Origin of the sequence: Jiangella gansuensis DSM 44835 (genome assembly GCF_000515395.1) — a bacterium.
GTDB classification, from domain to species: Bacteria; Actinomycetota; Actinomycetes; order Jiangellales; family Jiangellaceae; genus Jiangella; species Jiangella gansuensis.
The window spans coordinates 333,057-388,421 of record NZ_KI911782.1; the positions used below are offsets into that span (position 1 = coordinate 333,057).

The window sequence follows — 55,365 nt, forward strand, 5'->3', positions numbered from 1 at the left end:
GCACCGTCCCGGCCTCGACGTCGTGGTCGCCCCTGTCCAACGGGAGCTCACCGGTCACCGACGCGCCGTCCACGACGCCGTCGGCCCGCACCACGACCCCCATCGGGAGGTCCACCGTCACGTCGGTGGTGACCTCGACCGTCGTCGTCTCGGGGAAGACGGGTTCGCCGCCGGGTGCCACCTCCGGACGTCCGTCGGCCTGCCACGCCAGCAGCAGGAACACCACCGGCAGGGCCAGCGCGGTGAGCTTGAGCCAGTACTGGAACGCCTGTACGAACGTGATGCTGCGCATCCCGCCGCCGAGCACACTGACCAGTACCACGGCGGCGACGGCAGCCGGGCCGGCCCACTGCGGCGCACCGGTCACCGTCCGCAGCGTCAGCCCAGCGGCCTGGAACTGCGGCAGCAGATAGAGCCAGCCGATGGTGACGACGAGGACACTGGCGGCCCGCCTGGCGGCCGCGGACTCCAACCGGGCCTCGGCGAAGTCGGGCAAGGTGTAGGCGCCGGAGCGCCGCAGCGGCGCCGCCACCAGCACCAGCAGCATGAGGTAGCCCGCGGTGTAGCCGACCGGGAACCACAGCATGTCGGTCCCGTACGCGAGCACCAGTCCCGCGACGCCCAGGAACGACGCCGCCGACAGGTACTCGCCGCCGATGGCCGAGGCGTTCCACCATGGCGTGACGGTGCGGGACGCGACGTAGAAGTCGCTGGTGGTGCGGCTGGCTCGCAGGCCGTACGCGCCGATGAGCACCGTCACCACCGCGGTGATGACGACGGCGGCGATGCCGGCGGACGTGCTCACCGGCGATCGACCATCTCGCCGAAGTCGCGCTCGACGCGTTCCGCCGCCCGGACGTAGAACCAGGCGGCCGCCACGAGGACCGGGTAGACGAGACCGCCCAGCACCAGCCACGGCAGCGGCACCCCGGCGACGTCGACCTCGCTGACCCGCGGAGCCACCGCGAACACCAGCGGCAGCGTGGCCAGGAGACCGAGTACGACGCCGGCGACGGTCAGGCTCAGCCGCAGCTGCGCCCGCAGGAGCGCGCGCATGTAGACCTCGCCCAGCTGGGTCTGGGCGTCGATCTCGGCGGTCACGGCGCGGCGCCGAGCGGCCGGCCGTCCCCGTCGTGGTCCGGTGACGGTGACCCGCTCGGTCATGGCTGCCGGGTCCCGCCGGCCCGATGCACCAGGACGTCGCGCAGTTCGCGCGTGTGCCGGCGGCTCACCGGCAGAGTGGTGTCGCCGATGACGACGGAGTACCGTCCGGCGTCGACCCGCAGCTCGTCGATGGCGCCCAGCGCGACGAGATAGCTGCGGTGGATGCGGACGAAGCCGGCGCCGGCCCACCGTTCCTCGAGCGTTGCGAGCGGCACCCGCAGCAGATGGCTGCCGTCGCGGGTGTGCAGCCGCGCGTAGTCGCCCTGCGCGGTGACGTAGTGGACGTCGCTGCGCCGGATGAACCGGGTGACGCCGCCGAGCTCGACCGAGATCGTCTCGTCGTCGGAGTCGTCACCGGCGGCGCGCGAATCATGAACGTGGTCGGCGGCGCGCCGGACCGCCTCGTACAGACGCTCGCGGCGGAACGGCTTCATCACATAGTCGACGGCGTTGAGGTCGAACGCGGTGACGGCGTGGTCGTCGTAGGCGGTGACGAACACCACCGCGGGTGGACGGCGGAACTTCGCCAGCACCCGGGCGAGGTCGAGCCCGGACAGCCCCGGCATCCGGATGTCGAGGAAGACGGTGTCGACGTGCTGCAGCTCCAGCAGCCGCAACGCCTCGGTGCCGTCGCCGGCGGTGAGGACCCGTTCGACGTGGTCGTTCTGCTCCAGCAGGTAGGCGAGCTCGGCCAGCGCCGGTGGCTCGTCGTCGACCGCCAGAACGCTGAGCATGGCGGTGAGGCTACAGGCCCAGGTACACCCGGACCAGGCTCTCGATGCGGGCCAGCTCGTCCTGGGAACAGAGCCCCCGCCGTTCGATGAACCGTTCCTTGTTGACCGAGTGCAGATCGGTGGCGTTGGCGTACGACTCGGCGTAGCGGGTCAGTCCGGCATCGGTGCCCAGCGGGACGTGCGTGACGACAGGCCCCGCAGTGCCGGTCACGACCGTGATCATGATGTGGCCGAGGCGCGCGTTGGGTGGGTTGGTCGACAGTACGACCGAAGGGTGTTCGCCGACGGCGGGGATGTCGACCTCCCAGACCTCACCTCGAAGTGGTGGCCACCCCACGGTCACCGGGCGACGCCGTCCGGCAAGGGGGCTTCCTTGCCGCCGTAGTACTCGGCGATCTCGTCCGCCATTCGCTGCTCGGCAGCCTGCCTGTGCAATCGGGTGAGGGCCTCGCGGACGATCTCGCTACGACCCACCAGGCCCAGTATCTCAGCGTCCTTCTCCAGATCCCGGGCTAGCTGGGCCGGGATGCGGGCCTGCCAGATCTCGCTCTTGGCGGGGCGCTCCTCGACGGACATGCGTATACGTTACGTCATACGCACGGCACCAATCAACCGTACGCGCTCACGTCGCGTGGACGCCGGGCCGGTACTTCGGGACCCGCAGGCTGACCTTGGTCCCGGCACCGGTGGCGGTCTCGATGACCAGGCCGTAGTCGTCACCGAAGACCGCGCGCAGCCGTTCGTCGACGTTCGCGATGCCGACGCTGTCGGTGGGGCTGTCGCCGCCCAGCAGGGTGCGGGCCAGCTCCGGCTCCATGCCGACGCCGTCGTCGTCGATGCTGATGAGCGCCTCGTTGCCGGCGTCCTCGGCGAGGATGGTGACGTGGCCGGGGCTGGTGCGGCCCTCCAACCCGTGCCGCACGGCGTTCTCGACCAGCGGCTGCAGGCACAGGAACGGCACGGCCACCGGTAGCACCTCGGGCGCTACCCGCAGCGTGACCGAGAGGCGGTCGCCGAAGCGTGCCTTCTCCAGCATCAGGTAACGCTCGATCGAGCGCAGCTCCTCGGCGAGCGTCGTGAAGTCACCGTGCCGGCGGAAGGAGTACCGCGTGAAGTCGGCGAACTCCAGGAGCAGGTCACGGGCATGCTCGGGATCGGTGCGCACGTAGGAGGCGATGGCGCCGAGCGCGTTGTAGATGAAGTGCGGCGAGATCTGCGCCCGCAGCGCGCGGATCTCGGCCTCGGCCAGCTTCGCGCGCTCACGGTCGAACTCGGCCAGCTCCAGCTGCCCGGACACGAACCGGGCGACCTCCTCGACCGCCCGGACGAGCCCGGCGGACGGCCGCGCCGACGTGTAGGCGATCAGCGCGCCGACCACGCGCTCCTCGGTGGTGAGTGCCGCGGCGACCGCGTTCCGGACCGGGCAGTCGAGCCGGTCGCACTCCACGACGTCGGGACCGAGGACGTCGGTGTAGCCGCCGTCCAGGGCGCGGGCGGCGTGCCGGCGCACGTCGTGGACATGCACGCCCCCGCCGGCGCCGTCCCACGTGACGACGTCGTCGCCGTCGGTGAGCGCCAGGGCCGGAGTGGCCAGCAGTTCGCGCAGGTGCCGTACGGCCTTGTCTGCGCCGGCGGTGAGGCCGGCCCGCAGTTCCGGAGAGGCCAGGCTGGTGGTGTGCAGGATGCGGTAGGTGGTCTGATCCTCAGTGCTGCCCAGCACCAGGCGGGAGCGGACCAGCCGGGTCAGCAGGACCGCGGCGAGCGCGACCACGATCACCGCGGCGACGAACACCACGACCGGCGAGCTCATGCTCGGACCCTAGGCCATCGGCGTCAACGAGGGACGGCGACAGCCTGCCGGGCGGCCGGGATGACCAGCGGGGTGCCGGTCTCGGGGTCGTCGATGATGCGGCACGACAGTCCGAACACGTCGTGGACCAGGCGCTCGTCGACGATGTCGCCGGGGCGTCCCTCGGCGACGATCTCCCCGTCGCGCATCGCGATCAGGTGGGTGGCGTAGCGGCACGCGTGGTTGAGGTCGTGCAGCACCGCCACCAGGGTGCGCCCGTGCGTGACGTGCAGGTCGTGGCAGAGATCCAGTACCTCGATCTGGTGGGCGATGTCGAGGAACGTTGTCGGCTCGTCCAGCAGCAGGATCGGCGTCTCCTGCGCGAGCACCATGGCCAGCCAGACCCGCTGCCGCTGCCCGCCGGAGAGCTCGTCGACCCGGCGGTGCCGAAGGTCGACGACGCCGGTGCTGGCCATCGCCTCGGCGACCGCCGCGGTGTCGGCCTGGGACCATTGCCGGAACATCCGCTGGTGCGGGTAGCGCCCGCGGGACACGAGGTCGCCGACGGTGATGCCGTCGGGCGCGATGGACGACTGCGGCAGCAGCCCCAGCCGCCGGGCGGCCTCCTTCGTCGAGTAGCGCGTGATGAGCTGACCGTCGAGGTGCACGGCGCCGGCGGACGGCTTCAGCATCCGGGCCAGCGCCCGCAGCAGCGTCGACTTGCCGCACGCGTTGGGGCCGACGATCACCGTGAAGGATCCGTCCGGGATCGACACCGACAGGTCGCGGGAGATCGTCCGCTCGTCGTAGGCGAGCGTCAGCTCGGTGCCGTGCAGCCGGGACTCAGACATGGTTGCGCCGCCCTTCACGCGCGAGGAGCCAGACGAGGTAGAGACCGCCGACGCAGACCGTGACCACGCCGACCGGCAGCGGCGTCGGGAGGACCCATTGGGCGACGAGGTCACTGACGCCCAGCAGCGCCGCGCCCATGAGCGCAGCCGCGCCGACAGCGGCACCGGGTGCCCGGGTCAGCCGCCGGGCCAGGTGCGGTGCCGACAGCGCGATGAACGAGATCGGCCCGGCCGCGGCGACGGAGATCGCGGCCAGGATCGTCGCTGCGATGAGCATGCCCAGGCGGGTCCGCTCGGCACTGACGCCGAGGCCGGTGGCCGCGTCGTCGCCCATCTCGATCATGCGCATCGGCCGCGACAGCGCGAGCAGGGCTGGGACGACCAGGACGACACCGATGGCGACCGCCACGACGTGGTCCCAGGCTCGGGTGTTCAGCGACCCGGTCAGCCACACCTGCGCGCCGGCGGCCTGGATCAGCTCGGCCCGCATGAGCATGTAGGAGACGGCGGAGGTGAGCATGGCGCCGGCCGCGATGCCGACCAGGATCAGCCGGAAGCCCTGCACGCCGCGCTTGTACGCCAGCAGATAGACCGCGATGGCGGTGGCCAGGCCTCCGAGGACGGCACCGGCCGCCACCTGCGCCATGGTGCCGCCGGCGACGAGGATGACGAAGACCGCGCCGGCCGAGGCGCCGGAGGTGAACCCGATGACGTCCGGGCTGCCCAGCGGGTTGCGGGACAGGCTCTGGAACACCGCACCGGACGCGCCGAGCGCGCCGCCGACGAGGAAGGCGACCAGGACCCGGGGTAGCCGCCGGCCGTTGACGATGAAGTCGGCGAGCGGATCCGGTGGGCTGCCGAAGAGGGTTCGGACGACGTCGGCCGGCCCGATCTGGTAGTCACCGACCGCGAGCGAGGCCAGGAAGACCGCGATGAGGACCAGCCCGAGCAGCATCGACACGATGACCACGCGGCGGTCGAACCGGACCGACCAGCGGTCGTCGCCGTCACGCAGCGCATAGCTGGTCGGGGAGAGCCCGGTGGGCTCGACGGTGATGCGGCTCATGTGGCGACCATCCGGCGCCGGCGCACGAGGGCGATGAGGACGGGACCGCCGATGACGGTGGTGACGACCCCGACCTGCAACTCACCGGTGCTCAACACCACCCGGCCGACGACGTCGGATGCCAGCATCAGGATCGGGGCGACGACCAGCGAGAACGGCAGGATCCAGCGTTGGTCCGGCCCGGTGAAGGCCCGGACGATGTGCGGGACCATGAGCCCGACGAAGGCGACCGGCCCGATGGCCGCCGTCGCGGCGCCGCACAGTAGCGTCACGGAGACCACGCCGACCAGCCGGGTCAGCAGGACGTTGGCGCCGAGCGCGGACGCGGTGTCGTCGCCCAGCGCCATGGCGTCCAGAGCCCGCGCGAGCCCGAGCGCGAGGACCACCCCGACCACCACGAACGGCAGTACCGAGCCGATGGTCTCGCCGTTGCGGCCGGCCAGCGATCCGACCTGCCAGAACCGGTAGACGTCGAGGACCTCGCTGTCCATGATGATCAACGCCTGGGTGAAGCCGGTCAGGACGGCGGCGAAGGCGATGCCGGACAGGGCCAGCCGCACCGGCGACGCCTGACCGCGGCCCACGGTGGCCAGGGCGTAGACGACGACGCTGGCCACCGCCGCGCCGGCGAACGCGAACCAGATGTAGCCGTACAGGCTCATGGCGCCGAACAGGGAGACGCCGAGGACGATGCCGAACGACGCGCCGGCGTTGACCCCCAGGATGCCGGGGTCGGCCAGCGGGTTGCGGGTGAGTGCCTGCATGACGGCGCCGGCGAGGCCGAGCGAGACGCCGCAGATCACGCCGAGGATGGTCCGGTTGACGCGCATGTCGCCGACGATGACCTGGTTGTTCGGGTCGCCGGAGTCGAAGAGCGCCGCGATGACGTCACCGAGCGGGATGTACTTGGCCCCGATGGCGATGCTGGCCAGGCACGTCAGTGCCAGCACGGCGACGGCGACGCCGAGCCACAGCAGCCGGGCCGTGGTCGAACGGGCCAGCCCGGCGGCGGCCCGGCCGGCGTCGCCGGCCGAGCCGGGGGCTCCGTCCAGGCCGGAGCCGCCCGACGGGGGCGCGCCGTCCGGGGACGGCCGCTCGGCGGACAGCCGGTCGGTGGGTACGGACAACGTGGGTGGCCTCTCCTGCTGCGGATCGTCCCGCTATGAGCAGAGGCTAACCTTACCGGGTGGCCGACGCGAAGCCCGCCTCCGCGTCGTGGTCACCTCAGCTCCGGTTCGACCGGAAGCAGTGGGTGACGTACGGCATGGTCAGGCCGTCGGTGCCGGCGACGCGGTCGTACAGGGCGCCCACCCGGACCAGCAGTCGGTCCCGCTCGGCCGGCGCCAGGACGGCGACGTACGAGCGTGAGGACACCAGCCCGAGCAGGCCGTCGCGGTCCAGCCGCTGCGAATGCGTGAACGTCCGCGACTCCATCGGTTCGAACGGCTCGGGCAGCTCGGGGCGCTCGACCGTGCGGGGCTCGTTGGCGTTGATGGCGCGCCACAGCTCGTCGGTCCAGGGCGTCGACGTGTCGGGCATGTTCCACACCAGGCCCAGCCGGCCACCCGGCCGCAGTACCCGGGCGATCTCCGGCGGCGCCGCGGCCGGGTCGAACCAGTGAAAGGCCTGGGCGACGGTGACGACATCGATCGAGGCGTCGGCGAGCGGGACCGCTTCGGCCGACCCCACCCGCGCGTCCACGCCGGGTAGGGCGGCGCGCAGCTGGACCAGCATCGGCTCGGACGGGTCGACCGCGACGACGTCGTGGCCGGCCGCCACCAGGGAACGGGTGAGTTTTCCGGTGCCGGCGGCGAGGTCGAGCACCCGCCGGGGATGCTCACCGGTCAGCCAGGCCACCGCGGCGGCCGGATAGTCCGGACGGGTGCGCTCGTAGATGCCGGCGACGCCGCCGAACGACGCCGCCAGGAGCCGGTTGTCGTCGGTCACCACATTCCGAATGTATCTACCCTTGCCGCCCGAGCACTCGCGATATATCGTGTTCGTATCGCGAGCGTTCGATGATCGCTCAGGAGGTCGGGGAGGCGACGGCAGATGATGACCGGCAAGCGAGGAGCTCACGGTTTCGGCCCGTGGGCCATGTTCGGCAGTGGGCATGGGTCGTGGGGCGGCCCACCGTGGGGCGGGGGCCCCTGGGGCGGCCCGCCGTGGGCCGCGCGGCGGGGGCCGAAGGCTCGGCGCGGCGATGTGCGGGCCGCCATCCTGGGCGTGCTCGCCGACCAGCCGATGAACGGCTACCAGATCATCCAGGAGATCGCCGAGCGCAGCGGCGGCGCGTGGAAGCCCAGCCCCGGCTCCATCTACCCGACCCTGCAGCAACTCGAGGACGAGGGCCTCGTGCGTGCCGAGGACGACGGCGGCCGGCGCGTGTTCCGGCTGACGCCGCAGGGCGAGGAGTACGTCGCCGAGCACGTCGCGGAGGTGTCCGCGCCCTGGGAGAGCATGTCGGCGTCGGCGGAAGGCGACGACGTCAACGGCCTGCGGCCGCTGATCGGCCAGGCCGCTTCCGCGCTGTGGCAGATCCTGGCCACCGGCAGCCCGGAGCAGCAGGCCCGGGCCCGGGACGTCCTCTCCGACACGAGGCGCAAGCTCTACGGCATCCTCGCCGACGGCGACGAGGACGAGTTCGACGCCCAGGAGGAACGGCCATGACCGAGTCGCGATCGTTGCGTGTCGGCGACGCCGAACGGGACGCCGCCGTATCCGCGCTGGGCGAGCACTTCGCCGCGGGGCGGATCACCAAGGAGGAGTTCGACGACCGCTCGGCACAGGCCTGGTCGGCCCGGTTCGGTGCGGACCTCGATCAGCTCTTCACCGACCTGCCGCATCCGGTGGCCGTCCGGTCGTCGTCGCAGCCGCAGCCCACGCAGCGATGGGGCCCGCCGCGCGGGATGCCGCGGCCCCGCGCCTGGATGCTGCTGATGGTGCCGTTCGCGCTCATGGCGGTGGGAGGGCTGCTGTTCCTCATCGTCTCGGTGGCGCCGTGGTTGCTGTTCGTCCTGTTCATGATGTTCCTGTTCGGCGGTCCCCGGCGGCACCACCACTGGCATCAGCGGCGGTACGACGGGCCACGGCCTGGATGGGGCCCGCCGCGCTCCGGCTGGGGGCACACTCAGGCCGAGTGGCGGCACCCCCGCCGTACCGGTCGCGCGGTATGAACGGGTGGACAGCGGCGGACATCCCTGACCAACGGGGCCGCACCGTGATCGTCACCGGTGCCAACAGCGGACTCGGCGCCGCGGCCACCCGCGTGCTGGCCGGAGCCGGCGCGACCGTGATCATGGCGTGCCGGGATCCGGCCGCGGCGCAGGCGGTGGCGGACACGATCGACGGGGACACCGAGGTCCACCGGCTCGACCTCGCCGACCTGGCGTCGGTACGAGCATTCGCAGCGGGCCTCGACCGTGACGTCGACGTATTGATCAACAACGCGGGGGTCATGGCGGTGCCCCAGGGCACCACGGCCGACGGGTTCGAGCGGCACATCGGCACCAACCACCTCGGGCCGTTCGTGCTGTCCGGCTTGCTGATCGATCACGTGCGCGACCGGGTCGTCACCGTGTCCAGCGGCCTGCACGTACTCGGCCGCATCCACGATGACCTGAACTGGGAGCAGCGCCGCTACCAGCGGTGGCTGGCCTACGCACAGTCCAAACTGGCCAACCTGCTGTTCGCGTACGAGTTCCAGCGCCGGCTGGCCGCGGACGGCCGGCCCGCCATCTCGGTGGCGGCTCACCCCGGTGTCTCCGCGACCGAGGGCCAGCGCCGGGACACCTCGCTGCAGGGCAAGATCCTGGCCGGCGGCGCGGCCCAGAGCCCTGCGATGGGCATCCTGCCGATCGTCTACGCGGCCACGGCACCACATGTGCGCGGCGGCACCTGCATCGGTCCGGACGGTTTCCTCCAGCGCCGAGGCCATCCGATGGCGGTCCGCACGAGCCGCAGGTCGCGTGACCGCGTGGTCGCCAGTCAACTGTGGGCATGCTCCGAGCTGCTGACCGGCATCCGCGGCGCCGGCCTCGGCTCAGCCGCCCCGAGCACGAGCACGTGAGCACGGTTCAGGTCGCGGCGGTCAGCAGGCGCTGGCCGACGAACTCGCCATCGTGAGCGGCGCCCGGAATCGCGAAGACCGCGCTGCCAGTGTGTTGCAGGAACGAATGCAGCCTGTCGGCACGCGACAGGGCGACTTGCAGCGGCACGTACTGGGTGGACGGATCGCGCACATAGGTCATGAACAGCATGCCGCTGTCCCAGTGGCCCATGCCGGGCCGGGCGGGGCCGTGCTCGTGCGGCGCGGTGCCCGGCGGGTGGGTGTGGCCCTCGTCCGGAACGCCGGCGCTGGCCGGGAGCGCCAGCCCGTTGTCGTAATTGTAGCTGCGGCGGAGCATCGGTACGGCGCCATGCGCCAGCCGGACGTGTGCGTCCATGGCGATTAGCGGCCGGCCGTCGTCGCCGGTACGGGTCAGATCCAGCGGAGTGTGTTCGGTGCCGCCGGACAGTGGAGCCCCGGTGTGCCGGTCGCGGCCCAGTGCGGCGTTCTGCTCGGCGGCCGTGCTCGTATCCCACATCGGCATCAGCATGCGGATCTTGCGGAGCACCAGGTAGCTCCCGCCCCGCATCCCGTCCGGTTCGTCGGCGCCTGCCCACACGATCTCGTCGAAGTCCGAGGAGCCCGGTCGTGGATTGGCCGTTCCGTCGAGCTGCCCGAACAGGTTGCGCGGCGTCCGGCCGTCCCCAGGATCGGTGAGAAAGCCGTAGTGGGTCCATCGGGCATTGGCGATCCCGGGCACGCGCGCGCGAGCCTCCCGGATGGCATGTGCGACCACGGTCGGATCGTCCGCACAGATCTGTACCAGGACGTCGCCGCCGACCCACCGCGGGTCCAGCTGGTCTCCCTCGAACGCGGGCAACTCGGCGAGCCGCGTCGGGGCGGTCACTCCCAGCCCGAACTCCTCGCCGAAAACGCGCGGGCCGAAACCGAACGTCATCGTCAGGTTGGCCGGCCCGAGGTCGTCGGCCACGCCGCTGTCCGCGACATCGCGATTGGGGCGTTCGGGGCCGGGCTCGCCCCTCATCAGGGCGGTCGCGAGTGGCGTCCACCGTCGCATGAGCTCGATCAGGTTGTCCCGCAGCGGTGCCATGACGTCGAAGGCAGCGATGCAGGCGTACTGCTGCTGCGCGGTGCTGATGCCGGGCTGGTGGAATCCGTCGGGGGTGACTCGTCCGACTGTGGGGGAGGGCTCAGCCGGTGGCGCGTCGTCCGCGGTGGCGTTGCCAACCGCGTAGCCGCCAACGCCGGCCGCACCGGCCACGGCGGCCACGCCGGCGGCGGTGCCGAACAACGCGCGCCGGGTCACTCGCCGCGGCCGCCTGATGTCCGGAACTTCCGGGTCCTGCTCCGCCTGAGGCTGCTCGCCCGGCCCGTCCATCACGTTGTACTCCGCCTTCGGTCAGGTGTGGTTGACGATCACATCGTCGGGTGCGGCAGCCCGGAACTCCAGTGGCTGATCGGACACCTATCGATAGATTCCCGCCGCCCGCAGACGGCGCCCTGATGCCCGTCAGGTGCCGGACGAGAACATGCGCCGATAGTCTCTCGGAGCCGTGCCGACCAGGCGCCGGAAATGGTTGCGCAGATTGGCGGGTGTGCCCAAGCCGCACCGATCGGCGATCTGCTCGATGCTCAGATCATCGCGTTCCAGCAGCTCACGAGCCAGGTCGATGCGAGCCGCGAGCAGCCACCGCAGTGGTGACACACCGGTCTCGGCCACGAATCGGCGCCCGAGCGTGCGCTCGGACAGCCCCGCGTGCCTGGCCAGGTCGGCGACCGCGAGCGGGCGGTGCAGTTGGGTCGAGGCCCAGGCGCGAGTGGCGGCCAGTGATGTGCCCCGCGCGGGAGGCAACCAGCGCTCGACGAACTGCGACTGCCCGCCCTCTCGGTGCGGAGCGGCGACGGTGTCCCGTGCGATGGAGTTGGCGATGCCGGACCCGAGGTCCCGGCGGACCACGTGCAAGCACAGGTCGATGCCCGCAGCGACACCCGCTGAGGTCAACACATCGCCCTCGTCGACATACAGCGCATTGCGGTTGACGGCAACGCTCGGGCGAAACTCCGCGAGCTGGTCGGCGTACCGCCAGTGCGTGGTGGCGGTGCGGCCGTCGAGGACGCCGGCCGCGGCCAGCGCGAACGCTCCGGTGCAGATCGAGATGAGGCGGGCCCCGCGACGGTGCGCCGCCGCCAGCGCCTCGAGGACGGCATCGCCCGGCGATGTCGTATGCGGCCAGAACCCGGGCACGACGACGGTGTCGGCGAGCTGCAGCGTCGACAGGTCACCGGCCACCCGAAGTGAGAAGCCGGCGGTGGTGACGACGTCGCCCGGTGTCGCCGCGCAGACCGTCACCCGATACGGCGTCGGGTGGCGGTCGGCGAAGACCTGCGCTGGGATGCTGAGATCGAGCGGGACCACAGCCTCCAGCGCGAGCACGACCACCTCGTGCCGGGACATGGCGGAATACTAACCGGCGTTGCCCTTCCCGCCATCGCAGTGGGCACCCGCGTGCCCGGGCCTGGGTCTGCACGCACGGCCTGCCCGCAGGTCACCGGCGTTCTCGACGACACCGGCTCGCCGAGTGCCGCTGAGTGACGGTCTCTAGGCTGGCGGCATGGACGATCCGCTCGCCGGCGTGCTGGCGCTCACCGGAGTCGGTGCGGCGGCAGCCCACTCCCGCAGCTCCATCGATGCCCTGCTGCGCCATCCGGCGATGCGCCGCGACGCCGCACGAGTGGCGGCGCAGGCCGCGATCCAGGGGGCCCGGGCTTCGGCGGCGCTCGCGGCGGGTGAGCCGGACGCCGTCGCCGACTCCGGACCGGCCGCCGGGGAGGGCGACGCTGACGCCGTCGCCGACGATCCGGTCCTGCAGGGTGCGCTGCGTGTGGCCGCGGAGGTGCCGGCTCTGGCCGACGTCTGGCGGCGTTCGCCGCGGCAAGCGCTGGCCCGCCTCCATGTGCTCGCCGCACGGGACCTCGTCGCCGACGACGACGCCCTCGGCCGGCCCCGTCCGGAGGCCGACGCCGCGCGGCTCGACCAGTTGCTCCGGGTGAGCACGGCCACCACCGCTCCGGGGGTGGTGGTGGCCGCGATCGTGCACGGTGAGCTGCTGGCGCTCGGGACCTTCGGCAGCGCCGACGACGTCGTCGCCCGGGCCGCCGAGAGGGTCGTGCTGGTGGCTCGCGGCGTCGACACGAAGGCCGTCAGCGTGCCGGAGGCGGGACACCTGGCGCTCGCGCGCGCCTACCTGCCGCTTGCCGCGGCCTTCGCGACCGGTCGGCCGGACGGGGTGGCGGCATGGATCCGGCACTGCGCCGACGCGTATGCGCGGGGCGCCGAGGCGGGGCTCACGATCGCCGAGTACATGCGAACGGCGCCCCGCGTGAGGTAGGGCGCCGCCGCTGACACGGCTAGACGGGTTACCAGAGCGTGCATCGCGTCTGTCGCCTCGGCAAACCCGGGACGACTGCCCGTACATGGGTGGATCGCCGCGTGGGTTCCCTTCCGCCGTGCTGGGGACCTTTCGGTCCGTACCTCGTTTCTAGGCCATCGGCGGGGTCGAGTGATAGTGCATCGGGCAGATCTTTACGATTCGCAGACGCGCACGGCCAGCCGGACCAGCTCGATCAGGGTCGTATTGCCCAGGGGTTGGGTGATCCGCGACTCCATGTCCCCCCGGCCGACGTTCACCGCCACCGTCGCGTCGGTGAACCGGGCGGCGGCCTCGCAGTCGCTCACCGTCCACGTCGTGGCGACGTCGACGAGCTGCCCGGCGGGTACCTCGATCGGCATCGTCGCGGTGGCCAGGGCGAACCCGGGCGTCGTCCCCTCCAGCCGGAGGATCTCGATGGGCTCGTCGGTGCCGTTGCTGATCGGCAGCACGATGTGAGCGCCGCGCGCGTCGGCGGACACCGTCCGGGTGTCGCCGATGAACACGCCCGACTCCGGCGGCGTGTCGCAGCCGTACTGCCAGGCCCAGATCAGCTGATCGTCGCCCGGCTGGCCCTCGATGAGGACGGTCCGCTCGCCGGATCCGGTACGGACGCGCACGTCGATGGTGCCGGGCGGCCGGGTGTCACAGTCGGCGCGCACCGTGGCGCGGGCCGCAACCCAGACCCCGGGCTCGGCGGTGACCGTCTCCTCGGTGACGTCGTCGACGGACTCGAAACCGATGATCGCGATATCGAGGATCTCGATCTCTCGTGGGCCGGTGTTGATCAGGTTGACGGTCATCCTCTGCGGGCCGCTGGCCAGCGGCGGCTCAGTCTCGACGAAGACCGTGCCGCGGACGAGGTCGGCCTCGTCGTACTCGGCGGCGTCGTTGCGCGCGTTGTTGGCGACGATCCCGATGACGGCGCCTGCGAGCAGCGCAGCGCCGAGCGTTGCCCAGCGCCGCCGCTGGGCAGGCTGCGTGCCGTCACCGTCCCCCGCGGGGCCGGCGGGCTGGACCGGTCCGAGCTCCATCGGCGCCGGGCGGTCGTGATCGGCCTCCATATTCTGAGATTGTGGCTGACCACGGACGTTGCGCACAGCACGCATGGGTCACGGTTCGTTCCGTTTGCGAGGTCCGACCATCGGGGCCATGATCGGAAGCCATGGTGAACCGGGGGAACCGGCTCAGATACGTGATGTGGTTCGTACTGGCCGGTGTCGTAGTGCTGCTGGCTGCGTTGATTGTGGCCATAGCCATGGACGTCGAGATCTCGACCAGGGCGTCAGCGGGCATCCTGGCCGCGTGCGGAGTCGTCTCCGTCGCCCTCATTCTGAGCAGCTCGAAGCTCGCCGCTCCGCGGCGGAATGGTACGCACCGGTACGCGCCCACCGGTGACGCCGACGGTCCCGCGGCAGGCACCATCTCCAACTGGATGTTCCTGGCCGACGCCTACGTCGAGCGCGGAGAGTTCGCCGCGGCCGAGAAGCTCTACCGGCGCGCCGCCGAGGCCGGCCACTCGCCCGCACTCGCCCGCCTCGGCGAGGTGCTCTACGAACTGGGCCGGGACGAGGAAGCCACCTACTACCGCAACCTGGCCCGCGACATCGGCGACTGACCGCTCTCCCATGATCATGTTCCCTGACGGACGCTCAGCGACCGCGAACGAACATGATCACGGGGTCAGCCGCGACCGCGCCGCCGGACTGCGTACCAGGCCAACCCCGCCGCGGCCGCGCCAGCACTGATGGCGGCCGCCGCGATGGCCGGCTTGGGTGCGTCGCGGATCGACGAGGCCCGCTGCCGCAGCGCGACCGGCTTCGAGAACACCAGGACCGGCCACCCGTGCTCAGCCGCGGTGCGTCGCAGCGTCCGGTCAGGATTGACCGCGTAGGCGTGGCCGACCGCCTCCAGCATCGGCAGGTCGGTCATGGAGTCGGAGTAGGCGTAGGAACGGGCGAGGTCGTAGCCCTCCTCCTTCGCGAGGTCGCGGATGGCCTCGGCCTTGTTGGCGGCGTAGGCGTAGAAGTCGAGCTCGCCGGTGAACTTACCGTCGTCGCCGACCACCATCCGGGTCGCGATGATCTTGTCGGCGCCGAGCATCTCGCCGATCGGCTCGACCACCTCCGCACCGCTGGACGAGACGACGACGACGTCGCGGCCGGCGAGGTGGTGCTCCTCGATGAGGGTCACGGCCTCGTCGTAGACGATGGGGTCGACGATGGTGTGCAGGGTCTCGGCGACGATGTCCTTGACCACCTGCACATCCCACCCGGTGACCAGCCCGGACAGATACTCGCGCATCCGCTCCATCTGGTCGTGGTCCGCGCCACCGACCAAATACACGAACTGTGCGTACGCGCTGCGCAGCACGGCTCGGCGGTTGATCAGGCCGCCTTGGTAGAAGCTCCTGGAGAAGGCCAGCGTGCTCGACTTCGCAATGATCGTCTTGTCGAGGTCGAAGAACGCCGCGGTGCGGGGGCGGTCGTCGTTGTCCACGATCACCGAGGATATCGGCCGCCGCTGGGTCGCCGGACCGAACGCACGATGCCGCGATGTGCTCGCGTCCGGGCTCGAGCGTCGGCGGGTCCTCCGCCGATGACCCGCGAGGCGGCGCGTCGTCCTTCACCGAGCCATATGGTGGTCCGCACCAACCGGCCGTTCCGGCGTACTTTCTTCGGCGGGTTTCTCCGGCCGCTGGTGTGCTGCTGAGCTGGCCGAATGTGTCGTCGATCATGACCCGGAGCGATGACGCGAACGAAATTCGCGGCAACCGTGTTTGGCTGTTCGACCCGGTGGGCACGATGCCTCGCGGCGGCACCCCCCCGCCGCCTTTTGACCCGGCCCGCCCCCCTGGCCGGGTCCCGCACGGCTCCTGCCTCCCACCCGGCAGGGGCCGTGCTTCTTTCTCGGGCCCTTCGCCGATGCTCACCGCGGCCTTGCCGGCGGTTCCCGCATGGTTGTCCACAGGTCGTCGGGGATAGGGGCGTCATCCACAAATCGTCCTGCGGTCCTTCGCCGGACAGGCCGATCCGGCAAGGGTGGAGGGAGTCCGATCCAGCTCCCCGGGAGGTGCTCGTGCCCCGCCTCGTGCCCCGTTCCCGTCGCCGGCCCGACGCCGTCGACGCGCCGCCACCCGAGCGTCCGCTCGTCGTCACCCGCGACGACGACCTGCTCGACGACCTGCTCCGGCTGGCGGCGGCCGCGGGTGTGGAGGTCGAGGTGGCCGACCGGCCCGACGCCGTGCGCTCGCGCTGGGCGGCGGTTCCACTCGTCGTCGCCGGATACGACCAGGCCGGCGCCCTGGCGTCGCTCGGGTTGCCGAGGCGGCCGGCGGTGTTGCTCGTCGGACGCCGTGACGACGACACCGACGTGTGGCGCCGCGGGGTCGCCCTGGGTGCGGAGCAGGTGCTCTTCTTCCCCGACGACGAACCCTGGCTGGCGGGACGGTTCGCCGACGCAGCCGAGGGCGAGAACAACGAGGCCCTCATGGTGGGTGTGGTCGGCGGCCGTGGCGGCGCTGGAGCATCGGTACTGGCCACGGCGCTGGCGGTGACCGCAAGCCGCCGGGGCCTGTCGGTCATCCTGGCCGATCTGGACCCACTCGGCGGTGGCCTCGACCTCGTCCTCGGGGCCGAGGGCGCCACCGGGCTGCGCTGGCCCGACCTCGCCGGCAGCAAGGGCCGCCTGGGCGCGCGGGCACTGCAGGCAGAGCTCCCAGGGCGGCACGGCCTGGCCGTGCTCTCATGGGACCGCGGCGACCTGTTGAGCATGGCGCCCGAGGCCGCGAGCGCGGTGCTGGCAGCCGCCCGGCGCGCGTGTGACCTGGTGGTGCTGGATCTACCGCGATGGCCCGATCCCGCAGCGGAGCGTGCCGTCGCATCGTGCGCGTCGGTGCTGCTCGTGGTGCCGGCCGAAGTGCGTGCCGTCGCCGCCGCGGGCCGGGTGGCCGTCGGCCTCACCACGCTGGTCGCCGACGTCCGGGTGGTCACCCGCGGCGTTTCCCGGTCCGGATTGAGCGGCCCCGATGTGGCCGCAGCGCTCGGACTGCCGCTCGGGACGCATTTGGCGGCGGAGCCGCGCCTGGCCGAGCAACTCGACCGGGGCGAGCCGCCGGGCCTCGACGACACGGGACCACTGGTCGTCGGCTGCGGGCAGCTCCTCGACACCCTGCTGCGTGAGCACCGTACGAGGGCGGCATGAGGCTCGACGACGCGATGATCGACCGGGTCCGGTCGGCGCTCGCGCTGACGGCCGAGCCGCCGAGCCCGGCCCGGGTGGCGGCGGCGCTGCGAGCCGAAGGCACCGTGCTCGGCGACTCCGCCGTCCTCGAGGTCACCGAGGCGCTGCGTGCCGAGATCAGCGGCGCCGGGCCGCTCGATCCGCTGCTACGGGAGCCGGGCGTCACGGACGTGCTCGTCAACGGCCCGTCCGAGGTGTGGGTCGACCGCGGCGACGGGCTGCAGCGCGCTCCGGTGCGTTTCCGCGACGAGGCCGCGGTGCGACGGCTCGCCGGGCGCCTGGCCGCCAGCGCGGGCCGCCGGCTCGACGACGCTCAGCCCTATGTCGATGCGCGGCTGGCCGGTGGGGCGCGGCTGCACGCGGTGCTCCCGCCCGTGTCGCCGGCGGGCACGGTCATATCGCTGCGAGTGCCGTCGGCGCGCACCTTCGGTCTGCCCGACCTGGTGGACGCCGGAACGGTGCCGGCCGGCGTGGAGCCGTGGCTGACCGGCGTGGTCCGGGCGCGGCTGGCGTTCCTGGTCACCGGCGGTACCGGAACCGGCAAGACCACCGTGCTCGGTGCTCTGCTCGCCCGGTGCGATCCGGGCGAACGGTTGGTCCTGGTCGAGGACGCCGGCGAACTCCGGCCGGACCATCCGCATGTCGTGCGCCTCGAGGCCCGCGCGGCCAACGTCGAGGGCGCTGGTCGTGTCGGCCTCGACGTGCTGGTCCGGCAGGCGCTGCGGATGCGACCGGACCGCATTGTCGTCGGCGAGGTCCGTGGTGCGGAGGTGGTGGACCTGCTGGCCGCGCTCAACACCGGGCACGAGGGCGGTTGCGGCACCTTGCACGCGAACTCCGCCGAGGACGTCCCGGCTCGGCTGGAGGCGTTGGGCATCGCCGCCGGCCTGCGTCGCGAAGCCGTGCACGCGCAGGCCGGAGCGGCCCTCGATGCGGTCGTCCACCTGCGACGAGACTCCGCCCGCCGCCGGCGGCTGGCGCAGATCGACGTCGCCCGGTCGCGTTCCGGCTGGCTGGAGATGGTGCCGGCGCTTCGCGTCGGCGACGACGGCGAAGTCACGCGGGGCGCCGGGTTCGAGCGCCTGGCCGGCCGACTGGCGCGTGGCGGGTGGGCGCCGTGACGGTCGTGGCCGCCGTTCTGGCCGCGGCAGCGGCGCTGCTGCTGGCCGGTGGCCGGACGTCCGCGGCACGCGCTCGCCTGGGCCGGTTGCGGGTCCCGCCGCCGAAGCGGGCCGAGTACCGGCTGCCACCCACTGTGGTCGCGGTCCTCGTGGTGGTGGGCGCCGTCCTCATCGGTGGGGTGCTGGCCGGGCCGGTGGTGGCTGTGGGTACTGCGCTCGCGGTCCCGGGCACCCTGTGGTGGCTGCGCCGGCGCCGGGCCCGGCGCGAACGGTCGCGTCGCGAGAACCAGGTCGGTGAGGGGTGCCTGGCACTCGCCGGTGAGCTGGCGGCCGGTGTGCCGCCGAGTCAGGCGCTGGCGGTCGTGGCGGCCGAGTGGCCCGAGCTGTTCGGTCCTGTGGCCGGGCGCGCCGCGCTGGGCGGTGACCCGGTCCCGGCGCTACGCGACGCCGCCACCCGGCCGGGTGCTGCGGCGCTGACAGCGGTCGCGGCGGCTTGGGAGGTGTCCGGCCGCACCGGCGCCGGCCTGTCCGCCGCGCTGATCTGTGTCGCCGATGCCGTGCGTGCCGAGGCGGCGATCCGCCGTGAGGCAGGCGCCCAGCTGGCGGCGGTCAGGGCGACGTCCCGGTTGATGGCATGCCTCCCGGTGGCCACCCTCCTGCTCTTCTCCGCCGGCGACGACGGCGCCATCACCTTCCTCACGGCAACCCCGTACGGACTGATCTGCCTCCTCGCGGCAGCGGCCTTCATCGCGGCCGGAGTGTTCTGGGTAGACCGGGCGGCCCGCTCCGTGCGATCGGTGTGGGAGCCGTGACAGCCGCCGCCATGCTCTGCGCCGCCGCTGCGGCGATCGTCGCGTTGAGCCCGGCGCCGGCAACGCTCCGCCTCGCGTCGCTGGCTGGCATGGGCGGCCGGCGCGCCGCCCGGTCCCGGCGGCCCGGGGGCGGCCCAGTCGCGGGTTCGATGCGGACTCGCGCGATCGCGAGCCTGTCCGTGGCGGCTGCCGCCTTCGCGCTGGTCGGTAGCGTGGCGGGTGCCGTGGTGGCCGTCGGGGCCGGCCTGGCCGCCTGGTACGGCACCGGACGCCTCGAGCCGGCGGCTCGGCGGCGCGACCGGGAGCGGGTCGTGGCTGCGTTGCCGCTCGCCGCGGACCTCATCGCGTCGGCGCTGGCCGCAGGGTGCCCACCCGCCGCGGCAGCCACCGTGGTCGGCACGGCCATCGGTGGGCCACTCGGACGCGCACTGGTCGAGGGCGTAGCGGCCGCGAGCGTCGGTGTCGAGCCGTCCAGAGCCTGGTCCCAGCTGGCCGCCGAACCCGCGGCGCGTCCGCTGGCCCGAGCGCTCGCCGCGGCCATGAGCCGCGGAACGGCACCGGCGCCGGCCCTGGTGCGGATCTCGGCCGACGCCAGGGACGCCGCACGGTGGGCGGGTGAGGCCAGGGCGCGGTCGCTGGGAGCGCGGGCCGCGGCGCCGCTGGGCCTGTGCTTCCTGCCGGCGTTCGTGTTGATCGGCGTGGTCCCGATCGTCGCCACCTCGGGTGTGCTGATGCCTTGAGTACGCTCGTCCCGGGCAGGTGATGGGCATGCGGCTGGATCCGGAGCGATGCCAGGAACGCATGGCCGCGGCCCGGGTGGCACATCTGGCCACCACGGGGCGCGACGCGTCGCCGCACCTCGTTCCCATCACCTTCGCCCTGGACTCCGCCGCGGGCCGGGCACTGCTGGTGACGGCCGTCGACCGGAAACCGAAGTCGACGTTCGCCCTGCGCCGGCTGCGCAACATCGTGGAGAACCCGAAGGTGGCGGTCCTCTGCGACCTCTACGACGAGGACTGGACCCGGTTGTGGTGGGTGCGCGCCGACGGCCGGGCCGCCGTCGCCACCGGGGGACCGGACCGCGACGCCGCGCTGGCCGTTCTGTGCGCGAAGTACCCCCAGTACCGCTCCGATCCGCCGGGCGGCCCGGTCATCATGGTCACCGTCACCGCCTGGTCCGGCTGGGCGTTCACCGGCTGAGCTGTCCACAGGCCGTGCAGATCACTGGAGTTGTCCCCAAATCCGGATTCGGGTCTGGGATCGGCGAGCCCGGGCGGCGAGCCTGGTCGCAGCCCGCACCCAGCAGGCTCCGAACCGGCCGGTCGCCGGGGTTTCCCAGGAGGTCCCTCCCATGTCGAAGATCACCAACGGCGCCGGGCGGCTGCTCGGACGGGCACGCAGCGAGCGAGGCATGACCACGGCCGAGTACGCCGTGGGCACCGTCGCCGCGTGCGGCTTCGGCGGCATCCTGTACAAGCTGCTCACCAGCGAGCCCATCCAAAACCTGCTCAGCAACGTCGTCGAGCGGGCCTTCGGGGTGATCGGCGGATGAGCTGGAAGGCGCACCCGGCGCGGGGGGATCCCCAACGGGGCATGGTCACCGCCGAGCTCGCCGCGGCGTTCCCGGCGCTGGTGGTAGTGCTTCTCGGTGCGGTCTGGGCGGTCACCCTGGCGGCAGCACAACTGCGGTGCGACGATGCCGCGCGCGAGGCCGCGAGGGCGGCCGCGCGGGGCGAGGACGCGACGATCATCCGTCAGGTCGCGGCCGAGGTGGCACCGGACGGCGCCGACGTGGACGTGCAGCGCTCCGGTGGGACGGTCACGGTGCGGGTCAGCGCCCGGATGTCCATGCCCGGCCCGCTCGGGGACACCGTTCCCGCCCCGACGGTGAGGGGCAGCGCGGTGGCTCTGGACGAGTCGGGGTGAGCACTGCGTCCCCTCGTCCGGCCGAGGCGGCAGCCGGCTCGTGCTGGTCCTCCGCCGGCGGTCTCGGGTCACGCGGGCGGCGGGGGGATTCGCAGCGCGGCGCCGGGACGGTCCTGGTCCTGCTCGTCGTGATGGTCCTCATGACGGCACTGACCGGCGTGGGCGTCCTGGCGGCGGGCCACACCGCTCGGCACCGGGCCGCCGCGGCCGCTGACCTGGCCGCCCTCGCCGCGGCTCGCCGTCTGGCCTCCGGGACGACGGACCCGTGCGCGGAGGCGGCACACATCGCGCGGGCGAACGAGGCCGTGCTGCGTGAGTGTGTCGTCGACGGCCTGGAGGTCGAGGTCCAGGTCCGGGTCGCGACAGCGTCGGCGCTGCCGTGGCTGCCGGCTCAGGACCGCCGGGCTCGCGCCGGACCAGGACCACCGCCGGGCAGGAGCTAGGCCTCCGTCTCGGTGCGGCCCGCCGGCTGGCGGGTCGCACCGAGGCAGGCGGACACCACGAGGCAGATCGCCACCCATTCGCGCGCGTGCAGCACCTCGTTCAGCACCACGAGCCCGACCAGCGCCGCCACGGCCGGCTCAAGACTCATCAGGATGCCGAACACGGTGGCGGGCATCCGCCGCAGCGCCTCCAGTTCGAGGGAGTACGGAATCACCGATGACAACACCGCGATCCCCGCCGCCAGCAGCAGAACGTCCGCCTGCCAGAGACTGTCGCCGCCGGTGCTCAGTCCGATGGGCAGCACCGCCATCGCGCCCACGACACTCGCTACGGTCAGCCCGGACGAGCCGGGGAACCGCTGGCCGAGCTTCGCGCCGAGCAGGATGTACGTCGCCCAGCCGACGGCAGCCAGCAGGGCGAACCCGACCCCGACCGGGTCGATGCCCTCGCGTCCGCCGCGGGCCAGCAGCACGACACCGACCGCGGCCAACCCCACCCAGATCAGGTCGAGGCGGCGGCGTGACAACGCGACCGCGACCCCCAACGGGCCCAGGAACTCGATGGTGACCGCAATCCCGAGCGGAATGCGGGAGAAGGACTCGTAGATCGAGATGTTCATCATCGCCAGGGACAGCCCAAAAGTCACAGCCAGTAGGACGTCCCGGCGCGAGGCCGTGCGCAGCGACCGCCGCACGGCCCGGTGCGTCACGGCGATCAGCGCCACGGCGGAAAAGGCGAGCCGAAGGAACACCACGGCGGTCGGCGGGAGCGTGTCGAACAGGCCCTTCGCCAGACCGGCGCCGATCTGCAGCGAGAAGATGCCGCCGAGCACCAGCCCTGGCGCGGGAATCGACCCCAGCGGCGATGTCACCACGTCAGGCTACGGCGCAGGTCGCGTCGCTGGTTCCGCGGCGGGTGCGACCGAGGCGCCGGCACCCGCCGGCGGGGCCGAGGTGGAGCAGCTGGCCCGCGCGGCCGATGTGCCGGTGTCGGCGATGATCCGCGGCCTGGTGCTGTCCGGCCTGGCGGCTCGGAAGAACGCGACGCTGAAGGACGCGATCAACCGTCTCGCCGCCGACGTCGACGACCTGCGTCGCTTCGTCGGCAGCGACGGCGCCGCATGACGCGCGGGGTCCAGGTCGTGGCCACTCCTCCCCGGTCCCCTCGTCGCCGTCGCCGATAGGTGGCGCGGAGGGTCTGGTCAGGACTTGTCGGTCGGTGACGCGCCGGGAGCGGGTGCGTGGGTGGTCTCCGGCGGCGAGGCGTCGCCGGTCTCGGGCGCGCGGGCGGGGCCGGGGGTGTGGTCGGCCCGCCGCTCCAGGTCCTTGATGCGCTTGTGCTGCCGCCAACCCTTCCGCAGCCCGATCCGCAGCAGCCAGAGAGCTGCCAGGGTGAGGATGCCAGTGACGAGACCCGCGAAGTACAGGCCGCTGCCCGATGTGGTGACTTCGGAACCGAGGAGCTCGACCGTCAACGACTCACCGCCGCCGGCGATGACGCCGATGGTGAGCAACAGTGCGAGCAGCAGGACGATCAGTGCGCCAGCGACCACGACGACCACCTCTTCATCGGGACTTCGGTCCCACCGTAGCGATCGGGCGGCCGGCGAGTCGGCAGATCGGCTGGGTTTGCGGACGCCGCGCCGGGCCTGCCGACCGAGCGTGCTCAGCGCGCCTGGGCCAGTACGGCGTCGAGCAGGCGGACGGCGCCGGCCTTGTGGAGTGGCTCGTTGCCGTTCCCGCATTTCGGCGACTGCACGCAGGACGGGCAGCCGTCGCGGCACGGGCAGGTCGCCACCGCCTCGCGGGTCGCGGCCAGCCACTCGCGGGCCGCGTGGAAGCCGCGTTCGGCGAATCCGGCACCGCCCGGGTGGCCGTCGTGGACGAAGACGGTGAGCAGGCCGGTGTCCGGGTGCAGCACGGTGGACAGCCCGCCGATGTCCCACCGGTCGCAGCTGGCCACCAGCGGCAGGATGCCGATGGACGCGTGCTCCGCGGCGTGGGCGGCCCCGGGCGCGTCCGCCGCGGAGACGCCTGCCCCGGCGATGGCGTCGTCGGGCAGGGTCCACCAGACCGAGCGGGTGCGCAGCCGGCGCTCGGGCAGGTCCAGAGGCACCTCGCCGAGTACTTCGCCGCTGCGCAGCGCCCGCTTCAGGTAGCCCACCACCTGGCTGCTGACCTCGACGGAGCCGAGGGTGAGCTGCGCCTCGCCCCAGTCGACCGAGGACGACTCCTCGAGCACTCGCAGCGTGCTGACCGTGCGGGCGGTCGTCGTGTAGTCGGGGGCGCCCCCGATCGCCATAGCGACACCTTCGTCGAGGTCGAGGCTCTCGATCAGGTACGTCTCACCCTGGTGCAGGTACACGGCGCCGGGATGGGCGGTGGAGTGGGCGCGCACCTGGTCGACGGTGCCCAGAACGCGGCCGGTGTCCAGCTCGATCAGGCTGACCAGGCCGCCTGAGCCGCGCAGGTCGGCCAGCTCCGTGGGCCGCTCGCGCCTGGTCCAGTGCCAGGTGGTCTCGGCCTTGATCCGCCGGCGCAGCAGCCGCCTGTGCTCCAGGGTGGCGAGGACGTCGTCGGTGGACGGGCCGAAAACCGACGCGTCCGCGATGGTCAGTGGGCGTTCAGCGGCCGCCGCGCACAGGTGCGGCGCGAGCACGTACGGGTTGTCCGGATCGAGGACGGTCGCTTCCACCGGCTGCCCGAAGATCGCCTCCGGGTGCTGGACGAGGTAGGAGTCGAGCGGGTCGTCGCTGGCCAGCAGGATCGCGAGGCAGTCCTGTCCGGCCCGCCCGGCCCGGCCCGACTGCTGCCACAGCGATGCGCGGGTCCCCGGCCAGCCGGCGATCAACACCGCGTCCAGTCCGCTCACGTCGACACCCAGCTCCAGGGCCGTCGTCGCGGCGAGACCGACCAGCGAGCCGTCGTTCAGCGCCGCTTCGAGGCCGCGTCGCTCGTACGCGAGATAGCCGGCCCGGTACGACGCCACCCGTCCGGGCAGCGACTCGTCCACCGGCGCGAGGGCGTCGCGGGCCAGTCCCGCCACCGTCTCGGCTGCCCGCCGGGACCGGACGAACGCCACCGTGCGGGCGTCGGCGACCACGAGGTCGGCCAGCAGGTCGGCGGTCTCGGCCAGCACGCTGCGCCGCCGGGTGCCGTCGTCGGCCGACAACGGCGGCTCCCACAGCAGGAACGTCTTCGAACCGCTCGGGGAGCCGTCCACGGTCACCGCCTCGACCGGGAGGCCCGTCAGCAGCTCCGCGGTGTGTGCCGGGTCCGCCGTCGTCGCCGAGGCGAGCACGAACGTGGGCGATGCGCCATAGAGGGCGCACACCCGCCGCAACCGGCGCAGCACCTGGGCCACGTGCGAGCCGAACACGCCGCGGTAGCCGTGACACTCGTCCACGACGACGAACCGCAGGGCCCGCAGGAATCCGGCCCAGCGGTGGTGGGCCGGCAGCATCGCGTGGTGCAGCATGTCGGGGTTGGTCAGCAGGTACGTCGCGTGCGCGCGCGCCACATCGCGCAGCTCGACCGGCGTGTCGCCGTCGTAGGTGGTCGCGACGACGTCCGGCACGCCGAGCTCGTCGAGCGAACGCAGCTGGTCGGCGGCCAGCGCCTTGGTCGGCGAGATGTACAACGTGGTCCCACCGGCCCGCCGGCCCGAGCGGGCCGCCGTCAGCGCCGGCAGCTGGTACGCCAGTGACTTCCCCGACGCCGTCCCGGTCGCCACCACGACCGACCGTCCGGACCACGCCAGCGACGCAGCCTGTGCCTGGTGCGTCCAGGGCGCTACTATGCCAGCGGTCACGAAGCGTCCGCGTACCACCGGGTCCACCCATTCCGGCCAGGTAGCGGGACTCGCGGCCCGGGCAGGGATCGATTCGATGTGCGTGACACGTCCGGACCGGTGCGGGCCGGACAGCAGCACATCGAGCAGGTCGTTCGGGCGGGGCACCTGGTGAGTCTCGCATCATGGTTGAATGCGGATGAGCCCGGCATGCGGTGAGAGCTGAGTGTCTGACCGATGAGGCATGGAGGATCTGCGTGGACCTGTCGTTGTCGACCCGTACCGAGAGCGGCCGCAGTGTGGTCGTCGTCGGGGGTGAGATCGACGTCTACACGGCGCCGAGACTGCGCGACCAACTCGTCGAACTCGTCGACTCCGGCCACTACCACATCGTGGTCGACATGCGGGCGGTCGAGTTCCTCGACTCCACCGGTCTGGGGGTGCTCGTCGGTGGGCTGAAGCGCGTGGGCCAGCACGACGGGTCTCTGCGGCTGGTGTGCAACTCCGAGCGCATCCTCAAGATCTTCCGGATCACCGGACTGACGAAGGTCTTCCCCATCCACGAGAGCCTCGAGGAGGCTGTCGCCGCCAGCGACGGTGCCTGAGGGGTCGTTGTGAACCCGCGTCGTGTGGGTACTGTCACACGGCGCTGCAGGCAGTGCTGGGGTACACCGGCGTGACCTTTGGGCTGTCGGCCCTTTAGACTCCGCGAGTCAGCCGGATGTCGAGGGCCGACTTTCTGGCATCCGGTCCCGAACGAGTCAACTGTCAGCGCTCGGCCACCACGGCCGCAGCGCGGATGAGTGTTTCACAAGCCCTGCCCGAGGGCTACGTCAAGGAGGACGAATGACCGGGCTCAACCTCTCCTATGTGGTCGTCGTCGCGTTGATCGCGGTGGCGGCCCTGGCGATGGCGGCGCTGTTTCGCCGGGAGGTTCTCGCTGCCAGTGAGGGCACCGAGAACATGAAGACGATCGCGCGCGCCGTGCAGGAGGGCGCCGCGGCCTACCTCAACCGCCAGTTCCGAACGCTCGCCATCTTCGTGGTGCTGGTGTTCGGCCTGCTCTTCTTGCTGCCCGGGGACACTGGTGTCCGATTCGGGCGGTCCCTGTTCTTCCTCGTCGGCGCTGCCTTCTCTGCCGCCATTGGCTATCTCGGCATGTGGCTGTCGACGCGCGCGAACGTCCGGGTGGCGGCCGCCGCCCGCGACGAGGGGCGCGACCCCGCCATGCGGGTGGCGTTCCGGACCGGCGGCGTGGTCGGTATGGCCACTGTCGGGCTGGGCCTACTCGGTGCCGCTGTCGTCGTCCTGGCGTATCAGGAGGACGCACCGACGGTGCTCGAGGGCTTCGGCTTCGGTGCGGCGCTGCTGGCCATGTTCATGCGAGTCGGTGGCGGCATCTTCACCAAGGCCGCCGACGTGGGTGCCGACCTCGTCGGCAAGGTCGAGCAGGGCATCCCCGAGGACGACCCCCGCAACGCGGCGACCATCGCCGACAACGTGGGCGACAACGTCGGTGACTGCGCCGGCATGGCCGCGGACCTGTTCGAGTCCTACGCCGTGATGCTCGTGGCCGCGCTGATCCTCGGCCAGGCCGCGTTCGGCCAGGAGGGCCTGGTCTTCCCGCTGATCGTGCCGGCCATCGGTGCGCTGACGGCGGTCCTCGGCATCTACCTGACCCGGCCGCGTCCCGGTGAGAACGGCCTCACCACCATCAACCGGTCGTTCTACATCTCCGCTGTGGTCTCGGCGGTACTGTGTGCGGTAGCCGCGTTCGCGTATCTGCCCGACACGTTCGCGCAGCTCGACGGTGGCCTCGGCGACCACGACGGCGACCCGCGGGTGCTCGCGTCGGTGGCGGTTTTCCTCGGCATCGTGCTGGCCGGCATCATCCTGTGGCTGACCGGCTACTTCACCGGCACCGACAAGAAGCCGACGCGGGACGTCGGACGCACGTCGCTGACCGGTCCGGCCACGGTCATCCTGTCCGGCTTCGCGCTGGGCCTGGAGTCGGCCGTGTACACCGCTCTGGTGATCGGCGCCGCCGTCTACGGTGCGTTCCTGCTGGGTGCCGGCTCGGTCGTGCTGTCGCTGTTCCTCATCGCGGTGGCCGGTACCGGCTTGCTGACCACGGTCGGCGTCATCGTGGCGATGGATACCTTCGGCCCGGTTTCGGACAACGCCCAGGGCATCGCCGAGATGTCCGGCGACGTCGACGGCGAGGGCGCGCAGATCCTCACCGAGCTGGACGCCGTCGGCAACACCACGAAGGCCATCACCAAGGGCATCGCGATCGCGACGGCCGTGCTGGCGGCGACCGCGCTGTTCGGTTCCTACATGGACGCCATCGAGCGGGAGCTGCGCAACGTCGCCGGCGACATCTCCGGAGACGACTCCTTCCTGCTGAGCATCGTGTCGCCGAACGTCCTGGTCGGTGTGATCATCGGTGCGGCGGTCGTGTTCCTGTTCTCCGGCCTGGCCATCAACGCCGTCGGCCGGGCGGCGGGAGCGGTCGTGTTCGAGGTCCGTCGTCAGTTCCGCGAGGACCCGGGCATCATGGCCGGCACCACCACGCCGGCGTACGGTCGCGTCGTCGACATCGTCACCAAGGACTCGCTGCGTGAGCTGGCGACGCCGGGTCTGCTCGCCGCGTTGGCCCCGATCGCCGTCGGCTTCGGCCTCGGCACCGGTCCGCTGGCCGGCTACCTGGCCGGTGCCATCGCGACCGGCGTCCTGATGGCGGTGTTCCTGGCCAACTCCGGTGGCGCGTGGGACAACTCGAAGAAGCTGGTCGAGGACGGTCTGCACGGCGGTAAGGGCTCGGCCGCGCACGACGCCACCGTCATCGGTGACACCGTCGGTGACCCGTTCAAGGACACCGCCGGCCCCGCGATCAACCCCCTGATCAAGGTGATGAACCTGGTCTCCGTGCTGATCGCCCCGGCCATCGTGACGATGAGCGTCGGCTCCGGCGAGAACGATGCGCTGCGGTACAGCATCGCGATCGCCGCTCTCGTGATCATCGTCGCGGCGGTCTGGTTCTCGAAGCGGCGCTCCACCGTCATCGGCGAGGAGGAGCCGGCCCGGGAGCAGGCGGCCGTCTGACCGGCGGCCCGCCCGCGGGACCCGTCGCCTGACGGGTTCACCTAGCGGGCGGCCGCCACCGAGATCACCACGCCGGAGTGCCGGTCGTCGTCAACCGCGACGGCCGGCACTCCGGCGTTCGCCATCTCCCGCATCAGAGCAGAGCCGGGCCGGTGATCGGGGCCATCGGTGCGGGCGAACGCGTGCACACCGACGGGCGCGCCGGCCACGTGGTACCCGAGTTGCGCGACGCGCCCGGTCAGGAGCTCACGCCGCCGGTCGTACTCGCGCCGGGCCCGCCGCAGGTGCCGGTCCAGCCCGCCGGACGAGATCAACTCGGCCACCGTCAGTTGCAACACCGTCGACACCCCCAGGTCGGACTCCTGCCGCTGCTGCCGCAGCTGTGCCGCCACCGCCGGCGGTGCCACGATCCAGCCCATGCGCAGCCCCGGCGCCAGGAGCTTCGACAGCGAGCCGGTCAGTATGACGAGTTCGGGAGCCAGCGCCTGCACGGCTGCCGGGACGACACCGGGCGCGGCCAGGTGCGAGTCGTAGTCGTCCTCGACGATCCACCGGCCGGCGACGCGGCAGGCGTCGACGAGCGCTCGCCGCCGCGGCGCGGACAACTGGACACCGGTGGGGTACTGGTGGCTCGGTGTCAGCAGGACGACGCCGGAGCTGGCCGGGATCAACGCCGGATCGATGCCGTCGTCGTCGATGGGCACCGGGTCGACGCCGACCGGCCGGTGGTTGAGGTGGTGCGTGGTGCCCGGCGAGCACGGCTGCTCGACCGCCCACGATTCGGCAGCCAGCGTCGCCGTCAGCAGCCACAGCGCATGCGAGACGCCGGCGGTGACATGTACCTGATCAGGTGTGGCCGCGACGCCGCGGGTGCGGCTCAGCCACTCCGCCAGCCGGGTGCGCAGCCGGGGGTGCCCGGCCGGATCGGGGTAGCCGAGGTCCGCCGCCGACAGGCCCGCCTGAGCGGCCCGGGACGCCGCGGCCCAGGCACGGTGCGGGAACAGCGCGCTGTCGGGCACGCCGGGTGTCGGGGGCGGTGCGGAGGAGACGGCCGGGGTGAGGGCGGGCGCACCGGCGCCGACGCCACCGGCGACGACCGGCCTGCGGCGTGGCCGCGAGCGGATGAATCCCTCGTCCAGCAGCTGGGCGTAGACGGTGTCCGCGGTGCCGCGGGCGACGCCGAGGGCGGCGGCGAGGTCGCGGGCGCCGGGCAGAGCCTCGCCGGGCAGCAGCCGCCCGGTCTGGATCGCGTCGATGACCCGGGAGCGCAGCCAGACCGCCTTGCCGGTGGACGGCGGGGGTCCCCACGAGGCGGCCAGTTCGGCCGCGGCATCCGAAGCCACTGGCCTAGTGAACCAGCGCTCGACTGGACCTGTCCATAGGCCAGTTCACTGGGCGACGATCGTCGCCATGAACCGCTTCGCCGCCCTGTCGCCCACAGCTACCGGCGCTCTGGCCTGCACAGCCGGGATGACCGTCGTCGGCACGTCGATCGCGTTGGCGCCCTTCCTGGCCGGCTACCCGGTACTCGCCGGCCAGGCCTGGCGCTATCTGCTGGCCGGGCTCGTGCTGGTCGGCGTGATGGTCGCGCGTGGCGTGCCGATGCCGCGGCCACGGCTGCGCCAGCTCGGGCGGCTGGTGCTGCTGGCCGGCACCGGTCTGGCTGCTTTCAACTGGTTGCTGATCGAGGGCACCCAGCGCTCCGACCCGGCGTTCTTCGCGGCCGTCATCGGTGCGACACCGCTGGTGCTCGCGCTGGCCGGACCGCTGCTCGACGGCGGCCGGGTACATGCCCGGACGGTGGCGGGCAGTGTGGCCGTCGTGGCCGGGATCCTCGTGGTCCAGGGCGCGACGACCGCCCCGCTCGGCGCCGTCCCGTATGCCGTCGGGTTCCTGCTGTGTGAGGCCGCGTTCACCCTGCTGGCGGTTCCCCTGCTGCGCGCGTGGGGCCCGCTGCGGGTCTCGGCCGCGGCCTGCCTCGTCGCCGTGCCGCTGCTGGCCGGGGTGGCCGTGATGGAACCAGGCGCCGACCTCGTCGTCCCGACGGTGGCCGAGGTGGCCACGCTGGGCTTCCTCGCCGTGGGCACGACGGCCATCGCGTTCCTGCTCTGGTATGGCGGGGTGCTGCGGCTGGGCGCGGACCGCGCCGGCCTGTTCGCCGGCGTCATGCCGATCGCTGGTGTGCTGGCGGGTGTGGTCGCCGGGACCTCGGTTTGGTCGCCGGCGGCGCTGGTCGGTGCGCTGTTGTGCGGCACCGGTATCGCGGTCGGGCTGCGGCGCGGCTCCGGTCCCGCGCAGTTCGCGGACGGCGGACGTCCAAGCCCTGCCGCCACGCAGCCGGTTCCCGCAGAATCGGGGTCATGAGCGCCGGCTGGCTGGATGACGACGGACTCGTGACGATGCCGTCGGGGGTGACGCTGCGCGGCCGGCGGATCGGTGCCACCGTCAGCCCCGCCGACTTCGCGCTGGTGCTGACGGGCGGCCCGCTGCCGGCTTGGCCACACCGCCGGGTCGACTGGCCGGACTTCTGGATCCCCAGGAACCGCGCCGACGCGCTGGCCGCCCTGCACGAGGCGTACCGCCGGGCTCGCGACGGCGAACGGGTCGAGGTCATGTGCCTCGGCGGGCGCGGCCGCACCGGAACGGCCCTGGCGGCCATCGCCATCCTCGATGGGGTACCGGTGGGGGACGCCGTCGGCTGGATCCGCGAGCACTACAACCGGCACGCCGTGGAGACTCCCCTGCAGCGGCTCTGGCTGCGCACCGTCCGCTAGGGCCCGCATTCGATCCTCCCTGATCCTGTCGGCGAATGAATGCGTGCGATCCGGGTACGGAGTTCGTGACATAGGCGCATGGTAGAGAGCCGTTTCGAGGCTTCGGCGCCGTACATACGAAGGAAGGTCGGCCGGGGCCGCCGAAACGGGTCATGATCATGCAATCGCCCCCAATTCGTCGGTGTGATCACGCCCGATGTCGGCGTCTACCGCATCCAATCTCCCGACCACGCGATCCGAGGGCGGTCCCCTGAGGGCTGGCGGCCAGACACGACGACGAGGAGTTCCGCATGACCACCGACCGCATGCTCGACCGACGAGCTGATCCGGGGGCCCGTGACGATTCCGGGTCAGCGCACCCGACGACGTCCGCCGTGTCGCGGCGCGTACGTCACGTCAGCACGTACACCGAGCTCTCCCATCGGGTCCGGACGGCCGGGCTGCTGCGGAGGCGCTATGGCTACTACTGGTCCAGGATCACCGCGGCGGTGCTGGCATTCGTGGGGATCTGGGTCGCCTTCGCGTTCCTGGGCGACTCGTGGTTTCAGCTGATCCTGGCCGCGATGCTGGCGGTCGTATTGGCACAGTTCGGCTTCCTCGGACACGACAGCGCGCATCGGCAGATCTTCAGGTCGAACCGCTGGAACGAGTGGGGCGCTCGCGTCATGTCCGGGGTGTTCGTCGGGCTCAGTTACGGCTGGTGGCAGTCCAAGCACAACCGCCACCACGCGAACCCGAACAAGGAGGACGCCGACCCCGACGTCGGCCCTGGTGTCCTGGCCTTCACGCCGGCCGTCGCCGATGCTCGCCGCGGGCTCGCCGCCCGGCTGACACCTCGCCAGGGCTACTTCTTCTTCCCGCTCCTTCTGCTCGAAGGGCTCGCTCTGCACGTCGCGAGCATCCAGACGATTCTGCGGCAGCCTCTGAAGCACCGGTGGGTCGAGGCGCTGTTCGTCGGCGGGCGTCTCGGCGGATACGTCACCGTGCTGCTGGTGGTGCTCCCGCCGGGTAAGGCCGCGGCCTTCTTCGGCGTCCAGATGGGCCTCTTCGGGCTGCTCCTCGGTGGGTCGTTCGCGCCCAACCACATCGGCATGCCTATCGTCGCGCCGGACCAGAAGATCGACTTCCTGCGCCGCCAGGTGCTGATGTCGCGCAACATCAGGGGCGGTCTGGCCATGGACTTCGCGCTCGGCGGGCTGAACTATCAGATCGAACACCACCTCTTCCCGAACATGCCCCGGCCGAACCTGCGCAAGGCGCGGCCGATCGTGCGTGCTCACTGCGCCGAACACAAAGTGACCTACACCGAAACCAGTCTGTTGGGTGCGTACCGAAGCGTCGTCCGCTACCTCAACCAGGTCGGCCTGCGCGGGAGAAGGGACACGTTCCGCTGTCCGCTGGCCATGGAGTTTCGCGGGTGAGTGCTGGAGCAGCTTCGCCTCAGCGTCGAGGGAGGATCACCGGCGCGCTGGAGCGCGGGTGCGCGACGACTTCGATGTCGTGTTCGTAGACGTCGCTGAGCAGGCCGCTCACCAGCACCTCCGCGGGCGGCCCGCACGAGACCAGGCGTCCGCGCGAGAGCACCGCGACCCGGTCCGCGTGCGCCGCGGCCAGGTTGAGGTCGTGCAGGACGACGACGACGGCGGCACCGGCCGCGGCGCGCTGCCGGGCCACCGCGAGCACCAGTTCCTGGTGACGCAGGTCCAGCGCGGCGGTCGGTTCGTCCAGCAGCATCAGCCCGGTGCGCTGGGCCAGTACGCGGGCCAGAGCGACCCGCGCCTGCTCGCCGCCGGACAACGACGTGAACCGCCGGCCGGCGAAGTCGACGACGTCGGCCTGCGCCATGGCCTCCGCGACGGCCGCTTCGTCCTCGTCCGACAGGTCCGACCCAGTCCACGGCGCCCGCCCCATCTCGACCACGTCGGCGACGGTGAACGGGAACGACAGCGTCACCTTCTGCAGCAGCACGGACCGGCGCATCGCCGCCTCGGTCTGGGTCCACGAGCCCAGCGGCTGCCCGTGAAGTGCCACCGTCCCGCCGGCCACTCGGACGTCGCCGGTGAGGACGGAGAGCAGGGTCGACTTGCCGGCGCCGTTCGGGCCGACCAGCGCGAGCACCTCGCCGGCGCGGACGTCCACGCTGACGTCGTCGAGCACGCGCGCCCCGCCGAGCGTCACGCTCACGCCGGACGCCGAGGTCACCGCCGCACCAGCCGGGACGGGAGCCGGCAGCCGTGCCCCCCGGCGCACTGCGAGCCTCATGCCCAGCCTCCCTGCCGAGTCCGGGTACGCCGTAGCAGCCAGAAGAACAGCGGGCCACCGACCAGTGCGGTCAGCATCCCGAGCGGCAGGTCGGCGTAGTCGATCGCGGTACGTGCCACCAGATCCGCGCTGACCAGCAGCAGTGCCCCGCCCAGGGCGCTGGCCGGCAGCAGCACCCGGTGCCCCGGCCCGGCGATCATGCGGATCAGATGCGGCACGACAAGGCCGACGAACCCGATGACCCCGGCGAACGCCACACCGGACCCGACCAGCATCGCGACCGCCACGATGGCGACGATGCGCAGCCGCTCCACCCGCACGCCGAGGTGCCGGGCCGACCGCTCGCCGAGCGCCAGCAGGTCCAGCGACCGGCCCATCGTCACCGCGAGTACAAGGCCCACCCCGACGAACGGCAGCACCGCGACGACGGCCGGCCAGCGGGCGCCGTTGAGACTGCCTAGCTGCCAGAAGACGATCTGCTCCCGGGCCTCCGGAGTGGCGACGAACGTCGCGAAGGCCACGATGGCGAACGCGACGGCGGTGACGGCGACGCCGGTCAGCACGAGCGTCACCACCTCCGTCCGGCCCGCCGAGCGGGACAGCACGTACACCAGCAGCGTGGTGATGAGTCCGGACAGGAAGGCCGCGACGGCGACCGTCCACTCGCCCAGCGCCGTCGTCCCCGTGACGAAGACCAGGCTGGCACCGACGGCCGCGCCGGGGGACACCCCGACGATGGCCGGCTCGGCCAGGGGGTTGCCGAACACTCCCTGCATCAGGGCGCCGGCGGTCGCGAGCGCGGCGCCGACCAGCAGCGCCAGCACCACACGCGGGAAGCGGACCAGCCAGAGCGTGTTCTCACCCTGCACGTGCTGCGGAAGAGGGCCCACGTCGAACGGCAGGTCGACGTCGAGCCCGGCACGGGCCAACAGCCACTCCGCGTTCACGTCCAGGCGGTGCATCATCGAGCCGACGACCTCGGCCGGCGGGATCTGCAACTGCCCGCGACCGGCGGACACCACCGTCATGACGACCAGTGCGAAGGTCAGGCCGCCGATCAGCAGGGGACCGCGGCCGCGCCGCCACCACGGCCGGCGACCCGGCGCCGGGTCAGGTGTCGTGCCGGGCGGCGAGTGAGTCGACGCCGACGGTTCCACCACCGCCGTCATGGCCGGTAGACCGCTCGGGCCAGCGCCTCGATGGTTCGGCCGCTGCGTGGGCCGAAGCTGAGCAGGACCGAGTCCGCCATGTCGACGACGCGCAGCTTCTCGCCGGCCGGGGTCTGTGCCACGCCGGGCAGCCGCAGCATGCCGTCGACGCCGCCGATGGAGTCCAGGCCCTTGGTCATCATGATGATCACGTCGGGTGCGGCCTCGATCAGCGCCTCCGACGTGATCTGCGTGAACGGCCGGTCGAGCCCGATGTCGGTGCCGACGTCGACCGCGCCGATGGCGCGGATCATCGCATCGGCGCCGGAGCCGGGGCCCGCCAGCAGCTGGACCATGCCGCCGCGTGTGTAGAGGAACGCGATGCGCAGCGGGTCATCGCCGGACGGGGCCAGGGCCACCGCCGCGGCGACCTCGCCCTCGGTCCGGTCGAGTAGGTCCTCCCCGGCGTCGGGCACACCCAAGGTGCCGGCGACTGCCCGGATCTGGCCGGGGATCCGGTCGAGATCCCGCGCATCGTCGAAGAAGATGACCGGGATGCCGGCGTCGCGCAACTGCTGCTGCACCTCCGGCGGGCCGACGCTCGCGTCGGTCAGCACGACGGAGGGGTTCAGGCCGAGGACCGCTTCGGCATTGAGGTCGTGCCCGCCCGGTGTCACCAGCGGCAGCTCCGCGGCCTGCGGGAACCCGGTGGACGCGTCCCGGCCGACCACACGGTCGCCGAGGCCGAGGCTGAAGACGATCTCGGCGAGAGTGCCGTAGAGGTCGACGGCGAGGATGCGGCTGGCGTCGTCGACGACCACGGTCTCGCCGTCGCAGGACTCGACCGTCACGGGCAGGGTGGGCTCCACGGTGCTCTCGATCGGCACGACCTCCTGGTCCACGATCGCGGTGGACGGGCCGACGATTTCCCGCGGGTCCACGCCGTCACCGCCGGGCGCCGGGGCCGGCTCCTCCAGGTGCAACGCCTGACCGTCGGCGTCGACGGTGACCGCGAAGCCCTCGACCGGGTCGGGGCACGCGTCGACGACCGCGGGCGGCTCAGCCGTCGCGGTCTCGCCGGCGCCGTTCCCGCCGGCCGAGCGGGTGTCGTCGGCGGGGGCGACGCAGCCGGCGATCGCAAGCAGACCGGCGAGGAGCGCCGCCGCGCCGGTGACCAGGCGCCGGCGCACGTCAGCCGGCCACGGGGTGGTGCGCGCCGAGCTCGTCGAAGACCTCGGTGTTCAGCTGGTAGGCGACGAGGACTTCGTCGATGACGCGGTCCCGCTCGTCCGGGCTCCACGGCGCGGTGTCGAGCCGGGCGCGGTACTCGTCCTTGAACAACTTCGGCTTCGTGATGCCCTGGAAGCGGTAGAACCGCACGCCGTCGCCGCCGGATTCGAAGCCGTACGTGCGTGCGATGGTGGCACCGATCGCCAGGCCACCGGAGAGATCGCCCAGGTAGCGGGTGTAGTGGTGGGCGACGAACCCGCCCGGCCACTGCGCGGTGACCCGGATGCGCTCGGCGTACCGGCGGGTGGCCGGAAGGGGCTGGAGGTCGTCGACGGCGTCCGGCCCCAGCAGGTGGGCGAGGTCGGCCCGGATGCTGGGCACCCGGGTCAGCTGGTCGGACACGAAAGGTCCGGCGACCGGGTCGTCGCGCATGCTCTCGGCGACCGCTTCGAGCGCCTCGTAGATGAACAGGTGCTGGGTGACCATGGCCGCGTAGCCGCTGCGGTCGATCCGGCCGTCCATCAGTGCCGACATGAAGCCCGCGCCCTCGGCTCGGCGGTGCAGATCCCAGCTGCGTTCGCGTAGCGCCTGCGAGAACGTCCGGTGTTCGGCGTGGGCCTGGCTGCGGATGGCTGGCACGGATTCTCCTCCGGTCGGCGCTGGTCACCACGCTGGTCCGCCGGGCCGTCGTGGCGCCGGGCGAGGCGATGGTGGACCTGGTGGACATCAGTATGCACTCTTAGGCTTGCCTATCCCAATATAGGCAAGCCTTACCTATACCGATAGTGTCTCCTTCATCCGCAGTCATCCGACATCGCACTGAAGGGTGGGACATGTCGATCGGAACGGGACGGCGCGCAGGTCGCCGTCGATGGGGCACGGCTCTGGGGGTGCTTCTCGCGGTCGGGGGGTCACTGGGTGTCGCCGAGACGGCGACGGCCGCGACGGCATCCGGCCCGGAAGGGCAGACGATCACCGTGTCGAAGGTGGAGGGCCTCGATCCCGCGGGCGAGACCGTCACCGTCCACGGCGAAGGCTTCGACCTCGCCACCGGCATCTACGTGGTCGTCTGCGTCAACACCGGCGCCGGGCAGCAGCCGACGCCCTGCCTCGGCGGCGTTGACATGGAAGGATCTGCAGGCGCGTCAGCTTGGATCTCGTCCAACCCGCCGTCCTATGGCGAAGGGCTGGCCCAGCCGTTCGAGGAGGTCGACGGCAAAGGCTCGTTCGACGTCCAGCTGACGGTCGCGGGCAGCGACGAGTTCACCGACTGCCTCGACCCGGCGCAGGCGCCGAACGGCTGCGTCGTCGGGACCCGGGCCGACCACACCCGCACCGCGGACCGCAGCGCCGACGTCGTCATCCCGATCACGTTCGCCGCCGGTGCCGGCGGGGACGCGGGCGGCGACGGCGCCGGATCCGGTGCCGCTGCTGGCACCGACACGGGGGCCGGCGACCGCGAAACCGCCGGCACCGGCGGCCCGTCCCCGAGCAGCACCACCGCCGGCGGCGCCGGATCCGACCTGGCCGAGACCGGGTCGCCGGTCGGGCCGGTCGCGCTGGCCGCACTCGCTCTGCTGGGCGCCGGAGGCGCCCTCGTCATCGCACGCCGCCGTCCGACCGAGGAGACGAACCGACCGTGAGAACCGACCTGACCCGACACGCGAGACGTGCCCTGTCGTCGTTGCTGGCCGTAACGGTGGGCGTCGGGGGCCTGGTGGTCGTCGCGTCGGCCGCACCGGTAGCGGCAGAGCCAGTTTCCACCGCTGCCGCCGGCGTCGTCGGCGGCAGCCTCGACTGGGGCGTGAAGGCCTCGTTCCGCACTTACATCACCGGCCCGATCGCGCACGGCTCGGTCGAGGTCCACCCGCCCGCCACGACCAACGACGACGGCACGTTCCGGTTCGCCGACGCCGCCGGGGAAGCCGACGGTGAGGCCGGTACGGCCGATCTGGCGTTCGCAGGCGAGGTGTACTTCTCCGGTCACGACTCGGGCTCCGGCCCGCTGCTGGAACTGACGGTCACCGATCCGGCCGTCCGTATCGACGGCGCCACGGGCGTGCTCGTCGCCGACGTGGTCAGCAAGAGCCTGGACAGTGGCGAGCTGGTCGAGTACGTCGACGTGGAGCTCGCCGAGCTGGACCTGTCCGCCACCCCGCTGACCGTCGACGGCGACACCGTCACCGCGACCGGTGTGCCCGCCACGCTGACCGAGGCCGGCGTGCCTGCGTTCGCGAACTTCTACGCCGCCGGCACCGCGCTGGATCCGGTGACCTTCACCGTCACGGTGGAGGAAACCGAGCCGGAGACGGTGTGGGAGCCGGCGCTCGAGGTCTTCGCCGCCGACGGTGAGACACCGCTCGGCGACACCGAGTTGAACTACGGCGACACCGTCGTGGTGAGGGGGTCCGGGTACGACCCGGCCGGCAACGTCGCCCCGGAGAACAGCCGGCCGCCGATCCCGGCCGGCGTGCCGGCCGGCACGTACGTGGTGTTCGGCAAGTTCGCCGACGAGTGGCGGCCCTCGCAGGGTGCCGCGTCGTCGGCCCGCGTCGTCGGCTCGCAGCTGTGGGCGCTGGCCGAGGGCGCGCTGAACCAGGTGCCCAGCCAGTACCAGGGCGCGATCCGGGCGCAGTGGGTGCCGATCGGCGACGACGGCACCTTCGCCGCCGAGCTGACCATCGCCCAGCCGACCGATCGGACGACCGGTGAGCCGGTCCCGTGGCCGGAGACCGGCACGTTCGGCGTCTACACCTACGCCGCCGGTGGCACCGTCAACGCCGAGCAGGAACGGGCCGTGCCGGTCACCGTCGCCGAGCCCGAGCCGGAGCCCGAGCCGGAGCCCGAGCCGGGCACCGGCACGCTGGACTGGGGTGTGAAGGCGTCATTCCGGAACTACATCACGGGGCCGATCGCGCACGGTTCGATCGAGGTGCGGGAGCCGGCGACGCAGAACTCGGACGGGACGTTCCGGTTCGGTTCGGGTTCCGGTGACGAGTCGGAGTTGACGTTCGCGGGCGAGGTGTACTTCGCCGGGCACGACATGGGTTCGGGTCCGTTGCTGGAGTTGACGGTGACCGATCCGCGGGTGTCGGTGTCAGGTTCGTCCGGTGTGCTGGTGGCCGATGTGGCCAGCAAGTCGTTGTCGTCGGGCGAGCTGGTGACGTACGACGATGTCGCGCTGGCTGACCTGGACTTCAACGAGCACCCGGTGACGGTGGTCGATGGTGTGGTGTCGGCTGCTGAGGTTCCGGCGACGCTGACGGTGGACGGAGTCGCGGCGTTCGCGGATTTCTATGCCGCGGGAACCGAGCTGGACCCGGTGACGTTCAACGTCGAACTCGGCGAGGAGCCGACGGCGCCGACGCCGATCGTCACCGTCTCGAAGACGGAGAACCTCGACCCGTACGCCGACCAGGTCACGGTCACCGGCACCGGGTTCGCGGCCGACGACCTGACCGACGGCCTGCGAGTCGGTGTCGGAGAGCTGACCGAGGACGCCGTTCCGGCACTCGACCCCGTCGAGGTCGTCGCCGTCGCGCCGGCGGAGGCCGGTTCGTTCGAGGTGGCGCTGGCGACCGGCCAGGTCGAGCCGGGCACGACGCTCGCGGTCTACACCTCGCCGGTGGACGCGGAGGCGGACGCGGCCTACACGACGCAGACACCGATCTCGTTCGCCGAGGCACGCACGCCGGAGCTCACGGTCACCCCGACCGACGGCCTGGAACCGGGCAGCGTCGTCGAGGTGTCCGGAACGGGGTTCGCGCCCAACCGGAAGATCTCCATCGCCTTCACACCGAACACCGAACAGCACCCCGAGTACGGCTGGCCGACCGGCTGGCTGCACCACGGCGTCGTCCAGGCGGACGAGGCCGGGAACCTGGCCCGCACCCTCACCGTCGCCGGGACCGTCACCGGAACCGGGGTGGACTGCCGCGAGAACGCGTGCTTCCTCGCCGCGTTCAGCTCGGCGCAGGCGTCCGACGCGACCCCGGTCGACTACCGCGCCGACCGCAGCCAGGACGTCGTCATCCCGGTGACGTTCGCCGCGGACGGTCCGGACCCGGAGCCGGAAGCCGCAGTGACCGTCGACCCGGAGACGGTCGCGCCGGGCGAAACGGTGGCGTTCGACGGCACCGGCTACGGCGCCGACGAGGAGGTCGAGGCGACGATCCAGGTCGACGCCGCCGCCACGTCCTACACCTTCGACAACGACAACGGTCAGTCCCTGACCGTCAGCTCCGGCGACGCCAACCCGCTCGTGCAGCGCGACGGCAAGCTGCTGGTCGTCGACGGCGGTGAACTGTCGGTGACGCTGGACGGCCTGGAACCGAACACGCCGGACGCGCCGGCCGGGTTCTACCTGCTGACCGCGGTGGACAACGGCGCGGGCAACCTGGCCACCCCGGCCATCGGCGGCGCCGACACGAACGGCGGGTCCGGCACCTCCCGGTGGATCACGAACGTCCCGTACCCGGGCAGCGAGGACCTCGTGGTGCCGATCACCGACGGCTCCGCCTCGACGTCCGTCTCGCTGGTCGCCGCGGACGAGTTCGCCGACTGCACCACGGCGACGGACGGTTGCGTGCTGTACCTGCGCACCGACCACCGCTCGGCGGCGAACCGGACGTTCGACGTACGAGTACCGCTGGAGTTCGTCACCCCCGACGAGCTGGCCGAGGCCGCCGAGGTGGAGCCGGTGACCCTCACCGCGATCACCGACGCCGACGGCGCCGTCACGCTGGACTGGACGGTCCCGGCCGACACCCCGGCAGGTGCCGCGACGGTGACGCTGACCGGTACGTCGTCCGGCCGGTCCGCGACGGCGCGGTTCACCGTCACCGAGGCGCCCCCCGGCAACGACGACGGCGGCTCCGACGACGGCGGGTCGGACGACGGCGGGTCGGACGACGGCGGGTCGGACGACGGGACCGATGACGGCACCGGCGGTGGCTCGGACAGCGGCACTGACGGCGGCACTGACGGCGGCACTGACGGCGGCACTGACGCGGACGGCGGCCCGGGCAGCGGTGCTGGTGCTGGCGGTTCCGGTGCCGGTGACCTGCCGGACACCGGCTCCGGCGCGGGTCTCGTGCTGGCGGTCGGGGTGGCGCTGATCGCCGGCGGTCTCGCGGTGGCCCTGCTCGACCGCCGCCGCCGGACGGCGTAGCCCTCAGCATCCCCCTCCTCGCGTTGATCTTGGAGTAACGGCGGAATCAATCGGGCGAATCGGGCCGGGTTTCTGCTATTGCTCCAAGATCAACGCGAAGGCGGGGAATGCGTTCTGCCAGCATCGGGTTGCAGCGCCCATGGTGACCACGAGCGCGCTCCTCGGTATCGCTGCCGTCGCCCTGGGCCTCGTGCTCACGCCTGGGCCGAACATGATCTATCTGGTGTCGCGTTCGGTGACCCAGGGCCGGCGGGCAGGCCTCATCTCGCTCACCGGGGTGGCCGCCGGGTTCTTCGTCTACCTGCTGGCCGCCGCGGCCGGTATCGCGGCGGTGTTCACGCTGGTGCCTGCGTTGTATACGGCACTGAAGGTGGCCGGCGCCGCCTACCTGCTGTGGCTGGCGTGGAAGGCGCTGCGGCCGGGCGGCGAGTCGGTGTTCTCGCCCAAGCCGCTGCCGCCGGACCCGCCGCGACGGCTGTTCACCATGGGCATGGTGACCAACCTGCTGAACCCGAAGATCGCCATCCTGTATGTGTCGCTGCTGCCGCAGTTCGTCGACCCGGCGCGGGGCAGTGTCGCCACCCAGAGCGTCGTGCTGGGGCTGGCGCAGATCGTGGTGGCGCTGACGGTGAACGCGCTGATCGTGCTGACCGCCGGGTCGCTGGCGTCGTTCCTGGGCCGGCGGCCGGGTTGGCTGCGCACGCAACGGTTCGTGATGGGCTCGGTGCTGGCCGGCCTCGCGGTCCGGTTGCTGGCCGACCGGTCCCGCCCCGCTGCCGCGACAACGTAGCCAACTCCCGACAGCATTGGTCGATAGGGTGGTGCTGCAGCTCAGGGGCAATGTTCCTGCGGCTTTGCAATGGGCACACATACGCACCGGCAGCCTGATCGGTGACCGCCGGGGATGCGGTGGGCCCCATCGACCGGCGCTTGCCCCACCGGCCGGAGCGTGCCCCACCGGCGGCCGCGTGGATCAGTGCTGGACGGCGTAGCGCACGAGGACGACGCCGTTGCCGAAGCGGCGCTGCTCCAGCAGCCGCAGGTCGAGGCGGACGCCGTCGGGGAAGAACGGCGTGCCACCGCCGACCACCACGGGTGCCAGGTACTGCCCGATCTCGTCGACCAGCCCGGCCCGGAGTGCCGCGGCGGCGAGGGTCGGGCCCTCGATGGTGAGCTCGCCCTCGGTGGCCGCCTTGAGGTCGCGAAGGGCGTCGGGGTCGAACTCACGCTCGAGCCGGGTCCGCTCGCTCGACACCTGCTCGAGGGTCGACGAGTAGACGACCTTGTCCGCCGCCCGCCAGACCCGGGCCCATTCCAGCACGAATTCCGGCTGGTCCGGGATGGTATGGGCAGTCTCCCAGTAGACCATCGTCTCGTACATGCGGCGGCCGTAGAGATAGGTGCTGACGGACTTCGTCACCTCAGTGAAGTGCGTGTGCAGCTCCTCGTCCGGTTCGGCCCAGTCGAACTTCCCGTCCGCATCGACGGCGTAGCCGTCCAGCGACGTGGCCATCGAGTAGGTCAGCTTGCCCATGACTCCTCCACTGCTTGCGAATCGCAATCGGTCTGCCTAATCTAGGTAGACTGGTATCGGATTGCAACCAGTTTGGAGCGCGTGTGACCGACGGCCACCGGTCGGGCTGCCCGATCAACCTGTCGCTGGAGGTGTTCGGGGACAGGTGGAGCCTGCTCATCCTCCGCGACATGATCTTCGGCGGGCGGCGGCACTTCCGTGAGCTGCTGACCGGGTCGCTCGAAGGCATCGCGTCGAACATCCTCGCCAGCCGGCTGAAAGCCCTGGTCCAGCTCGGCATGCTGACCAAGCAAGCCGACCCCACGCACAAGCAGAAGGTCGTCTACAGCCTCACCGAACCGGCCATCGAGCTGGTGCCCGTCATGGCGGCGCTGGGCGACTGGGGGAGCCGCTGGTTGCCGGTCAGCGACGAACTGTCCATTCGGGCGCGAGTACTGGCTGACGGCGGTCCGCAGCTGTGGGAGCGCTTCATGGCCGAGCTGCGTGAGGAGCAGCTCGGAATCCCGGCCGGACCGCCACCCGGTGGAATGACCGTCCGGGAACGGCTGCAGGACGCCTACGCCGCCGTCGCGACCCGCGCCGGGTGATCGACAGGGGTCGACTACCGCCAGGGCAGTAGTGGACCCCTCTCGATCACGCGGGCGAAGCCACCCCGAGCCGGCGGGCCGCCCCCGCGAACAGCCGCGTCGCGGCCCGCCAGGCCTGGGAGCCGCCCAGCAGCGTGAGCAGGTCGGTCACCGTGCGCTCGTCGGCCGCCTGCATCAGCTCGTCGAACTCGGGCCGGTCGGCCCAGGTGAGCGCCAGTACGAAGAGGTCGCTCCACCGCGGGCCGAGGCATGCCATGCCCCAGTCGACAATCACCACACTGCCGTCCGGACGGACCAGCAGGTTGTCGTCGCGGACATCCCAGTGGCACAGCGGACTCGACGGCCAGCCGGCCTGGCAGCGTCGTCTCGACCCACTCGCGCACCCGGCCAGGGATGTCGGTGTACTGCTGACGCACGCCGACCGCGCGCGGCGCGACCGGCACGGGTCAGTGCTGCTCGGCCTGCCGCGGCGTGACGCCGAGCTTCGCCGCGGCCTCGTGGTACATGCGGACGAACTCCTGGCGGATCTGCGGACGTTCGGTGAGCGGCTGGCTCCACGGGACCCGCACGGTGCGCTGCCCCCCACCGACGGTGACGGTGAAGTCGACACCGGTGCCGTCCAGGTGGCTGACCTCCGCCGCGGTGGCTGCGGGACTGTCGCCGAGCGCCCGGACGATGAGCACGGAGTCGTCGCTGTGGTCGTCGTTCATGTGGTGGGCGACCGCGGCGATGACATCCGGGCCGAACGGGTTCTCGGTCACCAGGCAAGAATACCGGCGTGACGACACGACATCCCGGCCTGTCCGACGACGACGTCAACCGGCTGCGCGACGCCCTGGCGGCCGCCGGCTACACCGTCGACGGGGTCCGTGACCTGCTCGGTGCCCGCGCGGCCGCCGCACTGGACCGTAACGAGACGACTCCGGGCCTGCTGGCCACCGCCGCCGACGGTTCGGCGCTGGCGGCACTGACCCGGCTGTGGTCGCTACAGGCGCCGGTGCGACGATCCGCGCTGGAGGCGGTGCTGCCCGTCGACGCGCTGCTCGCCGGCGGGATCCTGGCCACGTCCGGCGACGGCGACAGCTTGCGGGCGGTCGTGGACGTGCGACCGTACGCCGACGACGTCGGTGACTGGTGGGTGGTCGCCGACCTCACTCCGGGCATGGACGGGCACCGCGCCCCGATCCCGGAGGACCACGTGCTGGGCCTCAACGCGGCGTCCAGCACGCTCGCGCAGCTCACCGTGCGCCGGCCGGCCGGGCGGGCACTCGATCTCGGTACCGGCTGCGGTGTCCAGGCGCTGCACCTGGCCCGGCACTGCGAGCAGATCGTGTCGACGGACGTGAACCCGCGGGCCCTCGCGCTCGCGGCGCTGACGGCCCGGCTCAACGGCATCGACCTCGACCTGCGCCGCGGCAGCCTGTTCGAGCCGGTCGACGGTGAGCGGTTCGACCTGATCGCCACCAACCCGCCGTTCGTCGTCTCGCCCGGTGGCAGCCACGTGTACCGCGACGGCGGGCTGTCCGGCGACGAGATCTCCCGCCGGGTCATGGTCGACGGCGCCGCCCGGCTCGCCGACGGCGGCATCCTGCAGTCGCTGGCCAACTGGATGCACGTGCGCGGTCAGACCTGGCAGGAACGGGTCGGCGCATGGGCAGCCGCGACCGGCTGCGACGCGTGGGTGATCCAGCGCGAGGTCGAGGACCCAGCCGAGTACGTCGAGCTGTGGTTGCGCGACTCCGGCGACCTCGGCGGCCCCTCGTACCGCGAGCGATACGAGGCGTGGCTGCGCTGGTTCGACGACAACGACGTCGACGGCGTCGGGTTCGGCTGGGTGGCGCTGCGGCGATCCGGCGCCGCGGACCCGGCGGTGCGGATGGAGGAGTGGGCGCACGCCGTCGAGCAGCCGCTCGGACCGGAGATCGGGGCCTGGTTCGACCGCGCCGACACGCTCCGATCCGACGACGCCGCCCTCCTCGCCAGCCGGTTGACCGTGGCCGGCCACGTCGTCCAGGAGCAGATCGGCCAGCCGGGCGAGGAAGACCCGGAGCACATCGTGCTGCGCCAGCACCGCGGTCTGCTGCGCGCCGTCGACGCCGGCACCGCCGAGGCCGGCTTCGTGGGTGCCTGTGACGGCACCCTGCCGGTCGGGGTCATCGTCGACGCGCTGGCCGCGGTGCTGTCGGTGGACGCCGGGGAGCTGCGAGCCGACCTGCTGCCGCGGGTGCGGGACCTGGTGCGGGACGGCTTCCTGCTGCCGTGAGGCCGCGACGGCGGTCCGCTACGACGCGCCCGCGACCGCCGCCAGCCCCACCACCAGGTACACCAGACCGCCGAGCGTCACCCCGCCCGCCGCCAGCAGCGGGATGCCCTGCGACAGCCAGCGCAGCCGCGACGATCGGTGCGCCGACGCCATCAGGAGCGTGCCGCCCTTGATGGTGGCCGCTCCGACCAGTGTGAGCGTCAGCGCCAGCCCGGCACCGAAGCAGACCACCAGGATCAGCGCGTAGCCGGTGCGGCCGGTCAGGATGCCGCTGACCAGCACCAGGAACGCCGACGGCGACGGCAACAGCCCGCCGGACAGGCCCAGCGCGACCAGCCCGCGGCGCGACCACGGCGCCACCCCGGGCGGCGGGCCGTGCCCGTGCCCATGGCCGTGGCCGTGCCCATGCCCATAGCCGTGGCCGTGCCCGTGGCCGGCAGCGACGAGGGCCGGGGTGGCCCGCCGCGCCCGTACGTAGCGCCGGATCAGCCCCAGCCCGACGGCGATCACCACGACGGCGGCTATCACCTGCAGCCACGACGTGATGCGTTCCGTGCCGGTGGTGTCCGACGCGGTCAGGCCCACCCACACCAGCGCGAGGACCAGGACCGAGAACGTGTGCATCGCCGCGACGATGCCGCCCAGCAGCAGTGCGTCGCGGTACCGGCCGTGCGAGCCGACCAGGTACGCGGCGGCGATGGTCTTCCCGTGTCCCGGCGCGACGGCGTGCGCACAGCCCACGACCAGCGCGATGGCCAGCCCGGCCCACCACACCCCGGGGGTGTCGAAGAGCTCGATCAGGCGGTCCTCGACCCCGCTCAGGCCGTTCACCGCGTCGCCCCGGCCGGAACGCGTCCGCTGCGGCGCCACCAGACCACGCCGCCCGCCGTGGCGACCACGACCAATGCTCCGGCTGCCGCCAGCGAGCGGGTGGCGGTGCGCGTTCCGGCGGCGTCGAAGTTCCACCGCTGGGTCGGTGTCGTCGCCGTGAAGAGCGACTGCTCCGGCTGCGACGGCACCTCCGAGGTGACGACGGTGCGGTAGTTCTCGTTGACGTCGGTGAGCGCCGTGACGGTCAGGTCCACCTCGGTGACCTCGGCCGGGCACGCGAACACCAACTGGGCACCGTCCGCGAGCAGGTCGTCGAGCCGGTCGACACGGCCCGTGCAGTCGTGGCCGTCCTGCTCCACTCCGATGTGCGACAGCAGGTAACTGGGGAGGTTGTCCGACCGGGCGAGCAGTTGCGCCCCGGTGAGCTGCTGGCCCTCCGCACCGGACTGGCTGGTGAAGGCGTCGAGGTGCTGGCCGAGGATCACCCAGTCGTCCTCGGCGGCCTGCCACTGCACGGAGACCTCGTTCGCGGAGGCGTCCACACGGACGTTCAACGGCGGACCGAACGGATGCGCCGTCGCCGTCGACGCGACGAACATGGCCGGTAGGACGGCGACGACCACGGCGGCGGCCAGCCGGCCCAGCCGGAGTCTCGGACGGACGTTGGCCACCGCGTCTCCTCTGCTGTGACGGAACCCCGGCACAGCAAAGCGTGGCCCGGCGCGCAGCACGTCGCCCAGGATGGGCGCCGGCATGAACCCCGGATGAACTTCCCGTTCGCCTACGCCCTCCGCATGATCATCGGCGATCCTCCCCACTATGACGGGGTCGATCGCCGATGATCATGGACGACGGGCAGCCGCGAGCTCGGCGTCGCTGCGCAGCACGCAGAACTCGTTGCCCTCCGGGTCGGCCATGGTGAGCCATCCGGTGCCGGGGCCGTACTTGCCGCGGTGGTCGGCGACGTCGGTGGCACCGATGCCGCGCAGCCGCTCGATCTCCTCGTCCCGGGTGCGGTCCGTGGGGCGCAGGTCGAAGTGCAGCCGGTTCTTGACCGTCTTGCCCTCCGGTACCTCGATGAACAGGACGTGGTGGCTGCCGTCGGGCGACTGGATCATGCACTCGTCGTGGCCGGGCTCGTTGGGGTCGTCGGCGATGTCGACGTAGCCGAGCACCTGCTTCCACCACTCCGACAGTCGGTAGGCGTTGGCGCAGTCGATGCTCGTGTGCGAGATGCGGGACGTCATCGCCACACCCTGCCTGCCCGGCCACGACGGCGTCGAACCGTTTTCACGGCAGGCCGGCGAACACCTCGCGCAGGTGCGGCCACGCCGACGTTCGGCAGTACACCGGGATCTCGTCGATCGGCACCGGCCGCGACACCACCTGGCCGCCGGCCACCTGTTGCCCGGTCCATGCGTCAACCCAGTCACCGGCGGGCAGGTACACGTCCCAGGTCGAGGCTCCTGGCGTCAGCACCGGCGCCACCAAGAGGTCGTCGCCGAGCTTGAACTGCGTCGACGCATGCGCCCACGCCTCTGCGTCGTCCGCGTGGTCGAAGAACAGCCCACGCATCAGCGGCGCCCCGCCGGCCACGGCGGCAGCGGCCGACGACGACAGGTAGCCCACCAGCCGATCCCGCAGGTGCGCGAACCGCCGGAACACCGGCACCACGCGGTCGTCACCGGTACGGTCGGCGACGTTCCACGGCGTGCGGTCGCGCAGCGGCTGCCGGTGGTGGTTGAACTCGGAGTGGTACTGCATGATCGGCATGAATGCCGACGCCGCGGCCGCGCGCAGGTACAGCTCGGGGTCCGGTACGTCGCCGGAGAACCCGGCCAGGTCCCAGCCCCAGTAGACGATGCCGCAGGCCCCCGCCGTCACACCGGCGACGATCGCGGCGCGGAAACCGTCCCAGGTGGAGTCCTCGTCGCCGGCCCAGAACGCGCCGTGCGCCTGTGACCCGGTGAAGCCGGCCCGACTGAACGTCACCGGCGCCTTGCCGGCCGAGCGGAGCAGGTCGCCGTACGCTCGCGCGTACTCGACGGGGAACAGGTTGTTGCCCGCGCTGCCGCGGACGGCTCCGCCAGAATGCCGCAGGTCGTGGCCCCAGGCGTGCTCGCCGCCGTCGGTCTTGAAGCCGTCGATGCCGACCTCCTCGACCAGGTAGCGACGCTTCTCCGTCCACCACGCCCGGGCCTTGTCCGCCGCCAGGTCAGGCATCAGGGCGAGCGGGAACCACCAGCCGCGGTTGCGGTACGGCCGGCCGTCCGCCTCGGTCACCACGAACCCGTGGTCTACGGCCGCGCGGACGTCGGCCGCCTGTTGGCCGGTGGGGTGCGGGCGTGTCTTGAGCAGCGGGATCTGCCAGAGCAGCACCTTGACGTCACGGGCGTGCAGGTCGTCGACCATGCCCTTCGGGTCCGGCCAGGCGCCGTCGGGCGGGAAGGTGAAGTCGGCCAGCCGGTGCGGTGCGCCGTCGTCGTGCACGGGGTACTGCGCGTCGCGGAACGCCGTGAAGGTCGACTCGTCACTCCACGCCTCGATGACCAACGCGCCGACGGGGACGTCGTGCTCGCGGTGGGCGTCGATCTCCGCCATCACCCGGGCCTGCGTGTTCCATTCGTTGCCGCTGGCCCACAGCCGGAAGACCCAGTCCGGCAGCTGCTCCGGGCGCCCTACGTCGGCCAGGAACGCGTCGAGCACGGCGGCCGGCGCTCCCTCGTACAGCCGCACCGCGAGCTCGTCGTCACCGTCCAGGTCGGCCTCGACGACGAGCTGGTCCGGCGCCGAGGCCCCCACGTCGTACCAGGTGCGCCGGGCGGTGCGGACGTGAAATCCCCAGCCGGACCCGGTGCCGACCACGAGCGCGAACGGCATCGGCAGGTAGGTGCGGCCGTGTACGCCCTGGGCCTTGTACTGTTCGAAGACGACGGCGTCGAGGGTGCGGCCGCGCTGGTCGACGTGGTCGTACCGTTCGCCGAAGCCGACGACGCGGTCGTCCGCGGCCAGCCGCAGCGCGAACCGGACCCGGCGCGGTCCCTCCGGCGCGACCAGCCAGCGCACGCTGCCGGGTACCAGGCGAGCGTCGTCGCCGTCCAGCCTCAGTTCGCCGCCGGACGTGGCCCACGCGCCCGCCGACACCTCGTACCAGCGGGTCCGCCGGGTGCCTCCGTCCGTCGTCGTCGCCACGAAGCGGTACCGATAGCGCGTGCCCGCGGCCAGCACCGGCGTACGTACCGACCAGAAGCTGCGGTCGGCCAGCGAGCGAGCCTGGGCGGCGGCCAGGTGCCCACCGTCGCCGCCCTCGTCATCCGGGCCGCCCGACGACGACGGCGCCAGCAGCGGCCACGCGACGGTACTGCCCGATCCGTCGTCCCATTCGCAGACGACGGACACGACGCTCGGAGCGGCCCGGACGCGCAGCTCACACGTCTCCCCGTCGATCGGGTCGGCCGGGACACGCTGGTCGCCGGTGACCGCGTAGGGGTGCTCGGAGCCGTAGGGCCGGTGCCGGATCATGCTGTCCTCCCCGGGACGCCGAGCTCGCACGCGAGGATGAGGTACATGCCGTGCGACCACAACAGTGGCGTGGCGACGGTGCCCCAGCGCTCGATCCACTCCTGTTCGCGCTGCGGTGCCAGCAGGTGGTGACCTACTTGCTCCGGCAGGTCGCCGGCGGGCGTGGCCTGGGCGGCGATCCAGCGCAGGCTGGCCCACGCCTCGTCGGTACGGCCGGCGGCTGCGTGGTTCCAGCCGAGGAAAGCCGTCAGCAGCGGCCACTGCCCACCGCCGTAGAACGTGTCGGCGGCGTAGCGGTGCACGCCGCCGTCGACGCTGAGCCGGTCGGCGACGGCACTCACCGTCGCGCGCCCGATCTCGCTGTCGCCGTCCACCAGGCCGAACGGGACGACACAGGCCAGCAGGCTCGCGTCCACGTCGTCGGCGCCCAGCCACTTGGACAGGTGCCCGGCCTCGGCGACGCCCTCGGCGAGGACCAGCGCATCGATGGCCGCGACGGCCTCCGTCGCCGTCTCCCGTTCGGCCGGCGTCAGCGCTGCGGCCAGCGCCGGGTGCGTCGTGGCGGCGGCGAGCCCGGCCCGGATCGCCCCGAGCGTGGACACGTGCCGGTGGTCGACGTGCTCCTCCCACCAGTCGTAGCAGGGCCGGGCCCAGAACGTCGTCAGGTAGCGCACCGCGGTCGCCACGCCGGGGCCGACCGCGTCCCCGTCGACGGCGCCGTGCCGGTCCGTGTGCGCGGCGAGCGCCCACAGCCAGGTGCCGTAGCCGTCGAGCTGGAAGTCCCACCACGGGTCGTTGCCGACGGCGCCGTCGACGGTGTACCTGGTCGGCAGCAGGTCGGCGACGGGGATGTGCTCGCCGCGTGCAGCCCGGGCGACCAGCGTGTCCACCTGGCCGGCGCGAGCCGTGAGCACCCGCGCGCACCACCGGTGGAACGCGGCCGCGCCGGCGGCGTCCCCGTACCGGCTGACGCCCTCGGCGATGAAGGCGCCGTCACGGAACCAGCTGTAGCCGCGGTAGGCGCTGAACGTCGGGCTGGCCGGGTAGGCGCCGGACGGCGCCTGGTGGGTGGCGATGACCCGGTGGCTGGCCTCGGCGAGTGCGACCAACTCGCCGAGATCGGGGTGGGTGGTCATGTCGGTCACGTGGTGGTCCTCTTCGGTGCGGAAGGCGGATTCAGCCGAGCAGCTCGTCGACGCGGGCGGCGGCGTCGGCAACGGCCTGCTCGACGCTCTTGCGGCCGGCCGCGGCGTTGCCGAGTTCCTCGGTGACGGCGTCCTGCATCTCCTGCTGCCGGACGATGACCGGCGGCAGCACCGTCTCGTCCAGCGCGTCGAACACCGCCTGCCGGTTCGCGGGCGGGCTCTGCTCCAGGTAGGGCGCGAGCTTCTCGTCGTCGTCGATCGGCGGCAGTTCCCAGCCGGCGTTCAGCCGGGTCTCGACCGTGGTGTCGGACGCGGTGAGGAACTCCAGCCACGCCTGCGCCTCGTCGGGGTGTTCACTGTTCGCGCTGACCACGACGCCGTTGGTGAACATCGCGCTGGCCTTCGTCGCGTCGCCGGGCTCGACGACGACGTCCCATTCGAACGGCACGTCGGCCAACGGGCCGAACATCCAGATGCCGCTGTGCCACATGGCGAGCTTGCCCTCGCGGAACAGGGTGGAGTCGAAGTCCGGGGTGCCGGCGCCTTCGGCCTCGGTCGGCATGACGGTGCCGGATTTCTCGGTCAGCCAGGTGGCCGCCGCGACACCCTCCGGGCTGTTGAACGCGGTGGCGGTGCCGTCCTCGTTCAGGAACTGGCCGCCGGCCTGCGCGAGCACCTTGTAGAACTCGTGGAACGTGGCCGGCTGGTAGTCGCCCCAGACACCCGCCGCGGCATCGGTGAGTTGCTGCGCCGCCGCCCGCTCGTCCTCCCACGTCCAGTCCGCGGTCGGCTCCGGCACGCCGGCCGCAGCGAACAGGTCCTTGTTGTAGAACAGCACGACGTCGGAGAACGACTCCGGCAGGCCGAGCTGCGCACCGTCGTGCTGGAACGCCTCCAGCAGCGACGGTGTATACGCGCCGCCGTCGACATCGAGCTCCGCCAGCGCACCGCTCTCGGCGTAGGTGACGAAGTTCTCGTAGTTCAGCTCGAACGCGTCGGCCTCGGTGCCGCCGGCGACGGCCGTCTGCAGCTTGGTGAAGTAGTCGGCGTACGGCGTGGTCTCGACCTGCACGTCGATGTCCGGGTTCTCCTCCTCGAACGCCGCGACAATCGCCTCGAGGTTGGACTCGTTGCCGCCGCTGGAGGAGAACTCCATGTAGCGGACGACGACCTGGCCGTCCTCGCCCGTGTCAGAACGGGTGGCCGAGCCCTGTGAACAGGCCGACAGGGTCAGGATGGCGGCGCCGGCGACGAGTGCGCCGAGCCGGAGCGGGTGAGCCATGGGTGTACTCCATTCGGTTGGCCGGCGTCACTTGAGCCCGGAGCGGGCGACGCCCTGGATGACGTACTTCTGTGCCGCGAGGTAGAGCACGGCGATCGGGACGATGCTGACGACGGAGCCGGCCATCACCACGTCCCACTCGGTGGTGAACTGGCCGTGCAGGGTGCTCAGGCCGAGCGGCAGGGTCATCAGCTCCGGGGACCGGATGACCACGAGCGGCCAGAGGAAGCTGTTCCAGCTGGACATGAACGCCAGTACCGCGAACGTCGCCAGCGCCGGGCGGATCAGCGGCCACACGACGGAGGCGAAGATGCGAAGGTGGCCGGCACCGTCGATGGTGGCCGCCTCGTCCAGCTCGATGGGCACCTGGGCGACCGCCTGGCGCAGCAGGAACACCCCGAACGCCGAAGCGATGCTCGGTGCGAGCAACGCGGCGTACGTGTCCACCAGGTTCAGCGCTCGCATCTCGATGAACAGCGGCACCACCAGCACCTGCATGGGCACCATGAGCGTCGCGAGATAGACGAGGAACAGCGCGTTGCGGCCGGGAAAGTCGAGGCGGGCGAACGCGTACGCCGCCATCGCGCTGGTGATCAGCTGCAGCAGCGTGGACGCGACGGCGATCCAGAGGCTGTTGGCCAGGATGCGCCAGAACGGCATCGCGTCCAGCAGCGTGCGGTACGCGTCCAGCCCGGGGTCGTCGGGGATGAGGTCCGGGGTGCCCAGGCCGGCGCCCGGCGTGACGGAGGTGATCACCGTCCAGGCGAACGGGAACAGCATGACCAGCGCGCCGAGCGCGACGCCGGTGTAGAGCGCGGCCCTACGCATAGGTCACCCACCGCCGCTGGCCCCGGACCTGGACGATCGTCACGATCAGCACCACCACGAACAGCAGCCACGACAGCGCCGAGGCGTCGCCGGCGCGTCCGTAGCGGAACGTGAGGTCGTAGATCTGCTGCACGACGACCTCGGTGGACCCGGCCGGTCCGCCGCCGGTCATCACGAAGACCTGATCGAACACCTGGAAGCCGTTGATGAGCGAGATGACGACGACGAAGAACGTCGACGGCGACAGCAGCGGCAGCGTGACATAGCGGAACCGCTGCCACGCGCTCGTGCCGTCCACCTTGGCCGCGTCGTACAGCTCACCAGGAATCGCCTGGAGCCCGGCCAGCAGGATGACCATGACGAAGCCGAGGTCCTTCCAGGCCGACGCGATGATGACCGACGGCATCGCCCAGGCCGGGTCGGTCCACCAGCCCGGACCCTCGATGCCGACCAGGCCGAGCAGGTGGTTGACCAGGCCGTTCGCCGGGCTCAGCAGCCAGCGCCAGAGCAGCGCGACCACGACCCAGCTGGTCACCACCGGCAGGAAGTACGCGGCCCGGAAGACGTTGCGGCCGCGCAGCGCGGTGTTGAGGGCGAGCGCCGCGGCCAGCCCGCCGGCGTACACCAGCGGCAGGTAGCCGGCGATGTACCCGAGCGTGTGGCCGAACGCCGCCCACGTGTCGCCGTCGGCGAGCAGCTCGCGGAAGTTGGCCAGGCCCACGAACTTCATCGGGGTGATGAGGTTCCAGTCGTGCAGCGCGACCCAGAACGAGCTGACCATCGGCACCAGCGTGAACAGCACCAGCGGCACCAGGCTGGGCGCGAGGAACAGCGCGACGATGCCGGCGTACTTCAGGCGGTTGCCGCCGTAGCGCAGGGTGGTGCGCCGGCGCGGCACCCTGGGGGGCGTCGTGCTGCCGGATGTCTTCGCGGCCGTCGTGGTCGCGCTCATGACAGTTCCCGGGCGAGTACACCGTCGAGCCTGGCGCGCACGAGGTCGCCCTGGTCACCGGTGGCGCCGGTCGCACCGGACGGAGTGGCCAGCACGAGGGCGGCCGCACCCAGGGCCCAGGAGGAGTCGTCCCACGCCTCGACCGCGACCGGAACAGCGCGCCGCGTGGGCATGAGGTGAGAGCGCAGACTCGGCTCGAAGCCGGGCCGCCAGTGTTGCCAGCCGCGGGTGCCCTCGCCGAGCACGATGACCGTCTCCGGGTCCATCACGTTGATGAGCCCCGCGACGGCCCGGCCGAAGATCGTCCCGGCGTCGGCGAAGACGCGCTGTGCACCTGTGCTGCCGGTGTCGGCCAGGTGCTGCAGGTCCGCCGGCTTCGCGTCCGTGCCGACGAGGCCCGCGGCGACGGCGTCAGTGAGCAGCGCCTGCTGCCCGACCGCGGCCTCCAGGCAGCCGGTGTTGCCGCAGGAGCAGCGCGGACCGTCCGGCCGGACCGGGAAGTGGCCGAACTCGCCGGCTCCGCCACTGGTCCCGCGGTGGATCGTCCCGTCGACGACGAGTCCGGCGCCGACACCGCGGCCGATGGTGACCACGAGGAAGTTCCGGTGCGCGCGACCGCGGCCGTACAACCGCTCGGCCACCGCGAGCGCGTTGACGTCGTTCTCCACCAGCACAGGCACTGGCAGGGCCGCCCGCAGGCGAGCACCCAGGGCCAGGTTGCGCCAGCCGAGCGTGGGAGCGTCGACGACACCGGTGTCCTGGTCGTCGACGGCGCCGGGCACGCAGATGCCGAAGCCCAGGATGGGCGCACTCTCGCGGTCGGGCTCCGTCAGCGGCCGCAGCAGGTCCGCCAGCCGGTCCGGTGCGTCCGCGGCCACCGCGTCGAACGGCCATTCCCAGCTCTGCCGGACCGCGCCGTCCAGTCCGACGTCCACCACCGCGACGTGGTCGGCCGCCACCTTGGCGCCCAGGGCCCGGCCGGCCTCGCCGACCAGGCCCAGCAGCACAGCCGGGCGGCCGCCACGCGACGGCCGGTGCTGGACCTCGGCCACCATGCCGCGGGCGATCAGATCCTTGACGACCTGCGTCACCGTCGCCGGGCTGACCCCGACCGCACGGGCGATGTCAGTCCTGCTCAGCGGGCCGGATGTCCCCAGCGCGGCGAGAACGGCCGAGCGGGTGAGGTCGCTGCGGGGCACGGGCATCGGCACTTCCTTCAGGACTAAAGTTAGTCATAAAGAAACATGCCGATGGCGAGCCTGTCAACCCCGGACCTCGGCGGGCATGGTCACCGCAT

Annotated in this window: 58 protein-coding genes (1 of these 58 cut by a window edge); 24 read left to right on the forward strand and 34 right to left on the reverse strand. The window is 72.1% G+C overall.

All coding sequences use genetic code 11. From position 1 onward, the window contains the following. The 10 genes from JIAGA_RS0101720 to JIAGA_RS0101765 form a co-directional block, all read right to left on the reverse strand. On the reverse strand, positions 1-805 hold the start of the coding sequence (locus JIAGA_RS0101720) for a sodium/solute symporter (RefSeq protein WP_035811962.1). It extends 947 nt beyond the left edge of the window; 805 of the gene's 1,752 nt are visible here — the first part of the coding sequence; it begins with the start codon at positions 803-805; its stop codon lies off the left edge, out of view. Beyond that, positions 802-1,164 carry a DUF485 domain-containing protein gene (locus JIAGA_RS0101725; protein ID WP_026874333.1) on the reverse strand — a complete coding sequence of 121 codons (363 nt, stop codon included), beginning with the start codon at positions 1,162-1,164 and terminating at the stop codon, positions 802-804. The genes JIAGA_RS0101720 and JIAGA_RS0101725 overlap by 4 nt, the downstream gene beginning before the upstream one ends. Then, positions 1,161-1,898: a LytR/AlgR family response regulator transcription factor gene (locus JIAGA_RS0101730; protein WP_026874334.1), complete on the reverse strand. Its 738-nt coding sequence runs from the start codon at positions 1,896-1,898 to the stop codon at positions 1,161-1,163. The genes JIAGA_RS0101725 and JIAGA_RS0101730 overlap by 4 nt, the downstream gene beginning before the upstream one ends. A gap of 10 nt (positions 1,899-1,908) precedes the next feature. Then, entirely contained in the window at positions 1,909-2,241 is a 333-nt protein-coding gene (locus tag JIAGA_RS0101735) for a type II toxin-antitoxin system PemK/MazF family toxin (protein ID WP_026874335.1), read from the reverse strand. Beyond that, the gene (locus JIAGA_RS0101740) at positions 2,238-2,474 is read right to left on the reverse strand and encodes a ribbon-helix-helix protein, CopG family (protein ID WP_026874336.1); all 237 of its coding nucleotides are present in this window, start codon (positions 2,472-2,474) and stop codon (positions 2,238-2,240) included. Before JIAGA_RS0101740 ends, JIAGA_RS0101735 begins: the two co-directional genes overlap by 4 nt. A 46-nt stretch (positions 2,475-2,520) precedes the next feature. Continuing rightward, positions 2,521-3,708, reverse strand: a complete 1,188-nt coding sequence (locus JIAGA_RS0101745) for a sensor histidine kinase (RefSeq protein ID WP_026874337.1) — start codon at positions 3,706-3,708, stop codon at positions 2,521-2,523. A gap of 23 nt (positions 3,709-3,731) precedes the next feature. Beyond that, on the reverse strand, positions 3,732-4,538 hold the full coding sequence (locus JIAGA_RS0101750; RefSeq protein ID WP_026874338.1) for an ABC transporter ATP-binding protein: 807 nt from the start codon (positions 4,536-4,538) through the stop codon (positions 3,732-3,734). Then, the gene (locus JIAGA_RS0101755; RefSeq protein ID WP_084469397.1) at positions 4,531-5,604 is read right to left on the reverse strand and encodes a FecCD family ABC transporter permease; all 1,074 of its coding nucleotides are present in this window, start codon (positions 5,602-5,604) and stop codon (positions 4,531-4,533) included. The genes JIAGA_RS0101750 and JIAGA_RS0101755 overlap by 8 nt, the downstream gene beginning before the upstream one ends. After that, positions 5,601-6,605: an iron chelate uptake ABC transporter family permease subunit gene (locus JIAGA_RS0101760; protein ID WP_342673678.1), complete on the reverse strand. Its 1,005-nt coding sequence runs from the start codon at positions 6,603-6,605 to the stop codon at positions 5,601-5,603. The genes JIAGA_RS0101755 and JIAGA_RS0101760 overlap by 4 nt, the downstream gene beginning before the upstream one ends. Before the next feature lie 223 nt (positions 6,606-6,828). Then, positions 6,829-7,551 carry a methyltransferase domain-containing protein gene (locus JIAGA_RS0101765; protein WP_026874341.1) on the reverse strand — a complete coding sequence of 241 codons (723 nt, stop codon included), beginning with the start codon at positions 7,549-7,551 and terminating at the stop codon, positions 6,829-6,831. A 258-nt stretch (positions 7,552-7,809) separates the two neighbouring features. Here JIAGA_RS0101765 and JIAGA_RS26900 point away from each other — a divergent pair, with 258 nt between their 5' ends. The 3 genes from JIAGA_RS26900 to JIAGA_RS26910 are packed head-to-tail and all read left to right on the forward strand — an operon-like array spanning position 7,810 to position 9,673. After that, the gene (locus tag JIAGA_RS26900; protein WP_051425555.1) at positions 7,810-8,274 is read left to right on the forward strand and encodes a PadR family transcriptional regulator; all 465 of its coding nucleotides are present in this window, start codon (positions 7,810-7,812) and stop codon (positions 8,272-8,274) included. Further along, a complete protein-coding gene (locus tag JIAGA_RS32665) occupies positions 8,271-8,780 on the forward strand; it encodes a DUF1707 SHOCT-like domain-containing protein (RefSeq protein ID WP_051425556.1) in 510 nt (169 codons plus the stop codon). Before JIAGA_RS26900 ends, JIAGA_RS32665 begins: the two co-directional genes overlap by 4 nt. Then, positions 8,777-9,673, forward strand: a complete 897-nt coding sequence (locus JIAGA_RS26910) for an oxidoreductase (RefSeq protein ID WP_051425557.1) — start codon at positions 8,777-8,779, stop codon at positions 9,671-9,673. Before JIAGA_RS32665 ends, JIAGA_RS26910 begins: the two co-directional genes overlap by 4 nt. 7 nt (positions 9,674-9,680) lie before the next feature. On the opposite strand, the gene JIAGA_RS0101785 is transcribed toward JIAGA_RS26910, so the two are convergent. Both JIAGA_RS0101785 and JIAGA_RS0101790 read right to left on the reverse strand, forming a co-directional pair. Next, positions 9,681-11,051 (reverse strand): Dyp-type peroxidase, encoded by a 1,371-nt coding sequence (locus JIAGA_RS0101785; protein ID WP_051425558.1) that lies wholly within the window; start codon positions 11,049-11,051, stop codon positions 9,681-9,683. Between the two features lie 132 nt (positions 11,052-11,183). Further along, a complete protein-coding gene (locus JIAGA_RS0101790; RefSeq protein WP_026874343.1) occupies positions 11,184-12,128 on the reverse strand; it encodes a helix-turn-helix domain-containing protein in 945 nt (314 codons plus the stop codon). A 157-nt stretch (positions 12,129-12,285) separates the two neighbouring features. On the opposite strand from JIAGA_RS0101790, the gene JIAGA_RS0101795 reads away from it, so the two are divergent. Further along, entirely contained in the window at positions 12,286-13,062 is a 777-nt protein-coding gene (locus JIAGA_RS0101795; RefSeq protein WP_026874344.1) for a hypothetical protein, read from the forward strand. Between the two features lie 194 nt (positions 13,063-13,256). Here JIAGA_RS0101795 and JIAGA_RS0101800 read toward each other — a convergent pair whose 3' ends face one another. Beyond that, positions 13,257-14,165 carry a hypothetical protein gene (locus JIAGA_RS0101800; RefSeq protein WP_026874345.1) on the reverse strand — a complete coding sequence of 303 codons (909 nt, stop codon included), beginning with the start codon at positions 14,163-14,165 and terminating at the stop codon, positions 13,257-13,259. 101 nt (positions 14,166-14,266) lie between these two features. Here JIAGA_RS0101800 and JIAGA_RS0101805 point away from each other — a divergent pair, with 101 nt between their 5' ends. Then, on the forward strand, positions 14,267-14,719 hold the full coding sequence (locus tag JIAGA_RS0101805; RefSeq protein WP_026874346.1) for a tetratricopeptide repeat protein: 453 nt from the start codon (positions 14,267-14,269) through the stop codon (positions 14,717-14,719). 65 nt (positions 14,720-14,784) lie between these two features. Here the strand turns inward: JIAGA_RS0101805 and JIAGA_RS0101810 are convergent, their stop codons facing one another. After that, positions 14,785-15,600: an HAD family hydrolase gene (locus JIAGA_RS0101810; protein ID WP_245597098.1), complete on the reverse strand. Its 816-nt coding sequence runs from the start codon at positions 15,598-15,600 to the stop codon at positions 14,785-14,787. 579 nt (positions 15,601-16,179) lie between these two features. Between JIAGA_RS0101810 and ssd the strand changes: the two genes are divergently transcribed. The 8 genes from ssd (at position 16,180) to JIAGA_RS32675 (ending at position 21,645) form a co-directional block, all read left to right on the forward strand. After that, on the forward strand, positions 16,180-17,304 hold the full coding sequence (gene ssd, locus JIAGA_RS26915; RefSeq protein ID WP_211239466.1) for a septum site-determining protein Ssd: 1,125 nt from the start codon (positions 16,180-16,182) through the stop codon (positions 17,302-17,304). Further along, positions 17,301-18,464 carry a TadA family conjugal transfer-associated ATPase gene (locus tag JIAGA_RS26920; protein WP_035811964.1) on the forward strand — a complete coding sequence of 388 codons (1,164 nt, stop codon included), beginning with the start codon at positions 17,301-17,303 and terminating at the stop codon, positions 18,462-18,464. The genes ssd and JIAGA_RS26920 overlap by 4 nt, the downstream gene beginning before the upstream one ends. Beyond that, positions 18,461-19,276 carry a type II secretion system F family protein gene (locus JIAGA_RS32670; protein ID WP_169738797.1) on the forward strand — a complete coding sequence of 272 codons (816 nt, stop codon included), beginning with the start codon at positions 18,461-18,463 and terminating at the stop codon, positions 19,274-19,276. The genes JIAGA_RS26920 and JIAGA_RS32670 overlap by 4 nt, the downstream gene beginning before the upstream one ends. Then, positions 19,273-20,016: a type II secretion system F family protein gene (locus tag JIAGA_RS26930; protein WP_026874348.1), complete on the forward strand. Its 744-nt coding sequence runs from the start codon at positions 19,273-19,275 to the stop codon at positions 20,014-20,016. Before JIAGA_RS32670 ends, JIAGA_RS26930 begins: the two co-directional genes overlap by 4 nt. 28 nt (positions 20,017-20,044) lie before the next feature. Further along, entirely contained in the window at positions 20,045-20,476 is a 432-nt protein-coding gene (locus tag JIAGA_RS0101835) for a TIGR03668 family PPOX class F420-dependent oxidoreductase (protein WP_026874349.1), read from the forward strand. Positions 20,477-20,627: 151 nt separating this feature from the next. Continuing rightward, positions 20,628-20,828 (forward strand): DUF4244 domain-containing protein, encoded by a 201-nt coding sequence (locus JIAGA_RS26935; protein ID WP_035811966.1) that lies wholly within the window; start codon positions 20,628-20,630, stop codon positions 20,826-20,828. Beyond that, on the forward strand, positions 20,825-21,202 hold the full coding sequence (locus JIAGA_RS0101845) for a TadE family type IV pilus minor pilin (RefSeq protein ID WP_051425561.1): 378 nt from the start codon (positions 20,825-20,827) through the stop codon (positions 21,200-21,202). The genes JIAGA_RS26935 and JIAGA_RS0101845 overlap by 4 nt, the downstream gene beginning before the upstream one ends. Continuing rightward, a complete protein-coding gene (locus JIAGA_RS32675; RefSeq protein ID WP_051425562.1) occupies positions 21,199-21,645 on the forward strand; it encodes an Rv3654c family TadE-like protein in 447 nt (148 codons plus the stop codon). Before JIAGA_RS0101845 ends, JIAGA_RS32675 begins: the two co-directional genes overlap by 4 nt. Here JIAGA_RS32675 and JIAGA_RS26945 read toward each other — a convergent pair. After that, positions 21,642-22,517 (reverse strand): EamA family transporter, encoded by an 876-nt coding sequence (locus tag JIAGA_RS26945; RefSeq protein WP_211239467.1) that lies wholly within the window; start codon positions 22,515-22,517, stop codon positions 21,642-21,644. The two genes, JIAGA_RS32675 and JIAGA_RS26945, sit on opposite strands and share 4 nt — an antisense overlap. 82 nt (positions 22,518-22,599) lie before the next feature. On the opposite strand from JIAGA_RS26945, the gene JIAGA_RS34210 reads away from it, so the two are divergent. Continuing rightward, entirely contained in the window at positions 22,600-22,770 is a 171-nt protein-coding gene (locus tag JIAGA_RS34210; protein ID WP_157552559.1) for a hypothetical protein, read from the forward strand. A gap of 77 nt (positions 22,771-22,847) precedes the next feature. Here the strand turns inward: JIAGA_RS34210 and JIAGA_RS0101865 are convergent, their stop codons facing one another. Further along, positions 22,848-23,198 (reverse strand): hypothetical protein, encoded by a 351-nt coding sequence (locus JIAGA_RS0101865; protein ID WP_157552562.1) that lies wholly within the window; start codon positions 23,196-23,198, stop codon positions 22,848-22,850. A gap of 113 nt (positions 23,199-23,311) precedes the next feature. Then, the gene (locus JIAGA_RS26950; RefSeq protein WP_035811969.1) at positions 23,312-25,603 is read right to left on the reverse strand and encodes a DEAD/DEAH box helicase; all 2,292 of its coding nucleotides are present in this window, start codon (positions 25,601-25,603) and stop codon (positions 23,312-23,314) included. Positions 25,604-25,692: 89 nt separating this feature from the next. Here JIAGA_RS26950 and JIAGA_RS0101875 point away from each other — a divergent pair, with 89 nt between their 5' ends. Together JIAGA_RS0101875 and JIAGA_RS0101880 are read left to right on the forward strand one after the other, a co-directional pair. Then, positions 25,693-26,040 (forward strand): STAS domain-containing protein, encoded by a 348-nt coding sequence (locus JIAGA_RS0101875; protein WP_026874352.1) that lies wholly within the window; start codon positions 25,693-25,695, stop codon positions 26,038-26,040. A 241-nt stretch (positions 26,041-26,281) separates the two neighbouring features. Beyond that, positions 26,282-28,540, forward strand: a complete 2,259-nt coding sequence (locus JIAGA_RS0101880) for a sodium-translocating pyrophosphatase (protein WP_026874353.1) — start codon at positions 26,282-26,284, stop codon at positions 28,538-28,540. Between the two features lie 41 nt (positions 28,541-28,581). Here JIAGA_RS0101880 and JIAGA_RS26955 read toward each other — a convergent pair whose 3' ends face one another. After that, complete coding sequence (locus tag JIAGA_RS26955; protein ID WP_051425564.1) at positions 28,582-29,883, reverse strand: aminotransferase-like domain-containing protein; 1,302 nt, start codon at positions 29,881-29,883, stop codon at positions 28,582-28,584. A gap of 67 nt (positions 29,884-29,950) precedes the next feature. Here JIAGA_RS26955 and JIAGA_RS34215 point away from each other — a divergent pair, with 67 nt between their 5' ends. The 3 genes from JIAGA_RS34215 (at position 29,951) to JIAGA_RS0101900 (ending at position 32,735) form a co-directional block, all read left to right on the forward strand. Beyond that, on the forward strand, positions 29,951-30,904 hold the full coding sequence (locus JIAGA_RS34215) for a DMT family transporter (protein WP_051425565.1): 954 nt from the start codon (positions 29,951-29,953) through the stop codon (positions 30,902-30,904). Continuing rightward, a complete protein-coding gene (locus tag JIAGA_RS0101895; RefSeq protein WP_026874354.1) occupies positions 30,901-31,314 on the forward strand; it encodes a protein-tyrosine phosphatase family protein in 414 nt (137 codons plus the stop codon). The genes JIAGA_RS34215 and JIAGA_RS0101895 overlap by 4 nt, the downstream gene beginning before the upstream one ends. Before the next feature lie 290 nt (positions 31,315-31,604). Then, the gene (locus JIAGA_RS0101900) at positions 31,605-32,735 is read left to right on the forward strand and encodes a fatty acid desaturase family protein (RefSeq protein ID WP_169738798.1); all 1,131 of its coding nucleotides are present in this window, start codon (positions 31,605-31,607) and stop codon (positions 32,733-32,735) included. Positions 32,736-32,754: 19 nt separating this feature from the next. On the opposite strand, the gene JIAGA_RS0101905 is transcribed toward JIAGA_RS0101900, so the two are convergent. The 4 genes from JIAGA_RS0101905 to JIAGA_RS0101920 are packed head-to-tail and all read right to left on the reverse strand — an operon-like array spanning position 32,755 to position 36,593. Continuing rightward, positions 32,755-33,576: a heme ABC transporter ATP-binding protein gene (locus JIAGA_RS0101905; protein ID WP_026874356.1), complete on the reverse strand. Its 822-nt coding sequence runs from the start codon at positions 33,574-33,576 to the stop codon at positions 32,755-32,757. Continuing rightward, on the reverse strand, positions 33,573-34,745 hold the full coding sequence (locus JIAGA_RS0101910) for a FecCD family ABC transporter permease (RefSeq protein WP_051425566.1): 1,173 nt from the start codon (positions 34,743-34,745) through the stop codon (positions 33,573-33,575). The genes JIAGA_RS0101905 and JIAGA_RS0101910 overlap by 4 nt, the downstream gene beginning before the upstream one ends. After that, positions 34,742-35,914: a heme/hemin ABC transporter substrate-binding protein gene (locus tag JIAGA_RS0101915; protein WP_026874358.1), complete on the reverse strand. Its 1,173-nt coding sequence runs from the start codon at positions 35,912-35,914 to the stop codon at positions 34,742-34,744. The genes JIAGA_RS0101910 and JIAGA_RS0101915 overlap by 4 nt, the downstream gene beginning before the upstream one ends. 1 nt (position 35,915) lies before the next feature. Continuing rightward, positions 35,916-36,593 carry a biliverdin-producing heme oxygenase gene (locus JIAGA_RS0101920; RefSeq protein WP_211239468.1) on the reverse strand — a complete coding sequence of 226 codons (678 nt, stop codon included), beginning with the start codon at positions 36,591-36,593 and terminating at the stop codon, positions 35,916-35,918. 251 nt (positions 36,594-36,844) lie between these two features. Between JIAGA_RS0101920 and JIAGA_RS0101925 the strand changes: the two genes are divergently transcribed. From JIAGA_RS0101925 to JIAGA_RS0101935, 3 genes are all read left to right on the forward strand, one after another. Continuing rightward, positions 36,845-37,597 carry a hypothetical protein gene (locus JIAGA_RS0101925; RefSeq protein ID WP_211239469.1) on the forward strand — a complete coding sequence of 251 codons (753 nt, stop codon included), beginning with the start codon at positions 36,845-36,847 and terminating at the stop codon, positions 37,595-37,597. After that, positions 37,594-41,124 (forward strand): HtaA domain-containing protein, encoded by a 3,531-nt coding sequence (locus JIAGA_RS32680; protein ID WP_169738799.1) that lies wholly within the window; start codon positions 37,594-37,596, stop codon positions 41,122-41,124. Before JIAGA_RS0101925 ends, JIAGA_RS32680 begins: the two co-directional genes overlap by 4 nt. Positions 41,125-41,263: 139 nt before the next feature. Further along, positions 41,264-41,914 (forward strand): LysE family translocator, encoded by a 651-nt coding sequence (locus JIAGA_RS0101935; protein ID WP_026874361.1) that lies wholly within the window; start codon positions 41,264-41,266, stop codon positions 41,912-41,914. A 183-nt stretch (positions 41,915-42,097) separates the two neighbouring features. On the opposite strand, the gene JIAGA_RS0101940 is transcribed toward JIAGA_RS0101935, so the two are convergent. Further along, complete coding sequence (locus JIAGA_RS0101940) at positions 42,098-42,658, reverse strand: dihydrofolate reductase family protein (RefSeq protein ID WP_026874362.1); 561 nt, start codon at positions 42,656-42,658, stop codon at positions 42,098-42,100. Positions 42,659-42,741: 83 nt separating this feature from the next. Here JIAGA_RS0101940 and JIAGA_RS0101945 point away from each other — a divergent pair, with 83 nt between their 5' ends. Next, complete coding sequence (locus JIAGA_RS0101945) at positions 42,742-43,245, forward strand: winged helix-turn-helix transcriptional regulator (protein WP_026874363.1); 504 nt, start codon at positions 42,742-42,744, stop codon at positions 43,243-43,245. 46 nt (positions 43,246-43,291) lie between these two features. On the opposite strand, the gene JIAGA_RS35490 is transcribed toward JIAGA_RS0101945, so the two are convergent. Together JIAGA_RS35490 and JIAGA_RS35155 are read right to left on the reverse strand one after the other, a co-directional pair. Continuing rightward, entirely contained in the window at positions 43,292-43,636 is a 345-nt protein-coding gene (locus tag JIAGA_RS35490; protein WP_342673679.1) for a phosphotransferase, read from the reverse strand. A 55-nt stretch (positions 43,637-43,691) separates the two neighbouring features. Next, positions 43,692-44,006 carry a DUF2470 domain-containing protein gene (locus JIAGA_RS35155; protein WP_026874365.1) on the reverse strand — a complete coding sequence of 105 codons (315 nt, stop codon included), beginning with the start codon at positions 44,004-44,006 and terminating at the stop codon, positions 43,692-43,694. Positions 44,007-44,023: 17 nt separating this feature from the next. Here JIAGA_RS35155 and JIAGA_RS0101960 point away from each other — a divergent pair, with 17 nt between their 5' ends. Next, positions 44,024-45,508: a DUF7059 domain-containing protein gene (locus JIAGA_RS0101960; protein ID WP_051425568.1), complete on the forward strand. Its 1,485-nt coding sequence runs from the start codon at positions 44,024-44,026 to the stop codon at positions 45,506-45,508. Positions 45,509-45,526: 18 nt separating this feature from the next. Here JIAGA_RS0101960 and JIAGA_RS0101965 read toward each other — a convergent pair whose 3' ends face one another. The 9 genes from JIAGA_RS0101965 to JIAGA_RS0102010 all read right to left on the reverse strand — a co-directional run bounded on the left by JIAGA_RS0101965 (position 45,527) and on the right by JIAGA_RS0102010 (position 55,273). Continuing rightward, complete coding sequence (locus JIAGA_RS0101965) at positions 45,527-46,339, reverse strand: hypothetical protein (RefSeq protein ID WP_026874367.1); 813 nt, start codon at positions 46,337-46,339, stop codon at positions 45,527-45,529. Further along, complete coding sequence (locus tag JIAGA_RS0101970; RefSeq protein WP_026874368.1) at positions 46,336-47,010, reverse strand: hypothetical protein; 675 nt, start codon at positions 47,008-47,010, stop codon at positions 46,336-46,338. The genes JIAGA_RS0101965 and JIAGA_RS0101970 overlap by 4 nt, the downstream gene beginning before the upstream one ends. A gap of 171 nt (positions 47,011-47,181) precedes the next feature. Beyond that, complete coding sequence (locus JIAGA_RS0101980; RefSeq protein ID WP_026874369.1) at positions 47,182-47,586, reverse strand: VOC family protein; 405 nt, start codon at positions 47,584-47,586, stop codon at positions 47,182-47,184. A gap of 43 nt (positions 47,587-47,629) precedes the next feature. Then, entirely contained in the window at positions 47,630-49,861 is a 2,232-nt protein-coding gene (locus tag JIAGA_RS0101985; RefSeq protein ID WP_026874370.1) for a glycoside hydrolase family 31 protein, read from the reverse strand. Then, positions 49,858-50,997 (reverse strand): glycoside hydrolase family 15 protein, encoded by a 1,140-nt coding sequence (locus tag JIAGA_RS0101990; protein WP_026874371.1) that lies wholly within the window; start codon positions 50,995-50,997, stop codon positions 49,858-49,860. The genes JIAGA_RS0101985 and JIAGA_RS0101990 overlap by 4 nt, the downstream gene beginning before the upstream one ends. Before the next feature lie 40 nt (positions 50,998-51,037). Then, on the reverse strand, positions 51,038-52,288 hold the full coding sequence (locus JIAGA_RS0101995; protein WP_026874372.1) for an ABC transporter substrate-binding protein: 1,251 nt from the start codon (positions 52,286-52,288) through the stop codon (positions 51,038-51,040). 27 nt (positions 52,289-52,315) lie between these two features. Then, positions 52,316-53,116, reverse strand: a complete 801-nt coding sequence (locus tag JIAGA_RS0102000; RefSeq protein WP_026874373.1) for a carbohydrate ABC transporter permease — start codon at positions 53,114-53,116, stop codon at positions 52,316-52,318. Next, a complete protein-coding gene (locus tag JIAGA_RS0102005; protein ID WP_084469403.1) occupies positions 53,109-54,068 on the reverse strand; it encodes a carbohydrate ABC transporter permease in 960 nt (319 codons plus the stop codon). The genes JIAGA_RS0102000 and JIAGA_RS0102005 overlap by 8 nt, the downstream gene beginning before the upstream one ends. Continuing rightward, positions 54,065-55,273 carry an ROK family transcriptional regulator gene (locus JIAGA_RS0102010; protein WP_026874375.1) on the reverse strand — a complete coding sequence of 403 codons (1,209 nt, stop codon included), beginning with the start codon at positions 55,271-55,273 and terminating at the stop codon, positions 54,065-54,067. The genes JIAGA_RS0102005 and JIAGA_RS0102010 overlap by 4 nt, the downstream gene beginning before the upstream one ends. Between the last annotated feature and the right edge of the window lie 92 nt (positions 55,274-55,365).

Bases quoted from the DNA above. Each gene is read 5' to 3' on its own strand.
- JIAGA_RS0101725 (WP_026874333.1), bottom strand. From the start codon at position 1,164: ATGACCGAGCGGGTCACCGTCACCGGACCACGACGGGGACGGCCGGCC.
- JIAGA_RS0101730 (WP_026874334.1), bottom strand. From the start codon at position 1,898: ATGCTCAGCGTTCTGGCGGTCGACGACGAGCCACCGGCGCTGGCCGAG.
- JIAGA_RS0101740 (WP_026874336.1), bottom strand. From the start codon at position 2,474: ATGTCCGTCGAGGAGCGCCCCGCCAAGAGCGAGATCTGGCAGGCCCGC.
- JIAGA_RS0101745 (WP_026874337.1), bottom strand. From the start codon at position 3,708: ATGAGCTCGCCGGTCGTGGTGTTCGTCGCCGCGGTGATCGTGGTCGCG.
- JIAGA_RS0101750 (WP_026874338.1), bottom strand. From the start codon at position 4,538: ATGTCTGAGTCCCGGCTGCACGGCACCGAGCTGACGCTCGCCTACGAC.
- JIAGA_RS0101755 (WP_084469397.1), bottom strand. From the start codon at position 5,604: ATGAGCCGCATCACCGTCGAGCCCACCGGGCTCTCCCCGACCAGCTAT.
- JIAGA_RS32665 (WP_051425556.1), top strand. From the start codon at position 8,271: ATGACCGAGTCGCGATCGTTGCGTGTCGGCGACGCCGAACGGGACGCC.
- JIAGA_RS26910 (WP_051425557.1), top strand. From the start codon at position 8,777: ATGAACGGGTGGACAGCGGCGGACATCCCTGACCAACGGGGCCGCACC.
- JIAGA_RS0101785 (WP_051425558.1), bottom strand. From the start codon at position 11,051: ATGGACGGGCCGGGCGAGCAGCCTCAGGCGGAGCAGGACCCGGAAGTT.
- JIAGA_RS0101790 (WP_026874343.1), bottom strand. From the start codon at position 12,128: ATGTCCCGGCACGAGGTGGTCGTGCTCGCGCTGGAGGCTGTGGTCCCG.
- JIAGA_RS0101795 (WP_026874344.1), top strand. From the start codon at position 12,286: ATGGACGATCCGCTCGCCGGCGTGCTGGCGCTCACCGGAGTCGGTGCG.
- JIAGA_RS0101800 (WP_026874345.1), bottom strand. From the start codon at position 14,165: ATGGAGGCCGATCACGACCGCCCGGCGCCGATGGAGCTCGGACCGGTC.
- JIAGA_RS0101805 (WP_026874346.1), top strand. From the start codon at position 14,267: ATGGTGAACCGGGGGAACCGGCTCAGATACGTGATGTGGTTCGTACTG.
- JIAGA_RS26920 (WP_035811964.1), top strand. From the start codon at position 17,301: ATGAGGCTCGACGACGCGATGATCGACCGGGTCCGGTCGGCGCTCGCG.
- JIAGA_RS0101835 (WP_026874349.1), top strand. From the start codon at position 20,045: ATGCGGCTGGATCCGGAGCGATGCCAGGAACGCATGGCCGCGGCCCGG.
- JIAGA_RS26935 (WP_035811966.1), top strand. From the start codon at position 20,628: ATGTCGAAGATCACCAACGGCGCCGGGCGGCTGCTCGGACGGGCACGC.
- JIAGA_RS0101845 (WP_051425561.1), top strand. From the start codon at position 20,825: ATGAGCTGGAAGGCGCACCCGGCGCGGGGGGATCCCCAACGGGGCATG.
- JIAGA_RS0101880 (WP_026874353.1), top strand. From the start codon at position 26,282: ATGACCGGGCTCAACCTCTCCTATGTGGTCGTCGTCGCGTTGATCGCG.
- JIAGA_RS34215 (WP_051425565.1), top strand. From the start codon at position 29,951: ATGAACCGCTTCGCCGCCCTGTCGCCCACAGCTACCGGCGCTCTGGCC.
- JIAGA_RS0101895 (WP_026874354.1), top strand. From the start codon at position 30,901: ATGAGCGCCGGCTGGCTGGATGACGACGGACTCGTGACGATGCCGTCG.
- JIAGA_RS0101900 (WP_169738798.1), top strand. From the start codon at position 31,605: ATGACCACCGACCGCATGCTCGACCGACGAGCTGATCCGGGGGCCCGT.
- JIAGA_RS0101905 (WP_026874356.1), bottom strand. From the start codon at position 33,576: ATGAGGCTCGCAGTGCGCCGGGGGGCACGGCTGCCGGCTCCCGTCCCG.
- JIAGA_RS0101910 (WP_051425566.1), bottom strand. From the start codon at position 34,745: ATGACGGCGGTGGTGGAACCGTCGGCGTCGACTCACTCGCCGCCCGGC.
- JIAGA_RS0101935 (WP_026874361.1), top strand. From the start codon at position 41,264: ATGGTGACCACGAGCGCGCTCCTCGGTATCGCTGCCGTCGCCCTGGGC.
- JIAGA_RS0101940 (WP_026874362.1), bottom strand. From the start codon at position 42,658: ATGGGCAAGCTGACCTACTCGATGGCCACGTCGCTGGACGGCTACGCC.
- JIAGA_RS0101980 (WP_026874369.1), bottom strand. From the start codon at position 47,586: ATGACGTCCCGCATCTCGCACACGAGCATCGACTGCGCCAACGCCTAC.
- JIAGA_RS0101985 (WP_026874370.1), bottom strand. From the start codon at position 49,861: ATGATCCGGCACCGGCCCTACGGCTCCGAGCACCCCTACGCGGTCACC.
- JIAGA_RS0101990 (WP_026874371.1), bottom strand. From the start codon at position 50,997: ATGACCACCCACCCCGATCTCGGCGAGTTGGTCGCACTCGCCGAGGCC.
- JIAGA_RS0101995 (WP_026874372.1), bottom strand. From the start codon at position 52,288: ATGGCTCACCCGCTCCGGCTCGGCGCACTCGTCGCCGGCGCCGCCATC.
- JIAGA_RS0102000 (WP_026874373.1), bottom strand. From the start codon at position 53,116: ATGCGTAGGGCCGCGCTCTACACCGGCGTCGCGCTCGGCGCGCTGGTC.
- JIAGA_RS0102005 (WP_084469403.1), bottom strand. From the start codon at position 54,068: ATGAGCGCGACCACGACGGCCGCGAAGACATCCGGCAGCACGACGCCC.
- JIAGA_RS0102010 (WP_026874375.1), bottom strand. From the start codon at position 55,273: ATGCCCGTGCCCCGCAGCGACCTCACCCGCTCGGCCGTTCTCGCCGCG.